We start from the raw sequence: 56,757 nt of genomic DNA, 5'->3' as shown, positions 1-56,757 counted from the left end.
CCTGGCCGCGATGTCTACATTGTTCGGATTGGCAGCCATCGCGCGGTAGCCGGTGTCGAGCGCAGCGTCGCGCTGTCCGGCGGCGAACTGGGCAGTCATGAGTGCGGTTCGCGCCCGGTCGGATTGCGGAGCTGTCGTGACCGCCTGATAGGCAAGCGAGATCGCCTGCCCGACCAAGTCGTTCGATGGACTGGTTCCGCGCTCTGCAAGAAAGACGCGAGCCAGGGTTGCCTTCGCTTCGGCGTCGCCGGGCGCTGCGGCAATCGTCCGTTCGAGGCAGCGGCGCGAGACCGCGAGATCGCCGGGAAGGCCTTCGTCGAGCAAGGCTTCCGCCCTGAGGACGCAGACGTTCCCGAGCGTGGCGTCGTCACCTTCATGCGTCTCCTGCTGGTTGATGGCGCTTCGGCTGGATGCAATCTTCTGGGAGACGATTTTCGCCAGTCTCTGGCGGATTGCGGGAGGGTCGTCGTCGCCGATCGGCGTCGTCTCCATTCCGGAATCCATAAGCTGGCCGCCGGAAAGATCGTACACCTGCCACCACATCAGCCTGTCGGGGCCTTCGGCATAGTACTTGAGCGCGACGCGGTAGGAACGCGGTGGCGCGCGTCCGAGAGCGGCCTGCATTCCTATCGCACCGATCTGCGACGTGTCGACGACCCGCAGCGTCTGGAACTTCGCCACCGAGGCGACCAGGTAGTCGAACGTTCGCTGAGCCTCCTGCCCGTCCGTGGGATCGTCGGCCGAGATGGAAAACACGACTTCCGGTTTCACGGAGATTTCGGGGCCGGTCCCACTGACGAACGCCGCCAAAGCCACCCCAACCAGCACCGCGCCGAGCGCCACGCCTGCGCCTGTTGCGAAATAGGCAGCAAGACGGGATCGACGCTCGGGTGCGGGCGTCGCCACCGCATCACCCGTGGCTTCGGCCACTTGGCAGGCTTCCTCGGCCCGGAACTCGTCGACGTCTGGAATACGGTGAAACAGTGGAATGTACCGACCCTTGGGGATTTCGATGCGCAGGCCACCGGATTCCCCATGCGCATCGTAATATTGGTCGATCCCCGTGCGCAGCCGGTTGGCCTCGATGCGGACGATAGGGTCATTGGTGCCGTCGAAGCTGACGGGCCGCCTGAAGACATCGACGGCGATGATGTAGGACTTCACGCCCGTCGAGCCGTCGATATATCTGGCTTCGCAGATATATCGGAGGAATTCCCTGTTGCGTTCCGAAACCTTGAACCTGGCATCCGCCAGAATCCGCCGAAGCTCGGCGCGGGCCTCGTCTTCCGGTACGTCATCCAGTTCGAATTCGGTCTGACCAGCATCCATGATATGTCCCCTCATGATACGCAGCGGCAGTACTGACCTGATAGGATGCGTTTTTATATTACAACTGGTTGAATGTCGAACGGCTAATTTAGGATGTACGGTTGAATGTCTCAAGCTTGGCGCTTAGGAACCGTTTCGTTCGAACGCGAGACAGAGTGCGATCACGTCCGTCTCGATCTCGGTGCAAAGGGCAGCATACTCCGCCAGGAGCACGGGGTCCGACAGTGCCGCGACCTGAAGCGTCTCCAAGGTGGAGCACGCATCTTCGTAAGCCTCGTAAAGATTGATGACCGTCGGTTTCCGCACCTCCAAAAGCTGGAGCGCGCCCCGCACGCGCGGGAACTTCAGCATTAGCCTGACCATGCCCCGGTGCTGCGACCTGGTAGCTGCCACGGCGATACCCCCGACCACAGCGTTTCTCCTGCGGCCATCGGACGACGGTCGCACGGAGATCATGAGACCCGGCGTGCAAAAGTGAAGTACGTAACGGTAACATGAATGCGCCGCTCGATTAACTGGTAGTTGTTACGTCCATTGTAACCGTAACGAAACTGATTTTCCGCGCCCGATGGCGCTCTATGCCCCGCCGCGCTTGCAGATCTTCGCCGGCGTGAACTTCCAGTTCCCGATCCGGAAGCCCGCCGGATGAGACTTGAAGACCTCTGCCCTTTTCGTCGACAAGGCGAACCCGCTGCCGATCATTGTCCGGCGCTGCTTCCGCTTCTTGTCGCCGGTGCGTTCTTCCTTCCTTCGTTCCGCGCAGCTCCTCCCGGTGACCCGCCGTCTCCCACTGCTCTGAATCAACGAGTCACGTTACGGTAACGTACTTCCCACGCCCGAATTTCCGGTCATTCTCAGGGTCATCAGTTCCCCGCCTCGGAGACCCGCATGCGAATTGAACAGACGATAGCCGCCTCGATCATCGCTGCGGCGGCCTTGCTTACGATGCAGCCGGTCGCCGCACAGGAAACGCTTCCTTCTTGGAATGATATGGCCGCAAAGGCGCGGATCGAAGCCTTTGTGTATGCGACCGTGACCGAGGGCGGCGAGGGATACGTCGCGCCAGAAGACCGCATCGCCGTGTTCGACAACGACGGCACGCTCTGGTGCGAGCAGCCCTTCTACACTCAGCTTCAGTTCATGTTCGACCGCGTCAGGGCGTTGGCTCCTCAGCATCGCGAGTGGAAGTCGAAGGAGCCGTTCAAGAGCATCCTTGCGGGCGATCCGGCAGGCGTCGCCAAGGCTGGAGAAAAAGGCGTCGTCGAACTTGGCATGGCGACTCATGCCGGGATGACGACGGATCAGTTCGCGGACATCGTCTCGAACTGGTTCGACACCGCCAAGCACCCGAAGACCGGAAAACCCGTCACTGAGATGACCTATCTGCCGATGCGGGAGCTTCTCGACTATCTCCGGGCAAACGGCTTCACCACCTACATCGTGTCCGGCGGTGGGGTCGAGTTCATGCGGCCAATCTCGGAGAAGCTCTACGGCATCCCGCCGCAACAGGTCATCGGCAGCACGATCGCCACTCAGTACGCCATCGTCGACGACGTGCCCGTGCTGAAGCGCCTCGCGAAGATCGACTTCGTCGATGACGGACCCGGCAAACCAGCGGGCATCAACAAGTTTATCGGCAAGCGGCCGATCTTCGTCGCGGGCAATTCCGACGGCGACTACGAGATGCTGCGCTGGACGACCGCGGGCAAAGGGCCTGGGTTCGCGATGATCGTCCATCACACCGACGCGGAGCGGGAATACGCATACGATCGCAGATCCGCGGTCGGCAAACTCGACAAGGCTCTCGATGAGGCGGGGCGCCGGAACTGGCTTCTGGTCGACATGAAAAGCGACTGGAAGAAGGTCTTTGCGTTCGAGAAGTAGGCCATTGTCGCGTTCGTTACGGTCTCCGTTACGGTAACGCACTTCCGTTACCTCAGTTCTCGCCCGTACCATCCCCTGGTCGGCACCTCGGTGCCTCAACGAAAGGCGGAGCAATGTTGAGATCAAGAGGGCTGCGCCTTGCGGTCACTGCGGCGTCGACATTGATCGCGGCGTCCGCCCAGCGAACCGCAGTCGGTCGAGGTGCTGACGAAGATGGGGGATCTCCAGTGATGATGCTGAAGTTCTTGTTCGCCGCCTTGGCGATGACGGCCATTGCAGGAGTTGCGCTCGCGGAGAGCGTTCCGGTTACGGTGGAAAACTTCGTCCGCGCGGAGACTGACGTCACGATCGCCGCCTACGCAGAAGAAGGTGGCTTGGGAAAGTTTATTCATGCCCGTACCCCGGCCTCGATCGATGATCAGAAGATTGTCAGGATGAACCGCGACACCCTCTATTCGTTCGGCATTTTCGACCTGGATGCCGGACCCGTCACTCTCGGCCTTCCGGATGCCGGGAAGCGGTACATGATGGCGCAGATCATCGACGAAGACCATTTCACGCGTGATATCGCCTATGCACCGGGATCGAAGACCTACACGAAGGAGCAAATCGGCACTCGCTACATGATCGTGATTATCCGCACGCTCGTCGATCCACAGGATCGGGAGGATGTTGACGACGTCCACAAGCTGCAGGACAAGATCACCGTCGGACAGGCGTCGATGGGACACTTGGACGTTCCGCGTTGGGATGCGGTATCGCAGGGCAAGGTGCGCGACGCCCTCAAGGTGCTCGGATCGACGCTCTCCGATTCCACCCGCATGTTTGGCAGCCGGAACGAAGTCGATCCTGTGAGACACCTGATCGGCGCGGCCGTCGGATGGGGCGGTAACCCGAGTTCCGCAGCCCTTTACGTGACCAGCAAGCCGAAAGACGACAGCGGCACCACAGTCCAAAAGCTGACCGTGAAGGATGTGCCAGTCGACGGGTTCTGGTCGATCAGCGTCTACAACGCCGCCGGATTCTTCGAGAAGAACGAGCTTGGCTCCTATTCCATAAACAACCTGACTGCCAAACCGGATCCGAACGGCAGCTTCACGATCGCGTTCGGTGGCTGCAGGAAGACCACGCCAAACTGCATCCCAACCATGAAGGGATGGAATTACACGGTTCGGCTCTACCGCCCGCGTGCGGAGCTACTGGAAAACAAATGGAAATTCCCGGAGCCGGAAGTCGTCCAATGAATCTGGACGCGGCGGCGCACAGATGTGCGCCACGAGATAGCTGTTATCCCCTCAGGCTTTTCGTCCGATCGTCTGAGGACCGTCATCTTCCGTAAATGGTTCTGGCCCCCTGCCAACGAGCGAAAGTCATGAGCGCACTCGATATCTTCGCATGGATCGTCCTGATCATACTCGTCTTGAGTACTGTCGCAGTCCTCGTCTTTCTCGCCATGCTTCCTGGAGTGATCGCGAGGAAGCGCAACCATCCCTGGGCGCAGGCAGTGTCCATCGGTGGTTGGGTCACCCTTTTCCTCGGGTTCGCGCTCTGGCCCATCGTTCTGATCTGGGCATACGTTGATGTCCCGCGCGTGCCGAAGATGGAGGTAGCCCAATGATTGCCGTCCTCCTGAACGTCTACCTTGTCATTCTTTTTTGCCTCGTGAAGTTCGGCGTCGTCAGGTTCAACCTGTTCTGGAAAATTTCTCCCGTCCTCGTCCTTTTGCTGCTGATGGTCGGCCTCTTCATCCCCATGAACTGGGGTGCGCCACAGGGCTCCGCCCTGGTCGTCAGGAACTCCGTCGCTATCGTTCCCGACATCGCTGGCGAGGTGATCGAGGTACCTGTCGCCGCGAATACGCCGCTCAAAGCCGGCGACGTTCTGTTCAGGATCGACCCGGTTCCGTTCCAGGCGAAGGTCGATGCGCTCCAGGCGCAACTGGAACTGGCCCAGCTTCGGCTTTCCGAAACGACCCGGCTCAACAAGACTGGAGCAGGGCGAACATTCGATGTTGAACAGAGCCAAGCCGAGGTCGAGCAGCTCAATGCGGAGCTTGTCGGGGCGAAATGGAATCTCGACAAAACTGTCGTTCGGGCTCCAGCGGAGGGTTATGCCACCAATGTAGCCCTTCGACCGGGCGCGCGCGTCAGCGCCTTGCCGCTGGCTCCCGTGATGGCGTTCATCGACACGTCCGAGACGATCATCGGCGTCGAGGTGCCCCAAATCAACGCCCGATACATCCAAGCGGGGCAACCCGTCGAAGTCACCTTCAAGTTCATGCCTGGCCATGTCTACGCCGCCACCGTCGAAAGCGTCCTACAAGCCGTGGCGACGGGTCAGGTGAAGATATCCGGCGCTGCCGCAATGTCCGAAGCAATCCAAAGCGCCCCGTTCGTTGTCAGGATAAAGCTTGATAACGCGGACTTGGCTGCGACACTTCCTGCAGGCACGACGGGAACGGCGGCGATCTTCACCGCCAGGGTGAAGGCAGCGCATATAATACGCAAGGTTCTACTTCGTCAGGTTGCCATCACCAACTACGTCAATCCATTTTAAGAACGTCGCTGGCCCTGCGAGGCAGGCACTCCGTCTTAGCTGTCGGTCGGCGTCTGCCGATGGCAATGTCCTTATATCTTGCCGGTCGGGCAGCGCAGTCATATAAGGCGCGATGACTTCTGATTCAAAGATTTTCGTTGGTCTACGGCTGAGCCGCAAAAAGCCGGATCAACACCGCGAACCGAGCGGCCGAAAATGCCAATGGGACGGCTGCGATAAGGAAGGCACTCATCGCGCTCCCGTCGGAGCGGATGCTGAAGGGCTGTATCTGTCGTTTTGTTCCACGCACGTCAGTGCGTACAGCCGAGGCTACAACTTCGTGACGAAGCTGTCTGACCCTTTGACGGCCCGCTATCAGAGAGAAGCGGCAAGCGGAAGCCGCCCGACTTTGGGGACTCGGATAGAGCAGCCTTCGGAAACTCCGCTCCCCTCCCTGGTTCGCTCCGGGACTGCGAAGGCGATAAACTCACGAAAAAACGCTGCGCAAAGCCAAACGGCCAGAGCAGCTGTTCACCTGCGTAAACTCAAGGTGCTGGAAGCCAAAGCTTTCGAGAAGCTCGGTCTATCACCTGATGCAACGCCGGATGAGATCAAAAGCCGCTATAAGCAACTGCTCAAGATGCACCATCCCGACGCTAACGATGGAGATCGCAAGTCAGAGGATAGTCTCAGATCGACGATTGAGGCCCATAAGATCCTCAAGCTCAACGGCTTCTGCTAGAGGCTAGGTTGCCCGTTGGCGCCCTTGATGGGATATGTCCGGGCCTCCAAGCCTTCATAACAGTTAGACATATTAATCTTGAAAATAATTATTAAGGCATGGCTCTTTCGCTGTTAGCCTTCTAAGTGGGAGGAGACAGAATGGCGACATTGCAAGACATGTTCGACGTTCGCGGCAAGTCGGTCATTGTCACCGGCGGTGCGAGCGGCATCGGCCGCGCCTATGCCGAGGTCATGGCGGACAACGGCGCGCGCGTCTGCATATTCGACTTGAACGCCGAAACGCTGGAAACGGTAGTTGCCGAAATCAAGGCCAATGGTGGTGACGTCTGGGGGCAGGTCATGGATGTTTCCGACCGACCCCGGATGAGCGATGCCTTCGACGCAGTGGCCGAACGGCATGGACGGATCGATGTGGTCTTCGCCAATGCGGGCATCGATCCCGGCCCGGGCTTCCTGTCGACGGAGGGTGGACGCATCCCGGAAGGCGCGATCGACGCGCTGGATGACGCGCAGTGGGATCGCGGCATCGAGGTCAATCTCACATCGGTCTACACGACGGTCAAGAATTCTGCCCGGCACATGAAGAAATCGGGCGGCGGCCGGATCATCGTGACGTCCTCGATCGCCGCACAGATCAACGAGGCGATCGTCGGCACGTCCTATATGCCGGCAAAGGCGGGCGTCGACCATTTCGTCCGCCAGATGGCAATGGAACTAGGGATGTTCGGCATCCTCGTCAACTGTATCTCGCCCGGACCCTTCATGACCAATATCGCCGGCGGCCGGCTGAAGATCCCCGCCGATCGCAAGGCTTTCGAGGAGCAGTCGCTGATCGGGCGTATCGGCGACACCGAGGACATCAAGGGCCTCGCGCTCTATCTGGCGTCGCCATGCTCGTCCTACGTGACGGGGAGCCAGATCGTCATCGACGGCGGCGCGATGAACCGCATCAAGTAATGTGACTGCCGGCCAGGGAGGAACGGCCGGCTGTCACCAATGCGCATGCAGACGACGAAACACCAGAGGGAGGAGACCCAGGTGGAGCTCAAGACAAGATTTGCACAACCATCGCGCCGGACCGTGCTCAAGGGCATCGGCGCCGGAGTGGCCGTATCGGCGCTCGGTGCGCCGATGATTGCCCGGGCGCAAGCGGCCGGCACGATCAAGCTCGGCTTCGTCACGCCGGCAAGCGGCCCGCTCGCGCTGTTCGGCGAGACGGACGGCTGGGCGGCAGACAAGATCAAGGCTCTGCTGAAGGATGGCCTGGAGACAAAAGCCGGCAAGTACGACGTCGAGATCCTGATCCGCGACAGCCAGTCCGATCCCAACCGCGCAGCGGAAGTCGCCGGCGACCTTATCCTGAACGACGGCGTGCATCTGCTGTTGCCGGCATCGACCACCGATACTGTCAGCCCCTCGGCGGACCAGGCGGAACTCAACGAGTGCCCCTGCCTGTCGACCGGTGCGCCCTGGCAGGCAATCATCATGCCACGCGGCGGCGCCGACAAGCCGTTCAACTGGACCTATCACTTCTTCTGGGGTCTCGACGAGGCGCTCAACACCTTCGTCGGCCTGTGGAACACGCTCGACACCAACCGCAAGGTCGGCATGCTGTTCCCGCAAAACGCCGATGGCGAGACCTGGGGCAACAACGACTACGGCCTGCCGGTGCCGACGAAGAAGGCCGGCTTCGAGATCACCGTCCCGGGCTTCTTCCAGCCGCGTACCAACGACTATTCAGCGCAGATCGCCGCCTTCAAGGAAGCGGGCTGCGAAATCGTCGGCGGCATTACCTATCCGGACGATCTCAAGACCTTCATCAACCAGTGCGCCCAGCAGGGCTACAAGCCCAAGGCCGTCACCGTTGCGGCGGCGCTGCTGTTCCCCGGCGGCGTCCAGGCGCTCGGCCCGCTTGGCGACGGCATGTCTTCCGAGGTATGGTGGACACCTGCCTTCCCATTCAAGTCGACACTGACCGGCCAGGTGAGCCGCGACATCGCCGACCAGTGGGAAAGCGAGACCAAGAAGCAGTGGACGCAGCCGCTCGGCTACAGCCACGCGATCTGGGAAGTGGCGATCGACATTCTCAAGCGCTCGTCCAACCCGCTCGACCGCACCGCCAACCGCGACGCCATGGTGGCGACCAAGCTCGACACGCTGATCGGCAAGGTCGATTTCTCCAGCGGTCCGCACAAGAACGTCTCGACGACGCCGATCTTCGGCGGCCAGTGGGTCAAGGGCGACAAGTGGCCCTATGACCTGAAGATCGTCGACAACACCGTCAACAAGCTGTTCGAACCCGAGCAGAAGATGAAGGTCATCCCCTGGGCGAGTTGAGCCCAGGCAAGTGGGGCGGCACCTGATATCCAAGGACCGCCCGGCAACCGGAAAGACTATCCCGAATGCGTGAAGACCGGACGGGCGGGCGTGCATCCACGCCTGCTTCGGCCGGAAGCGGAGGCTGCTGTTGGACGGCGTATTGCTAGAAGCGAGAGGATTGAGCAAATCCTTCGGCGCCCTGCGCGTTCTGCACGACATCAGTTTCGATGTCCGGCGCGGCGAGGTGCTGGGTATCCTCGGCCCTAACGGGGCGGGTAAGACCACGCTGTTCAATCTTGTCAGCGGCGACCTGAAGAACGATACCGGCGAACTCGTCTTTGCCGGCCAGCGCCTCGTCGGCCAGCCACCCTATTCGCGCTGCAAGATCGGCATCGGCCGCACCTACCAGATTCCGCGCCCCTATGTCGGCATGTCGACCTTCGAGAACCTGCTCGTCGCCGCGACATTCGGCGGTGGGCGCACGGAAGCCCAAAGCTATGCCCTCTGCGCCCAGATTCTCCGCGACTGCGAGCTGGCAGACAAGGCCAACCGCTCGGCGGGATCGCTGACGCTGCTGGACCGCAAGCGGCTGGAGCTGGCCCGTGCGCTGGCGTCGAGCCCGAGCCTGCTGCTGCTTGACGAGATCGCCGGCGGGCTGACGGACGAGGAAGGCAAGGCACTGGTGCAGCTGATCCGGCGCATTCGCGACCGCGGCGTGACGATCGTCTGGATCGAACATGTGCTGCACGCGCTGCTCGCCGTGGCCGACCGGATCATGGTGCTGAATTTCGGCGAGAAGATCGCCGAAGGCCTGCCCGACGAAGTCATCAAGAACGCTGAAGTCAGACGCGTCTATATGGGGATCGAGGTATGACGGGCGCTGCACTTCTTTCCACCCATCAACTCAAGGCGCGTTACGGCGACTTTCAGGCGCTCTACGGGGTCGATCTCGAGATCGCCGAGGGCGAGGTCGTTGCCCTGATCGGCGCGAACGGCGCCGGCAAATCCACGCTTCTCAAATCGATCATGGGCCTGCTCAAGGTTCAGCCCGACATGGTGCGTCTCGATGGCAGACCGGTCGGCGGCAGCCAGCCGCACCGGATGGTGGCAGACGGAGTGGCGATCGTGCCCGAGGGCCGGCGGCTTTTCTCGGGCATGTCCGTGGTCGACAACCTCCGTGTCGCCATGGACCACGCGGCACCGATCCACGGCGAGGCCTGGACGATCGAACGCGTCTATGGATTGTTTCCGATCCTGAAGGAAAAGCAGGCGGTTCCGGTGCAGTCGCTATCCGGCGGCCAGCAACAGATGGTCGCCATCGGCCGGGCACTGCTCAACCAGCCGCGCCTGTTGCTCTGCGACGAGATCAGCCTTGGCCTGTCACCCAAGGTCGTCCGCGAAATCTACCAGTCGATCCCGTCCATCTCAAAGAGCGGCACTGCGGTCGTGGTGGTCGAACAGGATGTCGGCCTGGCCAAGTCTGCTTCGGACCGGCTCTACTGCATGCTGGAGGGCCGCGTCACGCTGACCGGGCGATCGGCGGACATGTCCCGTGAGGCGATCGGCGAAGCCTATTTCGGAGCATCCCATGCAGTGGCTTGATGGACTGGTCCAAGGCATTCTGCTCGGCGGGCTCTATGCGCAATATGCGCTCGGCATGGCGTTGATGTTCGGCGTTATGCGCGTGGTCAACATCACGCATGGCGACCTGATGATCCTGCTAGCTTTGATTGGCATCAGCCTTGCCTCGACCTTCGGGCTTGGCCCATTCTCGGTGCTGGTGATTTTGGTTGCGCTCGGCGGTATCATCGGCGTCATCCTGCAGCGTCTGATCCTCGACCGGGTGGTCGGCGCCGATCCGCTTCCATCGCTGATCGCGACATTCGGACTCTCGATCGCCCTGCAGAATGCGATGCTGCAGGTGTGGTCGGCCGATACCCGTTCGCTGCCGAGTGGCGGTATCGCGCAGGCCTCGTTCCAGGTTGGCTCGCTTTTCGTCGGCGTGCTGCCGGTCATCGTGCTCGTCACCGCGACGGTGCTGACCGCCGGGCTCGCCAGCACATTGCGCTACACCCGTTTCGGTCGGTCGTTGCGCGCGGCGTCGGCCGATGTCGAGGCCGCAGCCATGACCGGCGTGAACCCCAAGACTATCTATGCCGGCGCGACGGCACTCGCCGTGGCGATTCTCGGGTTTGCCGCCGTGTTCCAGTCGATGCGTTCGACGGTATCGCCTGCCGATGGCGCGTTTCAGCTGATCTATGCCTTCGAAGCTGTGATCATTGGCGGCATGGGCTCGATCTGGGGTGCTTTCATCGGCGCGATGGTGCTCGGCATCAGTCAGTCGATCGGTTTCCGCATCGATCCTGGTTTCGGCATCCTGGCCGGTCATCTTGTCTTCCTGCTCATTCTCGCATTGCGGCCGCAGGGCCTTCTCGGAAAGGATTGAGATCTTGACCGACACGCTCACAACCGTACAGGCGTCGACCCTTTCCGACACCACGGATCTCCCGCCAGTCCGCGTCCAACGCCAGACCATGTCGGGAGTCATCGCGATGGTCATCGGCATTGCGGTGCTGTTCACTGTCGCCTCGATGCCGCTCTGGGCGAGCCAAGGCCTGATCCGCGACGTGGTCGAACTTTGCTGCTACATCGCGGTCGCGCAGATGTGGAATCTGCTCGCGGGCTATGCCGGCCTGGTTTCGGTCGGCCAACAGGTCTTTGTCGGCGTCACCGCCTATATGATGTTCGTCATGGCGCAGCTCTGGGGCATCAATCCCTTCGTCGCCGTGCTGCTGGCGATGACCGCGCCGGCGCTACTCGCGATCCCGACATATGGCCTTCTGCACCGGCTCGACGGACCGTATTTCGCGATCGGCACCTGGGTGGTGGCTGAGGTGGTTAGGCTCGCGACCTCGGTTTTCGGTTATGTCAATGCCGGCGCGGGCATGAGCCTGCGCGTGATGACCACCTACTCGCCGATGGAGCGCGCCGTCGGCGTTTCGCTGCTCTGCGCGCTGATGCTGCTGGTGACAGTGGGCGGCAGCTATCTCCTGCTCCGCTCGCGCTATGGCCTGGCGCTGATCGCGATGCGCGACAATCCGGTCGCCGCGGCAAGCCAGGGCGTCAATGTCAGCCGGCTGCGCTTTCTGATCTGGGTGGCGGCGGCCGTCGGCACGGGTCTCGCGGGCGCCATCTATTTCATGGCGCAGCTCCGCATAACGCCCCCTTCTGCCTATGATCCCAACTGGGCCAATATCGCGATCTTCATCGTCATGGTCGGTGGGCTGGGATCGCTGGAAGGCGTGCTGATCGGGGCACTGATCTACTTCTTCGCCGAGCGCTGGTTCGGCGAATATGGCGCGACCTATCTCGTGGTGCTCGGCCTGATGACGCTGTTCATGGCGCTCTTTGCCCGCGGCGGTATCTGGGGGCTGATCTGCAAGGTCGTCGATGCACCTTGGTTCCCAACACGACGGCGCCTGATGGAGGACCGGACATGAAGGCCGTGCTTTTTGATCGTGTCGGACTTCCCTTGACGGTCGGCGAACGTCCGGTGCCGGAGCCGGCGGAGGACGAGGTCCTGCTCAAGATCGCCGCCTGCGGCATCTGTGGCTCCGATCTGCACATGACCGAGGACCCCAAGACTTTCGGCCTCAGGCAATATGACGTGCTCGGCCATGAATTTGCCGGCGAGGTCGTAAGCTGCGGCAGGGCCGTCACCACGCTCAAACCGGGCGACCGGGTGGCCGTGGCACCGATGCGCGGCTGCGGCCATTGCGACAGCTGCAAGCGTGGCGAGCCTGCCTGGTGCGCCGAGATGCGGCTGATCGGCGGCGGCTATGCCGAATTCACCACCGTGGCTGCGCGCCAGTGCAGCATCCTTCCCGATGACGTGGCGATATCAGAGGCTGCACTGGCCGAGCCGGCCGCCGTGGCGCTTCATTGCATAATGCGGTCGGGCCTGAAGCCGGGTGACCGCGTGCTGATCCTCGGCGCGGGACCGATTGGCCTGCTCGTCGCCTTCTGGGCGCGTCGGCATGGTGCGCGCGACGTCATCGTCGCCGATATCAATCGTCACCAGGAAGAGCGTGCCGCCGCCATCGGCGCCACCGGCTTTGCCATGTCAGGCCCGAGCCTTGCGGACGAGTTCCGCGCCAAGGCCGGTGGCGAGCCCGACATAGTTTTCGAATGCGTGGGAAAACGCGGCCTGATCGACTTCGCCTGCCGCCTGGTCCGCACCCATGGAACGGTGGTCGGTGTCGGCCTCTGCGTCGGCGGCGATGACTGGGATCCCTTCGCGGCTTTGTCCAAGGAGATCCAGCTCATTTTCGCGGTGTTCTTCAACATGGCCGAGTTTCGGACCGCGCTCGCGGCACTCGGGCCGGGCCGCTATCGCCCCCAGGCGTTGATCACCGAGCGGATCGGTTTCGGCGAAGTGCCCGAGACCTTCGAGGGACTCAAGCGCCGCACCACGCAGTGCAAGGTGCTGATCGCTGCCGACGCAGCCTGACAGATTGTATGAGGAGGATACTCAATGGAATTTGAAACGCTGACGCAGGATATCGATGGCGTCCGAACGGTGGTGAAGGCGATCGGTCGCGGCCGTGCGGTGCTGGCGCTGCACGGCGCGGCGACGCTCGAGGGCCATGACTGGGCGCGCGGGCTGGCGGACCGATTCCGCGTCTACCTACCCTTCCATCCCGGTTTCGGCGAGAGCGCCGAGGCGCCGCATATATCAGGCATGCAGGACATGGTGGTTCACAATCTTCGCCTCGTCAACGCGCTCGGCCTCGACCGGCCGCATCTGGTCGGACATTCCATGGGTGGCTGGATGGCGGCCGAAATCGCCGCCGTGGCTGGCGAGCAGTTTGGCAAGCTGGTGCTGAACGCGCCGGCCGGCCTCAATCACCCGGACCATCCCGGCGCCGATCTTGGCGCGGTCCCACCGCAGGAATTGCCCGGGTATCTGGCCCATAATGTCGAAGTCGCGGCGCGCTATTTCCCCGGCGGTTCGAAATGCCCCCCGGTCGAGGATTTTGTCGCGGCGCGCGAAAAGGAAGGGCCCGCGCTCGGTAACATTCTCAAGGCGCATGGTTTCGGTCACCCCAACCTCGGCCGCTGGCTGAGCCGGATTCCGAATGAAACACTCATCGTCTGGGGCGACAAGGACCGCATGCTGCCGGCCTCGCAGGCGCCACTCTGGGAAAAGAGCATTCCCAATGCGCGGACGTTGATCATCAAGGATGTCGGCCATTTCGCGATGCAGGAAGATCCGGGCACCGTCACTGCCATCGGTGACTTCCTCGCCGGGTGAAACCACAGAAGCGGCACCGTCAGGCGGGCCGCGTGATCAGGACTATCAAGGAGGAATTGTCATGAACGCACCAATCAAGTACGCATCAGGCTACTGGGGCACGAAGACGGACTTCGCGTCCCTCGTGGCCCATGTCGATAAGGTCGGCCCGATCCTCGACAAGAATTCCGAGGACAACGAAAAGCTCGGCCGCCTCAACGAGGAGACCTTCGAGGCGCTCAAGCCGCTCAGGATGAGCCATGTGTTCGCCGGCGAGGATATTGGAGGCGCACAGCTCTCGCCGACGCAAGGGCTGCAGCTCATCGAGGCGATTACCTATCACAGCGGCGCGGCTGGCTGGATCTCGATGGTGCACACCTGCATCGGCGCGATGTCGGCCGCTTTCCTGCCCGATACGGCGATCGGCCGCCTGTTTGACGGCAAGACCGACAACCGGTTCTCCGGGCAGGGCACACCGACAGGCATGCTCAAGAAGGTCGACGGCGGTTACCGGCTGAATGGCAAGTGGGCCTATGCCAGCGGCATCTACCACGCCACCTATACCCATACCGCAGCGCTGCTCGACGATGGAAACGGTCACCCGGCGAAGGACGAGAAGGGCGACGTGATCGTGCTCTGCGCCCATGCGCCAGTCGGAGAGCACGAGTTGCTCGGGAACTGGAACTCGCTCGGCCTGCAGGCGACGGGCAGCATCGACTATGCCGCCAACGATGTTTTCATCCCTGATGACATGGTGTTCCCGATCCTGACCGCCGAGCCACAGCGCATGAAGGAGTTCTTCAGCCTCGGCGTCGTGGGTCTCGCTGCCATCGGCCATTCCGGCTGGGCGATCGGTGCGGCGCGGCGTATGCTCGACGAAGCCGCCAAATATGCCAAGACCAAGACTGGCCGTGCCGGCATGCTCGGCGAAAGCGACAAGTTCTGGTTCGATTTCGGGCGGGCGGAAGCCCGAGTCCGCGCCGCCCGCGCCTTCCTGTTCGAGGTCTGGCGCGACGTAGAAGCCTCGATCGAAGCCGGCAACCGCATGACGACACGCCAGATCAGCCTGGTGCATCTCGCCAAGTCCGAAGTGCACGAAGCCGGCGTCGATGCCTGCCATTTCGTCTATCGCGCGCTCGGCGGCGCTTCGTTGCGTTACGGCGTGATGCAGCGGATCTATCGCGAGATGCTGACGGCGGCGAACCATTTCACGATCAACCCGAACGTCGTCGGCGCGGCGGGCCGCGACATTGCCGGCGTATGGAGCGATCGCGTCTGGCAGTTCTACGACCTGATCGAGAAGAAATGAGCGCGGCCACGAAAGGCATGCCGGACAAGGTGGCGGCGCCCGAAACGGGTGCCGCTGGCGGTGACCAAGGCATCACCGAAGCCTTCATGGCGGCGTTCCGGCATCACCCGTCGGGCGTGGCGATCATCACCGCCGATGCCGGCGAAGGTCCGGTGGCGCTGACGGTGAGTTCGCTGATCTCGATCAGTGCCGCGCCGCCCATGGTCGCCTTTTCGCTCTCGGCAGCCTCGTCGAGTGCGAAAGTGGTGGAGCGTGCGGCATCGGTGGTCGTCCACTTCGTGCGCCGCGCCGACATGCAACTCGCCCGGCTCTGCGCGACATCGGGCAGTGATCGCTTCGGGCCGGATGTTCGATGGGCTCGCCTCGAAGGCGGTGAGCCCTATTATCCTCAGGTCGAACTCTGGTTCCGGGCCGAACTTCGAGGCCGACTGGAGACGCCCGGGGCCTGTCTGGTCACGGCCGAACTGACATCGGTCTCGCCCGGTGCACATGCCGCACGGCAGGCCGAGGCTCTGGTCTATTCCAACCGTGCCTGGCACGGCCTCGGTCCCGTCGTCGATACTGTTTCGACGCCGGTCATGCTGTGGCCGGACGACTCGGCGACATTCTGACATCGGCGTGGCGGCCCCTGCCGCCAGCCACGATTCACATCCCCCAGACCACGGATTGTTCGTGGCGCTTGATCAGATGCCTCAGGTTCTCAAAACTTTTGCGAATATGCGCCGAGAACGCCTCGATAGCCGGTGCGCCCAGGTCTCCCGTGCGCCTGAGCAGGCCGAGCGCACGTTCCGGATGCGGGATGTTCACCGGCAGGGCGGTGATCGCTTTGTCGTTGCGATAAGCGAAGACCACGCTGTGCGGCAGGATGGTGAGAGCGTCGCTCTCCTTCATGTAGTTGATCGCGCTGGTCAGCGAGCCGCCAGCATAGCGAATCTTGGTCTCGGTCGCGCCCAGAGAGAGGACGAGGCTGCGCAGGTCGGCAAGCAGCGGGCTGCCCGGCGGCGGCGCGATCCAGGGATATTCGAGCAGCTCCGGCCCGGTGAGCTTGCGCTTGAGCAAGAGCGGATGGGTCAGGCGACAAGCCACGACGTTGCGGCCCGGCAGCAATTCCTGGAAACGCATACCCGACCCCTCGTCAAGCATATCGATCGGGCAGATGGCGAGATCGATGCGGTCGGCGATGATGGCTGCGCGCAACTCGGGCAGATAGTCATAGCTCTGTTCGATACGGACTTCGGGGAAATCGTTCTGGAAACCGGCAATCATGCCGGCGATCAGTGCATCCATGAAAAAAGGCGTGCCGCCAACGCGTACGAGCCCTGTCCGGCCGTGCCGGAAGCCTTCAACCAGAGCGGACGCCTTGCGCGACGCCGTGAGCATTGCCTGACCGTGGTCTGCCAGCGCCCGGCCAAGCGGCGTCGGCTGCAGTGGCCGGCGGCCTTTGATGAAAAGTGGCTCGCCGAGCCGCTTTTCCAGCATTGCAAGCGTGCGCGATACCCCCGGCTGGCTAAGACCCAGCAGTGTCGCACCTTCGGTCACGCCGCCTGCCTGGACGACCGCTGCCAGTTGCACCAGATGTCGCTCATCGATCTTCATAACAAATACGCATACAAATCGCGAAAAAAATTATCAAGCACTCAGTTCCGGGCTGCTAAGGTTTCGTCATGGGAGGAGTCATGCCAGATATAACGTTTAGCGAGCGCAATTCTGCGCAGCTTGTGGCCGAGCGGCTCGACAAGCATGCGGAGGGGCCTCTGCAGGCTTTCATGGTTTCCTTCATAGGACACCTGCACAAGCTCATCCGCGAGACGCGTCCGACCCACGCCGATTGGCGACGGACGGTGGAATTCCTCACCGAGGTTGGTCACGCCAGTGACGGCCGGCGGCAAGAATGGGTGCTGCTTTCCGACCTTTTGGGCGTCACCGCGCTCATCGAGGAGATCAATACCAGCCGGCCGAAGGGCGCAACGCCCAATACGGTGCGCGGGCCGTTCTATCGTGCTGACGCACCCAGATTGGCGCTCGACTCCAATATCTCGCTCGACGGAGTGGGGCCGGTGCTTGCAGTGACCGGACATGTTCAGGATCTCGATGGGCAGCCTGTCGCGGGTGCCACGATCGAGACCTGGCAAGCCAACAACGAAGGCTACTACGAGAACCAGCAGCCCGACCAGCAACCCGAATTCAATCTTCGTGGGGTATTCACCACCGACGCCAAGGGCGACTTCCGCTACAACACGGTCCGGCCTGGCGGCTATGCCGTGCCCTGCGACGGGCCGGTTGGTCAGATGCTTGGCGGCCTCGGCTTTCCGCTTAGGCGCCCCGCACATCTGCACTTCCTGATTAAGGCGGATGGCTTCGAGACGATCAGCACGCATGTCTATGACGGTGGTGATGCCGATCTTGCCCAGGATGCCCTGTTTGGTGTCAAGGAAGAGCTGATCGGCGAGTTCAAGCCATCAGGCAAAGGCGAAAGTTCAGTACTCGACTTCACGTTTGTCATGGTGAGGGCCAAAAAGGGGCGGGGCTCGCCATGACACTGTCGTTCAGCTATCAGGGCAGCCCTGCACGCATCGTCTTCGGCAACGGAGCGAGCGCGGATGTCGGCAAATGGGTCGAGGCGTTAGGCTGCCGGCGTGCGCTGGTCCTCTCGACCTCACATCAGGCGGCGGATGCTCAAGCCCTGTCGGCGCGGCTCGCTTCGCTCTCGGTCGGCACCTTCACCGATGCGACCATGCATACGCCCGTCGAGGTCACCGAGCGCGCCGTCGCCTGCGCGGCCGAGCTTGGCGCGGATTGCGTGGTGTCGCTCGGTGGCGGCTCGACCACCGGACTCGGCAAGGCGATGGCCTATCGCACCGACATCCCGCAGATCGTCGTGCCGACGACGTATGCCGGTTCCGAGGTCACCTCGATCCTCGGCCAGACGGAGAATGGCGCCAAAACCACGGTGCGCAGCCCAAAGATCACACCCGAGATTGTGATCTATGACCCCGAACTGACGCTCGGCCTGCCCGTCGGCATGAGCGTCACCAGCGGTCTGAATGCCATCGCACATGCCGCGGAAGGGCTCTATGCGCCGGACCGCAACCCGATCGCCTCAATGATGGCGATCGATGGGATGCGGGCGCTCAAGGAGGCGTTGCCTGTCCTCGTCGAAAGCCCGCGTGACAGCTCGGCCCGGGAGAAGGCGCTTTACGGCGCCTGGCTTTGCGGCACAGTGCTCGGCCAAATCTCGATGTCGCTGCATCACAAGATCTGCCACACATTGGGCGGCAGCTTCGACACGCCGCATGCGGAAACGCATTCGATCATGCTGCCGCACACGATCGGTTTCAATGCATCAGCAGTGCCAGAACTTATGAAGCCGATCTCGGACATTTTCGGTGGCGGCACGCCTGGGCAAGCACTTTACGACTTTGCGAAATCAATCGGCTCGCCCATGGCGCTCAGGGATTTCGGCCTCGGCGAGGCTGATCTCAACCGTGCGGCCGAGATCGCCACGAACAATCCCTACTCGAACCCGCGACCGATCGATCATGGATCGGTCCGCGCGCTCTTGCAGGACGCATGGGGCGGACACCGTCCGCCATATTGAATTCTTTTGGGAGGAGGCAGGCACATGTTTACGAGACGTGATTTGCTGAAGTCTGCGGCCGCCACTGGGGCAGTGGCGGCAACCTCGGGGCTGGCCATGCCAGCCATCGCACAGGGTGCCCCGATCAAGCTTGGCTATGTCAGCCCGCAGAGCGGCCCGCTGGCCGCCTTCGCCGAAGCCGATAAATTCATCATCGACGGCTTCATGGCGGCAACCAAGGCCGCCGGACTGAATTACGAAGTGGTGGTGAAGGACAGCCAGTCCAACCCGAACCGGGCCGCCGAGGTCGCCAAGGCACTCATCGTCGACGACAAGGTGCATGCGGTGCTGGTCGCCTCGACCCCAGAGACAACCAACCCGGTTGCGACCACCTGCGAGGCCGAGGAAGTGCCCTGCATCTCGACCATGGCGCCGTGGCAGCCCTGGTTCATCGGTCAGCAGGCCAATCCGGGCGACCCGGCGTCGTGGAAGCCGTTCAACAGCGCCTTCCACTTCTTCTGGGGCCTTGAAGACGTCATCGCGGTCTATACCAATATGTGGGGCCAGGTGGCCACCAACAAAAAGGTCGGCGGCCTGTTCCCCAATGACGGCGACGGCAATGCCTGGGGCGACAAGCAGGTTGGCTTTCCGCCGGTGCTGGACAAGCTCGGCTATACGCTCAACGACCCCGGCCGCTACCAGAACCTGACCGACGATTTCTCTGCGCAGATCAACGCCTTCAAGTCGGATGGCAACGAGATCATCACCGGCGTGATGATCCCGCCGGACTTCACCACTTTCTGGAACCAGGCGCAGCAGCAGGGCTTCAAGCCGAAGGTCGCCTCCATCGGCAAGGCGATCCTGTTTCCGCAGGCGGTCGAGGCGCTCGGCAAGAACGGCCACAACCTCTCGAGCGAAGTCTGGTGGTCGGCAAGCCATCCGTTCAAGTCGTCGCTGACCGGCCAGAGTTCCAAGGATCTTGCGGACGGTTTCACAGCGGCGACAAGTCGTCCCTGGACCCAGCCGATCGGCTTCATCCACGCGCTGTTCGAAGTGGCCGCCGACGTCATGAAGCGTGCCGATCCGACCTACAGCGCGGCCGTGATTTCGGCCATCGCCGCCACGAACCTTGAGACGATCGTCGGCAAGGTCGCCTGGGACGGTGTCAATGTGCCGCCTTTCGCGACCAAGAACATCGCCAAGACGCCGCTTGTCGGCGGCCAGTGGCGGCTCAAGGACGGCGGCGGCTACGACCTCGTCATCGTCGACAATCAGACGGCGCCGAATATCCCAACCGGCGGCAAGATGGAGGCGATCGCTTGAGCCAACGCCCAGGCGGCGGACCAGCCGCGCGATACTGGCCCGGGACTCAGCCCCGGATCGTCAGCACGGTGGAAGCCTATAAACCGAGATCCTGATGCCCATACTCGCCCTAGACCAGCTATCGAAAAGCTTCGGCGCCGTGAAGGTCGCCGATCAGGTTTCGTTTGCGCTGGAAAGCGGCGAGGCGCTCGGCGTGATCGGGCCGAACGGGGCCGGCAAATCCACTCTCTTCAACCTGATCACCGGCAACATTCGTGTCGACTCCGGAACCATCCGGCTTGATGGTGTCGACGTGACACGGCAGCCGCCGATGGCGCGCTGTCTTGCCGGCATCGGCCGGACATTCCAGATTCCGCAGCCGTTCGAGAAACTCACGGTCTTCGAGAACCTGCTGGTCGCAGCAGCCTTCGGTTCCAGCAAGGCGGAGCGCGACGTCAGCGATCGATGCGCCGACATTCTCGTCGAAACCGGGCTTTACCCGAAGGCGAACCAGCCGGCGGGGACGCTTGGACTGCTACAGCGCAAGCGGCTCGAACTCGCCCGGGCGCTTGCAACCGACCCCAAGATCCTGCTGCTCGACGAAATCGCCGGCGGGCTGACCGAAGGCGAATGCAAGGAACTCGTCGAGACGATCCGGGCGATCCATCGCCGTGGCGTGTCTATCATCTGGGTCGAACATGTGCTGCACGCGCTGACTTCCGTGGTCAGCCGGCTGGTCGTGCTGCATTTCGGCCGAGTGATCGGCATCGGCGATCATGATACGATCATGGCCTCGAAGCAGGTCCGCGAAATTTATCTCGGGATCGAAGTCTGATGGCGCTGCTCGAAACACAGGGACTGACGGCATTCTACGGCGACTTCCAGGCGCTGTTCGGCGTCGACATGACGTTGAACGAAGGCGAGACGGTCGCGGTCATCGGGGCTAACGGCGCCGGCAAGTCGACTCTCCTACGCTCGATCTCCGGCCTGATCCGCAACGCGCCGAGCCATATCCGCTACGACAACGAGGAGATCGGCGCGCTCGCCGCGCCAGACGTCGTGCGGCTCGGCATCGCAATGGTGCCCGAGGGTCGGAGGCTGTTTCCGTCGCTGTCGGTCGAGGAAAACCTGCTGATCGGCAAATATGCCCGCAGACGCAACGGCCCCTGGTCGCTCGATGCGATCTACGATCTCTTTCCCGTGCTCAAGGATAGGCGCCACAGTCCCGGTACTGCCCTTTCGGGCGGCCAACAGCAGATGGTCGCGATCGGTCGAGCACTGATGTCCAATCCTCGGGTGCTGCTTTGCGACGAGATCAGCCTCGGGCTGGCGCCCGTCGTGGTGAAGGACATCTATTCGGCCTTTCCGAAGATCCGCGCGACTGGCGCCTCCGTCGTCATCATCGAGCAGGATATCGGCCAGGCGCTGAAGGTGGCGGACCGGGTCTACTGCGTGATGGAAGGACGGGTGACGCTGACGGGCACGCCGGCCTCGCTCAGCCGTGAGGACATCCACGCGGCCTATTTCGGAGCGCATATACGATGAGCTGGCTCGACACCATCGTCCAGGGCATATTGCTCGGCGGCCTCTATGCGCTCTTCGCAGCCGGGCTCAGTCTCGTCTTCGGCATCATGCGGCTGGTCAATCTCGCCCATGGCGACCTGATCGTGCTGGCCGCCTTCCTGGTGCTGCTGCTCGTCTCGGCGCTTGGCCTCAATCCGTTCATCGCAGCTGCCGTCGCACTGCCCGTCATGTTCGCACTCGGCTGGGCGCTGCAATATGTCGTGCTCAACCGAACCCTCGGCGACGACATCCTGCCGCCACTGCTTGTGACCTTCGGCCTCTCGGTGGTCATCCAGAACGGCCTGCTCGAAGGCTTCTCCGCGGACAGCCGCCGCATCTCGGCCGGCGCGCTGGAGACGGCCTCGCTGCAGATCGGCCCCATCAGCGTCGGCACGATGCCGCTGCTCACCTTCCTTTCCGCCGTCGGCGTCATCGTCGCGCTCAACCTGCTGTTCTACCGCACCTCGCTCGGCCGCGCCTTCCGCGCCACCTCGGATGACAGCGCCACCGCCGGCCTGATGGGCATTCGCGCTGAACGCATCTTCGCAACGGCCACTGGGATCGCCATGATGGTGGTGACGATCGCCGCGCTATATCTCGGCACCCGCGCCAATTTCGATCCGACCATGGGACCGGCGCGGCTGATCTATGCCTTCGAAGCCGTGATCATCGGCGGTCTGGGCTCGTTTTGGGGGACGCTCGCCGGCGGCATCATCATCGGCGTGGCGCAGACCATGGGTGCGGCGATCAATCCGGAATGGCAAATCCTTGCCGGCCATGTCGCCTTCCTGCTGGTACTGATCGTCAGGCCCCGCGGCCTCTTCCCACGGGCGGTGGATTGAGATGACGGATCACGTTTCATCCAGCTGGACTGTCTCGACACGCACGCGCGGCTCCTCCGGGTCGATCCTGCTGATCCTCGCGCTGGTCGTGGTCGCCGTCGCCACGCCGCTTTTCGCATCACGGGCGATCATCCAGGATCTGTTCTTCATGCTGACCATGCTGGTCCTGGCCCAGTGCTGGAACCTGCTGGCCGGTTATGCCGGCCTCGTCTCCGTCGGCCAGCAGGCTTTTGTCGGCTTCGGCGCCTATGCGATGTTCGCCGGCGTCAGCCTGCTCGGGCTCGATCCGCTCGCGGCCATCGCGCTGGGCGGGCTGGCGGCGCTGGCACTTTCGGTGCCGACGGCCTTCTTTGTCTTCCGGCTGCAGGGTGCCTATTTCGCGATCGGCACCTGGGTCATCGCCGAGGTCGTGCGGCTGTCGCTCGCGCAATGGAAGGCGCTCGGCGGCGGTACCGGCACCTCGCTGCCCTCTGGCGCGAGCCGCGACATGGTCGGCGTCCGCTTCGTCGCCGACCTGCTGGGCGTCCGCGGGCCGCAGGCCACCGATATCGTCTGCTACTGGCTGGCGTTGTTGCTGGCCGTCGTCACCATCGGTTCGATCTACAAGCTCCTGCGCTCGAAACAGGGGTTGGGGCTCGCCGCCGTCCGTGACAACCGCGAGGCTGCCCGCTCGGTCGGCGTCGATCCGACCTGGACCAAATCCTTCGTCTATCTGGTTGCAGCGCTGGCGACAGGCCTCACCGGTGCGCTGATCTATGTCCAGAAAGCCCGCATCTCGCCCGACGCGGCCTTCTCCGTTCCCGACTGGACGGCCTATGTGATCTTCATCGTCGTCATCGGCGGCATCGGTACGATCGAGGGACCGATCGTCGGCGTGATCGTGTTCTACATCCTGCAGAATCTGCTGGCCGACTTCGGCTCCTGGTATCTCCTCATCCTCGGGCTCATCGGCATTCTCATCATGCTGTTTGCGCCGCGAGGCCTCTGGGGCCTCTTCACCGATCGAACCGGCCTCCAGCTCTTTCCCGTCCGACGTATTTTGGCGGGCCAACCCACGACAAAGCCGACCGAGGGAGTGCCGCATGGCTGATATCGAAACCGACGTACTGATCATTGGAACCGGCCCGGCGGGCTCGGCCACGGCCGCACTGCTCGCCACCTACGGCGTCGAGAACATGGCGATCAACCGCTACCGTTGGCTCGCCAATACGCCCCGCGCCCATATCACCAACCAGCGCGCCATGGAAGTGCTGCGCGACCTCGGCCGCGAGGTCGAGGCCGAGGCCTATCTCCATGCCAGCCCGCAGGAGAGCATGGGCGAGAACGTGTTCTGCACCTCGCTCGCGGGCGAGGAGCTCGGCCGCCTCAAGACCTGGGGCAACCATCCGAAATCGAAGGCGGAGCACCTCCTGTCGTCACCGACCGAGATGAACGACCTGCCGCAGACGTTCATGGAGCCGCTCTTGTTCACGACCGCCTGTTCGCGCGGCACGCAAGCACGAATGTCAACCGAATATGTCAGCCACGAGCAGGACGCCGGGGGTGTGACGACAACCTGCCGCGACCGGCTGACCGGCAAGGATTTTACCATCCGCTCGAAATATCTGGTCGGTGCGGATGGCGGCAATTCGCTGGTGGCGCAGCATATCGGTCTGCCCTTCGAAGGCAAGATGGGCGTCGCCGGCTCGATGAACATCCTGTTCAAGGCCGACCTCAGCCGCTATGTCGCCCATCGTCCCTCGGTGCTCTACTGGGTGCTGCAGCCCGGCTCGAATGTCGGCGGCATCGGCATGGGCCTGGTGCGGATGATCAGGCCGTGGAACGAGTGGCTGATCAACTGGGGCTACGACATCACCCAGGGCGTGCCCGATGTCGATAATGCCTTTGCCGAGGGCGTGGCCCGCGATCTGATCGGCGACCCCGATATCGACATCGACGTCACTTCGGTCTCCACCTGGACGGTCAACAACTGTTACGCGGTGCGCGCCCACAAGGGCCGAGTGTTCTGCATGGGCGATGCGATCCACCGCCATCCGCCGTCGAATGGGCTGGGTTCCAACACGTCGATTCAGGACGGCTTCAACCTCGCCTGGAAGCTCGCCATGGTCGTCAAAGGCCAGGCCGGGCCAGGCCTGCTCGAAACCTATACCGAGGAGCGAGCGCCCATCGCCAAGCAGATCGTGACACGCGCCAACCAGTCGATCGAGGAATTCGGCCCGATCTTCGGCGCGCTCGGCCTGCTCGATTCCATCGATCCGGTGAAGATGCAGGAGAACATGGACGGGCGTTGCTCCGACACGCCGGCCGCTGAAACCCAGCGCGCGGCTTTGCGTGAGGCCATCGCCTTCAAGGTCTACGAGTTCGACGCGCATGGCGTGGAGATGAACCACCGCTACAAATCATCGGCGGTCGCCGCCGATGGCCAGCCCGAGCCCGCTTTCACGCAGGATCGCGAGCTGCATTTCGAGCAGACGACCTGGCCCGGCGCGCGCCTGCCGCATGCCTGGTTGTTCGGCGACGGCAACAAGAAGGCCTCGACGCTCGACCTCTGCGGCCATGGCAAGTTCACCATCCTGACCGGCATCGGCGGCCGCGCCTGGATCGATGCGGCGCGGGCGCTCGCGGCAGAACTCGGCCTGCCGATCACCACCCACGTCATCGGCCCGCGGCAGCCATGGCAGGACCATTACGGCGATTGGGCGCGCGCCCGCGAGGTCGGCGATGCCGGCGTTATCCTGGTGCGGCCCGACCATCATGTCGCCTGGCGCTCGGAAGGCCTTGCGGCCGACCCGGCAGGCGAGTTGCACCGCGTGTTGAAAACCATTCTGGACAGGTGAGGCGATCATGCAATCCCATGAAAAGGGCTATTTCACCGAGGCGAATTCGGTCGACGTCGTGACCGGCCGCAATGCCAGCGCGAAGGACGAGCGCTTGAAGGAAGTGATGGAGGTCATCACCCGCAAGCTGCACGAGGCGGTCAAGGAGCTGGAGCCGACGCAAGACGAATGGATGCAGGCCATCCTGTTCCTTACGCGCACCGGCCAGATGTGCAACGAATGGCGGCAGGAATTCATCCTGCTGTCCGACGTGCTCGGCGTCTCGATGCTGGTCGACGCGATCAACAACCGCAAGCCCTCGGGCGCATCCGAGAGCACGGTGCTCGGTCCGTTCCACGTCGCCGATGCGCCGGAACTGCCGATGGGCGCCAATATATGCCTCGACAGCAAGGGCGAGGATATGGTGATCGAAGGCCGCATCCTCGACACCGAGGGTAAGCCGATCGCCAATGCAGTAATCGACGTATGGCAAGCCAATGACGAGGGTTTTTACGACGTACAGCAAAAAGGCATCCAGCCAGACTTCAACCTGCGCGGCGTCTTCAAGACCGGCTCTGATGGGCACTATTGGTTCCGCGCGGTGAAGCCGAAATACTACCCTATCCCCGACGACGGCCCGGTGGGCCAACTGCTCGGCAATCTCGGCCGCCATCCCTATCGCCCGGCGCATCTGCATTACATCGTCAGCGCCGACGGCTTCGAGACACTGACGACGCATATCTTCGACCCGGACGACCCCTATATCCACTCGGATGCGGTGTTCGGCGTCAAGGAAAGTCTGCTCGCGAAGTTCAACAAGGTGAATGACCCCGCACGTGCCAAGAGTTACGAATTCGCCGATGGTTTCTGGGACGTGACCCACAATTTCGTGCTGGCACGACGCAAGGACTGAGGGGACGGGCAGAACTCCTGTTAGCAGAACTCTAGAAAGAGGGTGCGGACGCCGCATCCTCTTTTCTTCATTCCGAGGCGCGTCCGCCCTACTCCGCCGCAGGCTTGCGCTCGCGCTCACCCATGAACGGTCCCTGGACCCAGTGGATCGTCTTCTCGTGCTTTTCGACCGCGCGGCGGAGTTCCGAGAACTCCCGGCGCAGATGACCAAGGAACTTGCGGCCGGCAGGGTTCGAATAAGGCTTCTTCCGCGTCATGATCCCCAGCACGCGCTCGGGCTGCGGAATATCGAGCGGGATGATGGTAACCTTGCTCTCGCCGCGAAAGGCATAGGCCACGGAATGCGGAAGGATGGCCAGCGCGTCGGTCCCCGCGAGATAGTTCACGACGCTGAGCAGAGAGCCGCCGGCATAGCGCAGGCTGACTTCCTCAAGCCCGAGTGTCAGCAAGATATTGTGCAGGTCGAGCACCAGCGGCGAGCCCGGCAGCGGCGCCACCCAGGGATAGTTGACGATGTCTTCTGTCGCGAGGCTGCGCTTTCGTACCAGCGGGTGGCCGGCACCACAGGCGAGCACATTGCGTGCCGGCAGGATCGACTCGAAATGCAGATCGGCACGGAGATCCACCGAACCGGTCGGCGTCACGGCGAGATCGATCTGGCCGGAATCCAGTTCGGCGACGAGGTCGGGATAGTTGCCATAGGACTGATGCACCATGATGCCCGGCTCGCCACGCTGGAAAGAAGCGATCATCGGCGACACGACGGCATCCATGAAGAAGGGCACGCCGCCAATGCGCACGCGGCCCGACGATCCCGACTTGAAGCTGCGGATAATCTCCGCCGCCTTGCGTGACGAGGCGAGGATCGACCTGCCCTGCTGTCCGAGCTGCTCACCCAGCGGCGTCGGCTGCATCGGCCGGCGACCGGAAACGAAGAGCGGCTCGCCGATACGCTTTTCCAGGATGGAGATGGTGCGTGACACCGCCGATTGCGTCATGCCGAGCATCGCGGCGGCTTCGGTCACGCCGCCGGTTTCGATGACGGCGGCCAGCTGGACGAGATGGGCTTCCACGATCTTCATAGCAATTTGTTATAACCACTATGAATAATGTCAATCAACAGCCGATTGTATGGGCTATATTCAGGACGATCACGACGCGCGGCTCGACCTGCCGGCAAGCGTGGCTCCGGATGAACGCGGGGGAGGATCCGCGTCCGGAATTGGAGACCGTTTTCGGAGGAGGAAAACATGGCCCTTATCAGCGGATATCATCATCTGACGCTTTGCACCGACGGCGCGCAGGAAGATTACGACTTCTATACCAAGGTGCTCGGCCTGTACTCGGTCAAGCGCACCGTGCTGTTCGATGGCACGATCCCCGTCTACCACCTCTATTACGGCTCGCGGAACGGCGATGCCTCGACTATCATCACCACCTTCCCGTTCAGGAAGCCCGGCGTTTTCGGCCGGCGTGGCACCAATCAGTCCAAGATCATTCAGATGGCCATTCCCGTCGGCTCCGCCGGCTACTGGATCGACCGACTGAATGGAAAGAGCGTCGAAGCGACCAAGATTTCGCGCTTCGGCATCACCCGCGTCGCCTTCAAACACCCCTGCGGCATCCCGCATGAACTGGTCGAGAGCCCGGCGGACAATCGTGACTCGATCGTCAACGAGGCGCAGGGCGTTGTTGCCGCGCACGGCATCAAGGGCATCTATGGTGCGGCAATCGCCGTCTTCGATCGCACGGCGATGGACGACTTCCTCGGCGTCGGCATGTCGATGACAAAGGAAGCCGATAGCGACGAAGGTCTGATGTTCTCCGTGCCGAATCCCGGCGGACCGAACAGTATGGTCGAAGTGCTGCACGAGGCGAACGGCCCGCAAGGCACCTGGACGCTGGCGGGTGGAACGATCCACCACCTCGCGCTCAATACCGGCAACGAGGAAAACCAGCTCAAACTCAAGGCGCATATCGAAGGTCTCGGTTTCACCGACGTATCGGACCAAAAGGACCGTAATTACTTCAAGTCCTGCTACGTCCGCTCGCCGGGTGGCGCGCTGTTCGAAATCGCGTGGTCCGTCGAGGGTGGCTGGGCACTCGACGAACCGGCGGACCAGATCGGCACCACGCTGGTTTTCCCGCCGTGGTTCGAGGACCGCAAGCAGGAGCTGATCGCCGGACTGGAACCGGCGAATTTCTGAGCCGTGTCGATGTCAACGCACGAAACACCCTTGCTCCTCGGCGCCACACCCGAGGAGGCACTTGTCCATTGCGTGTTCATCCATGGGCGAACCCAGTCGCCCGAGGACATGCAGGAGCAGGTTATCTCCAGGCTTGGAACCACCGGCGTGGCATATGTTTTGCCACGCGCGTCTGGCAACAGCTGGTATAGCGCGCGCGCCACGGATGTGTTGACGGATGCGACTAGACAGCAGCTAGAAAAGTCTGTTGCGTACATCCGAGGACTGGTGGCAGGCCTTTCCGGTGGTAGAAAATATCCGACACCGCTTGTCATCGGTGGCTTCAGCCAGGGCGCTTGCCTGGCCATGGAGTATGCGATGCGACACGGGCCTTGGGGTGGCGCCATGGCCAACCTGACTGGTTGCCGCGTGGGGACGTCGCGATGCGAGAAGCCATTTGCCGACCTTGACGGAATGCCGGTCTATTTGACCGGTTCGGACAAGGATCCCTGGATTCCTGCCGATGCCATGGCGAGTGCAGCGGAAGCCTTGGCGCGTGCCCGGGCCCGGCTTCGCTGCGACATCGTGCCGGACCGTGCGCATGAAGTGTCAAAGCATGAGCTCACGGCTTTCGAGGCGATGCTCTCGGGCTTGGCAAAACGAAGCTGGTGGTAGGCATTCGCTACCGCCGACGACTTTCACGCAACACTTCGCTCCAATACCAGATTCGGCGAGAGGTCCAGCGTTCGCCCCGCCCGCACTTGACGGTCAGGTTGACGACGCCTTGAAGCCTCCCACGACGTCGAGACGTGGAAGGCCTCTGCGGCCCATCAGCTCCAAGCGTGGAGCGGCGGCTTTTCTCCATTCGGGAGATACTTGCCGAGAATGGCGTAATTCCAGCGGACGGGATCATGAAGCGTGTGGGTGCGGACATCGCGCCAATGGCGGTCGAGATTGTGTTCGGCGAGCGTCGAGCGGGTGCCGGCCAGTTCGAACAGCATGTTCGTCGCAGCAATCGCGATCTCGGTCGACAGGATCTTTTCCTCTGCCGTGACGATCTGCGCTTCGGCGACGGTATCCGCATCAGGACACCGCCCGGTCGATCCGTTGGCTAGATTGCGCTCAGTGTCTTGGTCATTGGATAGCCGGAATTCGTTCCGAAACCGCTGCTCGATGCACCATTTCAAAATATCCATTCGATCTATAGAACTGACGGGCTGGCTGCTAAAGGCGTTGACACCAATATGAGAGTCCTCATTCGTCTCGGTTCCAGCCGTTGCCTTCAGCGGCCTTGGCGACAAGGGCTGCATAGTCCGCGCCTATCTCTTCCAGCTTTTTCACCAATCCGGAATCAGCCCCACCGAGCAGGCTTATGTAGTCTTCGCCTTGTTTGGACTTTTCCCAATCATTGCCGACAAATCGTGCCACTGCCTTGCCGGAAGCAGATATTTCTGGTTTCGGGGCGCCAAACGAGGCAGCCGTTCGCTTCAGGCCGTCAAGGAAGGCAGCGTCATCGAGACCGCTGTAAGGCTTCCCTCCGGAATTGGTGACATTGAGAAAGATTTGTTCGTCTCCGAATGCCGTATAGCCGCCGCCCAAACCTTTTTTCGTCGCATCGGCCGTTTCAAAGAATTTCTGCGCAACCGCAGCGTTGAGACTGTCCTTGGGAAATCGAACAACAACAAAGCCGGTATTGCCGCGTGCGTCGTCGAGACGGGAGACGAGGACGCTATATTGGCGGAAGATGTAGCCAAGGGAGCCTGCCAAGCGATCGGCCGTGACATCATCGAGTTCACCCTCGGTCTGAAGCGACGCGTTGGTTTTCAGAAGATATCCGCCGGGCGTCACTTCCGTTTCCAGAGTTGCAGGGTCGATGCCGTTTGCCGATATGATTTTCGGCACGATCTCCTTCAGCACCGCCGCCGAAAAGGCCACCCGATCATCATAACTGGCCTGGGCGAGCCGCGGCAGATGGAAACCTGCAGACGGTGTCGCTTCGTAGGATAGAAGCACCTTCTGGCCTGCGGCGGCCACATTTTGGAATGCGAGTGGGATGGCAGCAGCTAAAATTACCGCCCTTATGATGGTTCGCAATGAAGAAGCTCTTTTGGCGAAAAATCTGCGTTGCATCCATTATCTTCCTGGTTGGCGCTATAAATGCCGGTAAAGGCCCGAAGAGATTTCGTTGGAGAGTTCCGCGCATCTCGCGCGAAGTTCGCTGTCGGTGCCGTCGTCGAACTGATCATCTAGGAGCAGGAGACGGTATTCGCGAACAAGCAGCCTCGTTTCGAGATCGTCGCGCAGCGCAGAGAGGCGGAAGAAGTGGCGCAGCCTGCCCATATCCTGCCCTTCGATTATGCAGCGCGCGGGATGCTGCCGCCGCGGGCCGACATCAATTTATGAATGGCCCGCAAAACGTCCGACGCAGAGGCAAAGCGCTGACCGTCAAGATCATGCACATGAAATTTGACGGCGATGAACTTCAGCAAGCCGTTGTCTGGAATGATGATGCCGACGGGAATGCCGGCATGTTCGATCACCTGTCTGGTCATTGCGGTCACCCTTCCTCGCCAAGCTACCGAGCGCTTGGCATTCGGCGCTATAATCTACTAATTTAATAGACTATAAGGGACGGAAATTTGGATGACTATTCCCGTTGATGCCAAATATCCCCTCGATCACAGAAAAAACTTCCAATATGGAACCTCAGACCCTGCTCGCACGACCGGCGTCAGCGCTGACGACAGGAATTGGCCTTTTGAAAGGAATTGGGCGGACGTAAGATAATAATTTTTGGCGGTCGCGTTGACCTGACGCTCTCCCAACCCCACTACGCAGAGCTACGCCCGCCGCTGGTAGCGTCGGCGTCCACGTTCCGCGCAAGCTTTATTCGGTTTTGCCCAGAATCGCCTTTTGGTCAGCAAAACATTTTCTACAAATATAGTAGAAAAGGAATGACCTGTCTTTCTTCTAACGATTTACGTCGCTAGCCTGAGGTCTCACAGGTCAGGCGGGATCCGCCGGTAGCTGGGCGATGGGCATGACAATTGGAAGGAGCAACAATCAAATGGCTCGATGACAAGGAGGAAAATCCCCTGAGGCAGCCTTCACCGCGAGCAGACCGGCACGATTTCTCGTCGATTCGACGCCGCAAGTCGTTCAACATGTATCGCACCCGTCAGGACGAAGCTCGTGGCAAGCCTCAATAACTCCTGCCGATCCCGAAAGCATGAATAACCCGAAGTAGACCATGAAAGAGTCCATCTCACATCAAATCCTTACAGTCGCCGGTGCGCTTTTTTATAGCGAAGGCATCCGGGCCGTCGGCATTGATAGAATTATCGACGAAGCGAAGGTGGCCAAGGCGACACTCTATCGCCATTTTCCCTCCAAGGACCATCTCGTCGCAGCCTACCTCCAGCAGCGCCACGATCGAGTCATAGGCTCGCTTCACGAGGCTTTGAAAACCGAAGCAGCCCCGCGAAACCAGCTCAAGCTGATTTTCGAGCGGCTGTACGAAAAGGCCGATAGCCCCGAATTTCGCGGTTGCGCATTTGCGCTTGCGGTCGCCGAGCATGGCGATTCCGAGCGGGTCGTTTCCGTCGCGAGAGCGCATAAGAGAATGGTTGCCGGTATTTTCCGCGACATCGTCTCGAAGGCCGATATCAACGCCGACCAGACGGCGGCCCATCTCGCCCTTCTTTACGAAGGCGCGCTGGCCACGGTGGCCGTCGGACGCGATCCGCAAGCTGTGCTCGTGGCGCGTGACTGTGCGCTGACTATGTTCGACACCGCAATCCGTTCAACCAAATCTCTCGAGAATGCTGCGCCATGACAAAGACCATCGATTACTTTTTTGGCATTGGCTAGCCCTGGGCTTTCATCGGCCTCGAGCCCTTCGTGGCTCTCGCCAAACAGCATGACGTATCCATCCGTCCCTATGTCATCCCGTTGATCGAAGACAATGGCGGCATCTATTCTCGCAACCGGCCGGAGGCACGCCGTGCTTACTGGCTGAAGGACCTGACGCGTTGGGCGGCCTTGCGGGGTAAGACTCTGGCGTTTGAGAACCGGGCTGCGCTCTCGGATCCGACGCCGGCGGGGTTCATGGTCTTAGCCGCCATCGATGCCGGCGAAGATTGGCTTAGGTTGGCCGGCGCACTGCAGGAGGCCTTTTGGGTGCGTGGCGAGGACATCGGCGACCCTGTCGTTCGCCGAGCGGTCGCTGATGCCGCCGGCTTCCATGGAATAGCGCTGGAACGGAAGGCGCAGAGCGACGCCGTCCAGGCCGTTTGGAAAGCCAACTACGAGATCGCCAAGAGCGCCGGCGTGTTTGGGCTTCCGACCTTCCGCTACGACGGCGAACTCTACTGGGGGCAGGACAGTCTGCCCTTCCTCGAACGTCATCTCAAAGGTGAAAAACTCGTCGCCTGATCCCACGACAAACCGGTCTGCGTACGTCGCCCGCCGACGCCGAGTGCTGCACCTTGACCGTTGCTTCGGAGTAGGTCGCAGCCATCAACAAGAAGATGGTGCAATTCGCGATCTCGGTCGGCGGCACTTCGACAGGCGAACACGGCATCGGCACCGGCAAGATCGCCTATCTGCGCCAGGAACACGGCGATGCCTCATGGCTGTCATCAAGAATGCCGTCGATCCCAAAGGGATCATGAATCCGGGCAAGATCCTGCCCGGCTAGGATCCGTCTCTCTGGGAGCCCCGCGATGACCATGTTCAAGACCCATAGCTCCCATTGGGGCGCGTTTTCCGGACGCTATCAGGATGGCAAGCTGGAGATCCGCGCCCATCCCGACGATCCGAACCCGTCGCCGCTGCTGGGCAACCTGCCCGCGGTCGCCGACAGCCCCGTGCGCATCCGGCGTCCGGCGGTCAGACGCGGCTGGCTGGAAGGCATCCCCGACAACGCGCAAAATCGCGGGGTCGATGATTATCTGGAAGTCAGTTGGCCGCAAGCGCTCGATCTTGTCGCCAATGAACTCAAGCGCGTCTACGACAATCATGGACCCCGGGCGGTGTTCGGCGGCTCCTATGGCTGGGCCAGTGCCGGGCGGTTTCATCACGCGCAAAGCCAGGTTCACCGCTTCCTGAACCTGCTCGGCGGATATGTGCGATCCGTCAATACCTACAGTTCCGGCGCGGCAATGGTCATCATTCCGCATGTGCTCGGACCCTACGACCATTTCGAGCGCAAGAGCGTTACCTGGGACGCGATCGAACGGAGCACGGAACTGGTCGTCGCTTTCGGCGGCATGGCGATCAAGAATGCTGATGTGCATGGCGGCGGCAACAGCCGGCATATCGTGCCGGACAGGCTCAAGGGCGCCAGTGCGCGCGGGGCTCGCTTTGTCCTCGTCAGCCCGTTGCGCGATGATTTCCTGCCCGAGGTCAATGCCGAATGGCTGCCGATTACGCCCGGCACCGATGTCGCGCTGATGCTCGGTCTGGCGCATGCGCTTGCCAGCGAAGAACTGCACGATCGCAGCTTTCTCGACCGCTATACCGTCGGCTACGCGCCTTTCGAAGACTATCTCCTCGGCCGGGCCGACGGCGTCGACAAGAGCCCGGAATGGGCATCCGGCATCTGCGGCATCGACGCCGATGTCATCAAGGATCTGGCGCGATCGATGGCGCGGTCCCGGACGCTGGTGACCGTCAGTCACTCCCTGCAACGCGCCGACCATGGCGAGCAGCCGGTCTGGATGGGCATTGTGCTTGCCGCCATGCTCGGGCAGATCGGTCTGGACGGCGGCGGTTACTCCTATTCGCTCGGAGCCTTGGGCAATACCGGCAAGCGGCAGCTCACGGTTCCGCTGCCCACCTTCGGACAGTTCAGCAACCCGGTTTCGGATTACATTCCCGTCTCGCGGATTGCCGACATGCTGCTCAATCCGGGAGAGGCTTTCAACTACAATGGCCAGGAGCTGGCCTATCCCGATATCCGGCTGGTCTATTGGGCAGGCGGCAATCCGTTTCACCACCATCAGGATCTCAACAGGCTGCGGGCGGCGTTCAAGCGGCCCGATACGATCATCGTCCACGAGTCGGCCTGGACGTCCACCGCACGCCACGCCGATATCGTCCTGCCCGCGACGACAACGCTCGAGCGCGACGATATCGGCGCAGCCCAGGGCGATCCGCTGATGGTCGCGATGAAGAAGCTGATCGAGCCGGTCGGCGAGGCGCGTGACGATTACGAGATCTTCGCCGAGCTCGCGCGCCGGCTCGGCGCGTCCGAAGCCTTCACCGAAAATCGCACGGCCAGGGAATGGCTTGCCTTGCTCTACGAGCCGACGCGCCAGGCGCTCGCAGCCGGTGGACATGAGGCGCTCGACTTCGAGACATTCTGGGAACGCGGAGAGTTGCTGCTGCCGCTTCAACCAGACGACGGCGGGCCCGCAGGCGCCTTCCGAAAGGACCCGGCGGCCGCCTCGCTGCCCACGCCATCCGGCAAGATCGAGATCTTTTCAGAGACGGTCGAAAGCTTCGGCTACGACGATTGCCGCGGTCATCCGCGATGGTATCCGCCGACACAGGAAGCAGACGCAAATGACGGCCGCTACCCTCTCCATCTTGTCTGCAATCAGCCGCGCCAGAGACTGCACAGCCAGCTGGACTATGGCGATTTCAGCCGTTCGACCAAGATCAAGGGACGGGAGCCGGTGCGGATCAATCCGATCGATGCCGCCAGGCACGGCATCTCGGACGGCGACATCGTGCGGCTCCACAATGCGCGTGGCGCCTGCCTGGCGGCAGCGGTGTTGTGCGAAAACGTAAGACCAGGCGTTATGCAGCTCGCGACAGGCGCGTGGTTCGAGCCGGACGATCCGCAGGCCGACAAGGCCATGTGTATCCATGGCAACCCGAATATCCTCACCCGCGATATCGGAACCTCACAATTGGCCCAGGCCTGCACCGGACAGTTGACCCGCGTGGAGGTCGAGCGATTCAAAGGCGAACCGCCGCCAGTGCGGATACTTGATGACGTGCGGTTAGCGAGCAATCGCGGGCCGACCGGAGCCGTGCAAATCGCTAGATCGCTCCCAATCGCTCGGCATTTGCCAACCCTCGATACCGGGAGAGGGGCAGGAGCGGCGGAAACAATCCTAGCGCCCAGCGCCCTTCCTTGCGTCACGCCCGCGGCCGATTGAGCCCACAAGTCTGACACTACCCGAAAAGCCGATCTCCACCCACTTGGGTTCACAGAAAATAATCTCTATATATTTAGTAGAAAAAGAATAACCAGTCTTTCTCTCCAAGCTTGCGCTGCTAGGCTAGGTGTCGTGATCTGCTCGGCAAACGTGATCTGCTCGGCAAACAAGACAGGAGTGAATCATGACCAACCATCCCTTTCCGCTCTCCCTTTCCCGCCGCCGGCTGCTGACCGCCACCTCCGCATTGGCGGCTGCGTCTGTGGTCGCCTCGGCGGGTTTCGGTCCGGCCTTTGCTGCCAACAGCCCGCAAGAGGGCGGCGACATCACCTTTCTCATCGATTCGCTCGGCGACACCTGGGTGCCGAACAACAGCGCGATCTCCAGTTTCCAGGGCCATATCTGGGGCCATGTGGCCGACAAGCTGCTTTACGTCGATGCCGAGGGCAAAGTCAGTCCGTGGCTTGCCGAGAAGTGGGAGCAGAACGACAAGGCGACCGAATTCACCCTGCATCTCAAGTCCGGCGTGACTTTCTCCGATGGCACCGCGCTCGATGCAACCGCCGTCGTTGCCAATCTCGACATCTGGTATGCCGGCCGCAAGGCGGAAGGCATCAACCCGATCGGCCTGTTTCCCAAGACCTATGACCATGCCGAAGCCGTCGATGCGGCCACTGTGAAAGTGTTCTTCAAGAAGCCGACACTCGGCTTCATCCCGACACTCGGCTATCACGGCTCGATCCTGATTTCGCCGAAGACTCTCGCGACCCCGGCGACCGAGCAGGCAGATCTCAGCAAGGCCTCCGGCAGCGGCCCCTATGTGGTCGAGTCCTGGAAGGACGGCGACTTCGTCAAGCTGGTCAAGCGCAAGGACTATAACTGGGGTCCCGAGGCGGTTGGCCATACCGGCCCTGCCCATCTCGACACGATCACCTACAAGCTTGTCAGCGAGCCTTCGCTCCGCGTTGCCGCCGTCCAGTCCGGCCAGGCGGACATTGCCTACAACGCTTCGCCACAGGAGCTGCAGTCGCTCAAGGAAGAGGGCTTCACCGTGGCAACGCCGCGCTATCTCGGCTTCGTCAATGGCTGGGCTGTTAACACCAAGCTCGCGCCCTACAATGACCTGAAGGTACGCCAGGCGCTGCAGGCCGCGATCAATCGCCAGGAAATCATCGACACCGTCTATACGCCGGACTGGAAGCTGCCGACGTCCTTCATCCAGAGCAACGTGCCCGGCGCGACCGATCACAGCGACCTTCTGGCCTACAACCCCGGCAAGGCCGAGAAGCTCCTCGACGAGGCAGGCTGGGTCAAGGGCGCCGACGGTATCCGCGCCAAGGACGGCAAGGCGCTGGAAATCACGCTCCACTCCAACCCCTACCTCGCAACATCGAAGTCGGTCGATGAGCTCATCGCCCAGCAGCTCGGCAAAATCGGCTGGAAAGTCCGCATCCAGGCCTATGATGTCGTGACTTACGGGGAAAAGGTCAAATATGGCGGCGCCGCCGTGCCCGCCTACGAGGTAACCCGCAGCTTCATCGACGCCGGCACGGTCGCCGGCATCCTGACCAACGCCAACAATGGCGAGAACTGGTTCGCGCTCGACGAAAACGACAAGGTGCTCAACGACCTGCGCGACAAGATCGCGGGAGCCGGTTCGGTCGAAAGCCGCAAGCCGCTGCTCGACGAGCTGCAAAAATACATCCTCGGGCAGGGCTACTTCATTCCGCGCACGCAGATCGTCCAGCGCATCTATGTCCAGTCTCCAAACCTCAAGGGGGTGACCTATAACGGCGTCGCCTATGCCAGCTACTACACGGCGACGAAAACCAGCGTGTAATCGCGAGGAGGCGATCGGCATGAACCGTGCCTACCGAAACTACGCGCTGAAGCGCTTCGTCCAGGCAGTCATTGTCATTCTGCTGGCCTATGTCTTCACCTTCGTGGTCGTCAGCGTCCTGCCGGGCGACCCGATCACCAACGTCCTCCGCAACCCGCAGAACGGGTTCACGGAGGACGAGATCAGCGAGATCATCGCCGCCCAAGGGTTGGACAGGCCGGTTCTGGTGCAGCTCTGGTCTTCCCTCTCCAATTTCCTGATGGGCGATCTCGGTATCTCCATGCGGTCCCACAGGCCGGTTACAACTATGATCGGCGAAGTGCTTCCCTCGACACTGATCCTGGCGTTCTCCGGCCTCGTCGTTGCCCTGATCCTGGCGGTGACGATCGCCTACGGCACGCGCTTCGTTCCCAAACGGTTCGGCCAAGGCCTATTGCGAGGCTTTCCGTCGCTGTTCCTGTCGGTGCCCAATTTCGTGCTGGGCCTCGTTCTTATCCACATCTTCGGCTTCCAACTCGGCTTCTTCCGGGTGATCGAGCCGGACAGTTTTTGGGCAACCGTCTTCGCGGCGATCACGCTCGGCATTCCGATTTCCGCCCAGATCGCTGAAGTGCTGATCGCCAATCTCGACCACGAGGCGGGCCAGGAATATGCCACCGTCGCCCGCAGCCGCGGCCTCGGCAAGATGCAGCTCTTCGCCAAACACCTGCTCAAGCCGTCCTCGCTTCCCGTCGTCACCGTCCTCGCGCTCACCATCGGCGAATTGCTCGGCGGCTCGCTGATCACCGAGACGGTGTTCGGACGCACCGGCATCGGCAGCCTCGTGCAGCGGTCGGTCAGCACCCAGGACCTGCCCGTCCTGCAGGCGGTCGTGTCGCTGGCGGCCGTGGTCTTCGTGGTCGTCAACCTGATCGCCGACCTGACCTACCCGCTGCTCGACCCGCGCGTGAAACTCGTTGGCGGCGCCGAGCGGCGGCCGACCACGGCGGACGAGAACGCAGCGAGCATTTCCGGAGCGGTGACGCCATGACCATCACCTCCGACTACGCCAACAAAAACACGCGCGCCGCCATTGCCAGCAGGCTGACCGCCCTGAAGGTGCCGCCGACCGTCATACTCTCCTTGGCGATCGTCGTGCTCGTGATCGCCTGGTCACTGGCACCAACCCTATTCACCAGCCTCGACCCGACCAGCGGCGTCCCTGCGCACAAGCTCAGAGCGCCGAGCCTGGAATACTGGTTCGGCACCGATCACCTCGGCCGCGATCTCTATACCCGCGTCGTCTATGGCACCTCCTCGTCAGTTTCGAGCGCGCTGATCGCCGTGGTCATCGGTGTCATCTTCGGTGGCATCGTCGGCCTGCTGGCCGGCTTTCTCGGCGGCTGGGTGGATACGGCGCTCGCCCGGCTCGTCGATGTGCTGCTTGCAATCCCGAAATTCCTGCTGGCCGTCATTGTCGTCACCGCGATTGGCTTCGACACCACCAATGCCGCCATTGCCACCGGTGTCTCGGCGGTCGCCGTCTTTGCCCGCGTCATGCGCTCGGAGGTGATCAAGACGCGGGCTGCGACCTTCGTCGAGGCGTCCTATCTGCTCGGCGGCTCGCGCTGGCACATCCTTTTGCGCCACGTGTTGCCGAACGCGTCGCGCTCGGTGCTGCCGCTCGCCGTGCTGCATTTCGGCGACTCGATCCTGGTGATCGCCAGCCTCGCCTTCCTCGGCTACGGCGACCCGCCACCCGCTTCCGACTGGGGCCTGCTGATCTCGATCGGCAAGGATTACCCAAAATGGCCATGGCTGGTTTACGCGCCCGCCTTCGTCACGATCGCCACCGTCCTCTCAGTCAACAGGATCAGCCGATGGTTACGCAAGACAGATTGACCGCGGCACTTCTTCGCCGCCCCGAGGCTTCCATATTGACGCCGCAACCAACAAGCCTGCTTCGGGTCGACGGCCTGTCCGTCTCCTACGGCGCGAATGAGGTTGTCCGCAACGTCGGCTTCGAACTCGGTCGTGGCAAGAGTCTCGCGCTGATCGGCGAGTCCGGATCGGGCAAGTCGACTATCGCCCGCGCGGTGCTCAGGCTTCTCCCCAGCCGGGGGCTAGCGACCGGCCAGGTCGAATTCGGCGGTCAGGAGATACTGTCTCTCCCGGAGCGTCAGTTCCGTCCGCTCAGAGGTCGCGCCATCGGCTTCGTTCCGCAGGATCCCGGCAATTCGCTCAATCCGGTGCGAACCATCGGCGCGCAGGCGCTGGAGGCCGCAGTCCTGCTCGACGAGCCCAACAAGGCGATCCGCAAGGAACGCATTCTGGAGGTCTTCGCCCAGGTCGGGCTCGACCATCCCCAGCGGGCCTGTGATTCCTATCCTCACCAACTCTCCGGCGGCATGCTGCAGCGTGTGCTGATCGGGCTGGCGGTCCTGCCGCGCCCCTCGCTGCTGGTGGCGGACGAGCCCACCTCCGCCCTCGACGTCACAATCCAGAAGCGCATTCTTGACCTGCTGACGAAGCTGCAGCATGAGCTGGATATCAGCCTGCTGCTCATCACCCACGACCTGGCGATCGCGGCCGAAAGGGCGGATTCGCTCGTCGTCCTCAAGGATGGCGTCATCCAGGAAGCCGGCAGCACAGCGGCCGTCTTCTCGTCGCCGACCTCGGCCTATGCCCGAAAACTGCACGCCGATGTCCCTGCCCTCAACCCGAACCGCTATGCCCGGCTGCGCGATCCAGGTTTCCGCCTGCTGAAGACCGGCGCCGGCAAGGTACCGAAGATCGAGATCAGCGCCGTCACCAAGACTTTTTCCGTCGACGGAAGGGCGATAACCGCCGTTGACGGCGTGTCGTTCAGCGTTCCCGCCGGCACAACGCATGCGCTCGTCGGCGAATCCGGTTCGGGCAAGACGACGACGATCCGGCTGCTGCTCGGGCTCGACCAACCCGACAGTGGAAAAATCTCGGTCGCCGGCGAACTGCTTGCCGGCCGCTCGCAGGAGTCGCTGCGTGCGGTGTGGCGCCAGCTTCAGTTCGTCTACCAGAACCCGTTCACCTCGCTCGACCCGACATGGACCGTGGAAAAATTGGTCCGGGAGCCTCTCGACCGGTTCAAGATCGGAACCCGCGAGCAACGCACCGAACGCGTCCGCGAGGCGCTCGCCAATGTTGGGCTTGCCGAACATCTGCTCTCCCGCAGGCCGGAAGCCCTGTCAGGCGGTCAGCGCCAGCGTGTGGCGATTGCACGGGCGCTGGTCCTGAAGCCTGACGTGATCGTGCTCGACGAGCCCACGTCGGCGCTCGATGTCAGCGTCCAGGCCGATATCGTCGAGGTGCTGCTGTCGCTGCAGGCCAATCTCGGCCTGACCTACATCTTCGTCTCCCATGACCTGGCGCTGGTGCGCCAGCTCGCCCACTCCGTATCGGTGATGCATCGTGGGCGCGTGGTCGAACAGGGGCTTGTCAGCGACATCTTCGACAACCCGCAGCAGCCCTACACGGTGTCCCTGCTGAAATCGATCCCGTCGGGCGCCGCGCCAATCTCCGGTGCGTCACAGCCACAACCCAGGCGCATCGTCAATCAGGTACAGATCGCATGAACGCCAGCCTGGTCGCCGATACCCAACCTCAGCCATTCCGTCCGAAAAGCCGGCTAGGCTTCAACACGCGGGTGTCCTTCAACGACGATGCCGGCCCTGCCCAGGGGCTGCGCGACGGGATCGAGCTCTACAAGGCCGCCGAACGGCTGGGTTACCAGTCGGGCTGGGCCTATCAGCGGCATTTCGATCACTATCTGTCGTCACCGCTTCCGTTTTTTGCCGCAGCCGGCCAGCATACCAGGCATATCACACTGGGTTCCGCGGTCATTCCGATGCGCTATCAGGATCCGATCCTGCTCGCCGAAGCGGCGGGAACGACGGACCTGTTGATCGATGGTCGACTGGAACTGGCCATCTCGACCGGCGCCAATGCGGCGTTCGACGCCGTCTTCGGCGCGGTGGACGCCGATGCCCGCACGGAAGCTAGGCGCCGCCAGGCACGTTTCCTCGCCGCCATCTCAGGCGAGGTCTTGCACACGGTGACCGCGCCGGTCCAGGGCGCGCCCAAGGGCGCCGAACTGCGTGTGACCCCGCACAGCCCCACCCTGCGCTCGCGTATCCGGCAGGGAGCCGCGAGCCTTGGTTCCGCCGTGCAGGCCGCCGAACTCGGGATCGGGTTGATTTCCGGGACCGTGCAGCACGGCCATGCCGAAGGTGAGGCGTTCGGCGCATACCAGGCGCGCATCATCGAGACCTATCGCACGACCTGGCGCGAAAAGTGGGGCACAGAGCCGCAACCGGTTGCCGTCGCCGCCTCGATCCTGGTCGGCACGACCGCAGAACTTCGCGAAAAATATGCCGCCTATGACCTTGAGCGCCGCACCGTCGGCATTGCCGCCTCCCGTCCGAAGGGCGCGCTTGCGCCGCCTCCGCCGCCGGCCGGTGCACAGATCTCACCAGTATTCCAAGGCACGCCCGACCAGGTGATCGAAGCCGTGTTCAACGATCCCGGCATCGCCGCGGCTGATGAGGTCATTCTCTTCCTGCCTCCGTCCTTTGGCCTGGAAGAGAACGTGCGATTGCTGTCCGACCTTGCAAAGACTGTCGCACCGGCATTCGGCTGGTCAGCCTCCTGGTGATCACGACAGCGATTTAACCCAACCGAACCCTATTGCAACCCATAGGAGCCACCCATGTCCGCCGAATTCATTAGCGTAAGCTTCCCGAACGCCTCGAACGACCTGCATCCTATTCCGGACGCTCCCGTGGATCCCAGCTATCTCGAGCGCTATTCGCGCGCGCTCGACGACTATGGCTTCAACTACACCCTGCTGCCCTATTCCTCGTCCTCCTTCGACCCGTTCACGCTGGGCGCCACAGTGCTCGCCCACACAAAGAACCTCAAGATCATCGTCGCGCTCCGCCCCAACACCGTCTACCCAACGGTCGCAGCCAAGTCGCTCGCGACGCTCGACCAGCTGAGCGGCGGTCGTGTCGTGGTCCACTTCATTGCCGGGGGCAGCGACGAAGAGCAGGCGCGTGAAGGCGACTTCCTCGACAAGGAGGCGCGCTATGAGCGCCAGGAGGAATATATCCGCATCCTGCGCCTGGCCTGGACGTCGAAGGAACCCTTCGATTTCGAAGGCACACACTATCAGTTCAAGGGGTTTCGCAGCGCGGTGCGCCCGACGAACGGCACCATTCCGATTTCGGTCGGCGGCTCGTCCGACGCCGCCTACCGGATCGGCGGTTCGCTCGCCGATATTTTCGGCCTCTGGGGCGAGCCGCTCAAGGAGACCAAGGAACAGATCGACCGGGTCTATGCCGAGGCCGCCAAGGCCGGCCGGACGGATCGCCCGCGCATCTGGGTAACATTCCGCCCGATCGTTGCCGAAACCGACGAACTGGCGTGGCAAAAGGCGCATAGGGTCGTGGACCGGCTGAACGACAATCGCGAGAAGGGCCTGTCGCGCTCGCCGCTTTCCGCCCCGCGCCCTGCCAATATCGGCTCGCAGCGGCTACTCGAAATCGCGTCTCGCGGCGATGTGCATGACCGCGCCTTGTGGTACCCGACTGTGACCGCGACCAACGCTGCCGGCGCCACCACCGCATTGGTGGGATCGCCGCGCACCATTGCCGATTCCATCCTCGACTACATCGATCTCGGCTGCGATCTCATCTCGATCCGTGGCTATGACAATTTCAACGATGCCGTCGATTACGGCCGTTACATCCTGCCGCTGGTGAGGGAGGGCCTTCGCGAGCGTGAAGGTACCAAGAAGTCGGCAGCCGCCTGATCCTCCGCACGTCGACTGCCAATATGTGGCGGCGCGTCTTCCTGTCGCGCCGTCACACTGCCGGATCAATCAGAAAGCTTGAACGCCATGCCTTACGATACGCACGCGCTGAAAGTCGCTGAGCAGATACTTGCGGAGAACGCCCCCGAAGCGGATCGCACCGGGCGGTTTCCCTGGGCCGGGATCAATGCCGTTCATGAAAGCGGCTTGCTTTCGAGCACTGTCGCCGCCCGCCACGGCGGGGATGGGTCCACGCTCTATGAAGCTGCGGAAATCCTGGCGTCGCTGGGCCGGGGCGACCCGTCCGTCGCGCTGATCAGCGCCATGACGATCTTCAGCCACCTCGCCCAGGCGCAACGGGCCTTTTGGCCGGAAGAACTCTATCATCGCTTGCTGGCGGAAGGTAAAAAGCGCCCGCTGTTGCTCAACGCCGCGCGGGTCGAGCCGGAACTCGGATCGCCCGCGCGCGGTGGCCTGCCGGCAACCCTTGCCCGCCGTACCGCAAACGGCTGGTCGATCACCGGCCGTAAGATGTTCGTGACCGGCGCCCATGGCCTGACCCATTTCCTCGTCTGGGCCCATACTGACGAAACATCGCCTCGGGTCGGCACCTTCGTCGTGCCGAACGGACTGCCCGGTATCCATGTGATCGAGAGCTGGAACAGTCTCGGCATGCGCGCCACGGGATCGCATGACGTCGAATACACAGATGTCGAAATTCCCCTGGAAAATGTGCTCGATCTCGTCGATCCCTCCGTGGCCCAGCAGGACAATCGCGGCCATGCTGCGATTACGCTGGCCCTGACATCAATCTATCTCGGTGTGGCGGAAGCCGCGCAGGCGGCTTTCATCCGCTTTGCCCATGAGCGTGTCCCGGCCAATCTCGGCCATCCGATCGCCCGTACCGAACGGATCGTGACACTCTCAGGCGAGATCGACCTTCTCATCTCCGGCGCCCGCGAGATCATTTTCGATGCGCTCAGGACAGGCCTGACCAACCCCGAAAGGCTGATCCGTGCGCGCCTGATCGCCGGGCGACAATTGCGCGATGCCGTCCAGATCGCGGTTCGCGGCCTCGGCAATCCCGGCCTTGGAGCCGACCTCGGGCTCGAGCGGCATTTTCGCGACATTCAGGCCGTGCTTGTCCATGCGCCGCAGGAGGACACATGCATATCGATCCTCGGCCGCGCGGCCTATGACCGCTGGAACCAAGAGGAGGCTGCCGCCACGCGGCATCCGGCAAAACTCTCGATCCTCAAGACGGGCTGAAGCATGAGTTCGCGAAAGCGCATCGCTCTCCCCGTCGTCCATTTGCAAACGACCAAATCACAATTCCGGCAGAAACACATGACCCGTTACATCATTATTGGCGCAGGCGCGGTTGGAGCAAGCCTTGCCGCCCAGTTCGAGACCCACGACATCCCCTATGTTCTGGTTGGACGTGGCGCGCAGATCGCACACATTGCGCTCAACGGCCTTTCCTATCGCCGCCCGAATGAAACCCGCCTACTCCGGCTCAACGCCGTCGACACCGCAACCCCACCGACCTTGACGCCGGACGATATTCTCATCCTCACGGTCAAGGCGCAGGATGTCGAGGCAGCAACCGACTTCTGGGCCTGGCGCGACGTCGTTGACGGGGGCCTCGCATCGGAACTGCCGCTGGTGACGCTTCAGAACGGGCTGGCGGCCGAGGATATCGCACTACGTCGCTTCAGCCGCGTGTATGCCGCGAGCATCCTCGTTCCCGCGCGCTACACGGTTATCGGCGAGGTCACCGTCGACGCCGAACCTAACATCGGCGTCGTTACGCTCGGCCGCTATCCGCAGGGGCTCGACGATACGGCATCGGAAATCGTCGCCGACCTGACAAAGGCCGGATATCTCACTGAGGCCAGCGCCGACATTCGCCGCTGGAAGGCCGCCAAGCTGCAGCACAATGTCGGCAATGCCACCGAACTGTTTGCCGGCACGCCGGAAGCCCGAGCACAAGCCGCGACCGACCTTGGGGCCGAGGCCCGTACCGTCCTTCTGGCCGCAGGCTACGACCCGGCCGCGGCCTCGGAACGGAAAGTCGACATTTCCGGCTGGCAGATCAAGCGCAGCGGCGATGGGCCTGGCCGCCAATCCACTTGGCAGAGTTTCGTGCGCGGCACCTCGAGCGAAGTCGACTACCTGAATGGCGAGATCGTGCGTCTAGGGCGGCTTCACGGCGTCGCGACGCCACTCAATTCAGCCTTTCAGCAGGCGGCGGCGAGGCTCGCCCGGGATGGAGGCCAGCCTGGATCACGTGAGATCACCGAGGTCGGATAGGCCGACCCGGCCGGGAAAAACCGCGTATGAGCAGTCACTCCGAATTCCTCCGGTACATCCCCAACGACATTAAGGCCGGCCATCGCGGAGACGTCGCCACCGAGGGCCACAACAGCATCGACACTCTTACCGCCCAGGCAAAGGCCGGTGGCGCGAACGACGGCCTTCGAGCCCCTGGTCGCCATCCGTCCCGGCTACTGGCAACCCACCCGCTTGAGCGGCGGACGCGTGCGAATCAATGTCGTCTCCGGACATGACGAACTTGCAGCCTATGGCGACGACGAGGGCGACCAGTAGTGCTATATCAGGATGAAGGAGTTTATGCGGCTGGACATCGCGCCACTGGAATTCGGCCTCAGGATCACGACTCTCGTCAGAGACACGACAGATCAGGCCGGGGCCGATGCCGAAGCAAAAGTCGCCAGGATGGCGGAAGGCTTGGCCGACAGCTGGCAGGATCATCGACATGGAGTGGTAATCGGCCAGCAACGGCTTCTGTGCACGACGACAATCTACACCGCCCCGGGGTCGGTTCGGCGGCGGCGTAGCGCTCGGCCGAAGACGTCGCCCGCTCACTGCTCAAATACGAAGACGCCGGCATCACCCATTTCACACCCTATCTCGCGAAAACCAGCGCCAGGGCGAACTATTGATCCCGCTTCTCCACATGTGAGCGCATCAGGGGTCTGTCAGGTCCGCGGACTCGGTCGGGTTCGCTCGGATGACAATCGAGTGTTCGGCGTCTACCGATGGCAATGTCCTTATATCTTGCCGGTCGGGCAGCGCAGTCTTATAAGGCGCGATGACTTCTGATTCAAAGATTTTCGTTGGTCTACGGCTGAGCCGTAAAAAGCCGGATCAACACCGCGAACCGAGCGGCCGAAAATGTCAATGGGACGGCTGCGATAAGGAAGGCACTCATCGCGCTCCCGTCGGAGCGGATGCTGAGGGGCTGTATCTGTCGTTTTGTTCCACGCACGTCAGTGCGTACAGCCGAGGCTACAACTTCGTGACGAAGCTGTCTGACCCTTTGACGGCCCGCTATCAGAGAGAAGCGGCAAGCGGAAGCCGCCCGACTTTGGGGACTCGGATAGAGCAGCCTTCGGAAACTCCGCTCCCCTCCCTGGTTCGCTCCGGGACTGCGAAGGCGATAAACTCACGAAAAAACGCTGCGCAAAGCCAAACGGCCAGAGCAGCTGTTCACCTGCGTAAACTCAAGGTGCTGGAAGCCAAAGCTTTCGAGAAGCTCGGTCTTTCACCTGATGCAACGCCGGATGAGATCAAAAGCCGCTATAAGCAACTGCTCAAGATGCACCATCCCGACGCCAACGATGGAGATCGCAAGTCAGAGGATAGTCTCAGATCGACGATTGAGGCCCATAAGATCCTCAAGCTCAACGGCTTCTGCTAGAGGCTACGCTGCCCGTTGGTGCTCTTGAAAGGAATAGACCGTCCACCCGCTATTTTCAGTGTGTGTGGCGGAAAAGGCATTTATGGAACTCGGCGCTGGCGACGGACTTAGGTCCCGGTGTTCGATCTCATTCAATCCAACCAATTCTCGACCTGCAAAGCGCGCACGCGCGCGAACTCTCCCATGTTCGCCGTCACCAGAACTGCGCCAAGGGCATATGCATGCGCGGCAATGAAGAGGTCGTTCGGACCGATAGGTTTGCCAGAAGCCTCCAGTTCCGCCCGGATGACGCCGTACTGGGCGTCGGCGGGCACATCCAAGTGCCAGCACCGGTATGCTCCCAAGGATGGCCTCGATCTGTGCGAGAAGTTTCGCGGATCCTTTCTTGGCGCAACCGTAGCGCAACTCGGATGCCGTGATGATGCTGACGCAGATTGCGTCCGACCCGACCTCAGCGATGCGTCGAGCGACAACGCCCCTCGGGTTTCGAGCAAGGACACGATGTTGGTGTCCAGCATATAAAGGCTGGCCACAAGTCGATATCCTTCGCGGGAAGCAAGGTCTCGTCGACATCAGGGAACAGATCTTCGGGACTAAGCGGCTGCAAACCGGCAAGAACGTCCAGGAGGTTCTTGCGTCGCACCGGCTCTATGATGAGCCGATCACCGTCCCGGTGGATCATCACTCGGTCGCCGGGCAATTCAAAGTCAGCCGGAATTCGCACAGCCTGGCTTTTGTTGTTTCGGAAAAGCTTGGCCTCCCGTGGCGGGGTAGTTTCGTAGTGCCGGAGACGGGGCATCGGAACTCCTTTGTATATGCGCATGGATATACATTGCTCTGGCCGAGCTTTCAAGCAAAGCCATTCCTGTTCCGCATCGACATTTCCGGTGAGGATTATCCACGTGCATCAATGCATGCCGATCGCTCTCAGCGCCGCAACGAACAGTGATTGGCGATTTCCATTGTTCACCCCAGCTCGGGAGCCGCGCAAGCTTTCGATCTCCCAGTCACCTCGCTGTGGGTCATGGCAACCTTCTGAAGATGATTTCTCATCATCGACCGCAATTCGGCGAATGTCTGCAGTCCACAATGCTGCGCCAAGCGCAAAACCGTTGTTTGAGATACCTTGCAACTGCGCGCGATCTCTGCCGCGCTTTCGAAAGCGACCATCTCCGGGCGTTCAATGACTTGTCTGGCAACCTGCTCAAGTCGATCGGGAAAGACGATCTGGCGCCTCGCGATCAGCGATTTCAGCTCCTCCAATGTCTCAGGAGGACTAACGTGAGCCTGCTTCATTGGCTTCTGCCTCTTGAGGGCGCTATTTAGGATCTGCGGCTCATGCGTAGCACCCGACGATCAGCACAGGTTGGGCGGTGCGTCGGGTGCGGCCCGATAACGCGTGAAGCGCTATCGGCTCGCACCCGTTCCCTTCCATCAATCGACCGTCACCGGTTTGCCGGTTTGCCAGCTCTTGGTTGCGGCTTCGGCGAGTTTCTGAGCTTGCAACCCGTCAAATCCGCTCGGCCGCGGCGACCGGTGGCCATTGTCGATCGCGTCGATGAAGGCATTGATCTCGTTGGCGTAGGCCTGCGCGTAGCGCTCAAGGAAGAAATATTGGACGGGATCGCCGCTGACACCGCTCGCGTTGGAAAGCTCGACACTGGTGGCCTGGATATTTCGCGCCGCAAGCATGCCGGCAGAACCATGGACTTCGATGCGTTGATCGTAGCCATAGGTTGCCCGGCGCGAATTGGTGATGACAGCGATCCGACCCGACGCTGTCTGCATCTGCACCGCGGCGGTGTCCACATCGCCCTCGGCCCCGATCGCCTTGTCGACGAGAGACGATCCAAGCGCGTTTACCACGACGAATTCCTCGCCCATGAGAAAGCGGGCCATATCGAAGTCGTGGATCATCATGTCGCGGAACAGGCCGCCGGAGGATTTGACGTATTCGGCTGGCGGCGGGGCGGGATCACGGCTGGTGATGGTGACGATCTCGATGTCGCCGACATCGCCGCGACGCAGCCGCGCCTCTACACCGGCGAAATTGGGATCGAAGCGGCGATTGAAGCCGATCATCAGGGTGGAATTGTTCTTCTCGACAAGGTCGAGGCAGGCATTGATGCGTTCGACCGACAAGGATACCGGCTTTTCGCAGAGGATCGCCTTGCCGGCCTTCGAAGCCGCCTCGATGAGATCGGCATGACTTGATGTCGGCGTTGCTATGAGGATCGCATCCACCGCCGGAGACTTGATGATATCCTCCGCGTCAGCGACCTCGGCGCCCGTCTGGGCAGCAAGCGCCTCTGCCGTGGCCCTGAAGGCATCGGCCACATAAACGAGCTTTGCCTTCGGGTTCGCCGCGATGGTGGCGGCATGTACCTTGCCTATCCGGCCGGCGCCGATCACTCCAAACCTGATCATCGATATTTCTCCGTATCTGTAAGCGTTAACTGTCGTATCGTTCAAACCGTGAAGGCATCGCGGAAGCGGTCGAGCGCCACCTCATCGTCGCCGGAAGCCCAGGCTTCCATGCCGATGGCGCCGCGATAGCCCATGTCCTTGAGCGCGCGTGCGATCATCTTATAATTGACCTCGCCAGTCCCCGGTTCGCAGCGGCCGGGCACATCGGCCACCTGGATTTCGCCGATCCAAGGCAGGCATTTGCGGCAAAGCTCGATCAGGTTTCCCTCGCCAATCTGGGCATGGTAGAGATCGAGATTGAGGCGGAGCCGCGGATGATTGACGCTTGAGACGAGCGCCAACGTGTCTTCGGCGCGCCCGAATGGCACGCCCGGGTGATCGACCGGCAGGTTGAGGTTCTCGAGCGTAAAGATGACGCCTTCTTCTTCGGCCATGTCGACGACACGGCAGAGGGTGTCGCGCGCCTTTAACCACATGGCGCCGGTCACGATTTCGACCGGACGGACCGGCAGGCCTCTATCTCCCAGACCTGTGCCATGCAGATTGAGCCTTTGCACGCCGAGCCGCTTACCGATCTGCGCCGTTTCGCGTGCCGTCTTGAGAAGTTCGGCGGCACCTTCGTCGTCCGTCAGGCGGCCGGAGAGATAGCCGTTCATGATCGTGAAGGTCGCGCCGGTTGTTTCCAACTTGCTCAGATCGTGATCCGGCCAATTCCATAGACCAACACCAAAACCCATTTCCTTGAGGCGGGAGGCCCGCCACTCGATCGCCTTGTCGCGCCAGAGCATTTCCGCACAGGCGGCGAGTGTAAACGTTGGCAAGTCGTCTCGTGATCGATCGGTCATGATCGTGTTCCATCGTTATTGCGTGAATGAGGGGCGTCGCTGTTTTGCAATGGTCGAACACCGCCTCTGGTGTGACAGCCGGCTAAACCGTACCGCCAAGTTCTTCGGACAACTGCTGCAGCTCCTTGCCACCGGCCATCAGGTTCTGGAGTTCGTCCATGGCGATATCAGCCTTTGCGTATGTGCCAAGCGTTTGACCCCGGTTGAGGATGGTGAAACAGTCGGCCACCGCATAGGCGTGGCGGACATTGTGGGTGATAAAGATGACGCCCAATCCTCTTTGGCGGACTTGATGGATGTATTTCAACACCATTGAGGTCTGCGCCACACCCAACGCCGAGGTCGGTTCGTCCAGGATGAGGATCTTGGCGCCGAAATAGACGGCTCGTGCGATGGCCACGCACTGGCGTTCACCGCCGGACAGAGTGCCGACGGCCTGGTTGGGATCGCGGATATCGATGCCGATCTTTCGCATTTCCTCGCGCGTGACATCATTGCAGTGATCGAAGTCGATGTGGCGGAATGGGAAGACGCCTCTGCGAGGTTCCCGCCCCATGAAGAAATTGCGGGTGATCGACATCAGGGGGATCATCGCAAGATCCTGGTAGACGGTCGCGATCCCCGCATCGAGGGCATCCCGGGGGCTCCTGAAATCGACCGGCTTTCCCTCTACCCGGAACTCGCCGCCACTAGGGCGGACAACGCCCGATAGCGTCTTGATCAGCGTGGATTTGCCCGCGCCATTGTCTCCCAGAAGACAAAGCACCTCCCCGGCTGAGACTTGCATGGACACGCCGTTCAATGCGATCACCGAACCGTAGTGCTTGACAATATCGGCCACTTCGATGACCGGAGTTCGAATGTTGACGTCAGCCATGATCAGCGCTCCCCGGTAACCTTGCGGCGAATGAAATTGTTGAAGAGCACGGCCAGCAACAGCATCGAGCCCAGGAACACCTGAAACCAGTCGGAGTCGAACTTGGTATAGGTCAGACCGATCGAAACCGAGCCGAAGATAATCGCACCGAAGAATGCGCCGATCGCCGAGCCGTAGCCGCCGGTGAGCAGACATCCGCCGATAACGGCCGCGATGATGGCTTCGAATTCCTTCTGAAATCCACGCCTGGCGTCGGTGGAGCCGGCATCGAGTACGGTGATGATCGCAACGAGAGCTGCCGCACATGCCGTCAGCGCAAAGAGGCCGGTTTTAACCCTGTGGACCGGGACACCTGAGTTCCTCGCCGCATTGGGATCGCCGCCGGCTGCAAAGACCCAGTTGCCGGTGCGCGTACGCAACAGGACCCAGGTCGCAAGCAAAGCAAGGGCTGCAAACCACAAGACGGAAACCGGAACGCCCGTGACCTTCGGCACGCCATTGGGGAACTTGTCGATCAGATCATGATCCGCAAGCCATAGGAAGGCGCCCTTCAGGGCTTCGCCAGAGAAAATTCCAAGCAGTGGGCTGTCTTTGACATGGTCGCTGATGCCGCGGAGCTGCGTCGAGCCACCGGTCGCCCATTTCAGGCCGACAAGCGTCAGGCCGCGGAGAATAAACAGGAACGCCAGCGTTACGATAAAGGATGGCAGTCGCGTATGGATCACGATTTGTCCGTTGATCGCGCCCATGACGGCGGCGAAAAGCATCGTCATCACGATGGCGACCGACAATGGCTGACCGAAGTTCGTCAGGATGACACCAAAGACCAGTCCAGCGAAGGCGACCATAGAACCGATCGAGAGATCGAACTCGCCGCCGATCATCAGGAGTGCGGCTGCGATAGCGAGGATGCCCAATTGGGAAGCCGGCGCCATGATCGTCATCACGCCCGAGAGCGAAAACATCGTGGGGTCTGCGGTGAGAAAGAAAAATACGATGACGAGCACCAGGCCGGCCACGGCTCCAAGCTCGGGCCGACGCATCAGTTGCGTCAGAAAGCCCACCTGCTTGATACGCTCATCGGCTTTCGGCGCGACCGCCGCTTTCTGCTCAAGCGAAGCCATGATTCCTCCCTGTGAATGTAATTTAGCGCTTCATCTGCGCTGCCTCGCAGCGCGTTCCATCAAACCAAAGCCCCTCCCCGATAACGGGGAGGAACTCCGGGGAGGATGCCTTTCGGCAATCTCGGTCAGCGGATCCCCTTGGCGGAAAGATCGACTACCTGGGCGGCCTTTTCCTTGGTGATCAGGTTCGGACCGGAGGGAACGTTGCCACCTGGGATGAGTCCGTATTTGGCGTAATTGGCCAGAAACACGACAGGCAAGTAGCCCTGAAGGAATTGCTGCTGATCGATCGCGAAAGCGGCCTTTCCGTCCGCCACCGCCTTCAGAAAATCAGCCGAGAGGTCGAAGGTTGCCACCTTGATCTTGCCGGTCATGCCGACATCTTCGACGGCTGCCAACGCCGGCTCACCAGCTGTGCTGGCACCGAGCGCCATAACGGTATCGACGGCCGAGTTGGAACTCAGCGCTGCCTTGACCTTCGCCCGAACATCGGCCGGATCGTTGCTGACAGGAAGCACGGTGACTTTGCCGCCGAAACCATCGGCAAAGCCCTTGCAACGCAGATCGAGCGAAACATTGCCGACTTCCTGGTTCACGCACAGGCCTTCCTTGCCGCCGAGCTCTTGCAGCTTCGCGCCGGCGGCTTTGCCGGCGGTATATTCGTCCTGACCGACATGCAGAAGCGCTCCCAACTCTTTCGAAACATCGGAGCCGGAATTGATTGAGATGACCGGGATCCCGGCAGCGACGGCTTTCTTAATGGAAGGACCGAGCGCCGAGGCGTCCGGAATGGAGACGATCAGCCCGTCGGGTTTCTGATTGATGGCAGCATCGATGAGCTGCCCCATCGACACCATGTCGAACGTTTCCGGAGCGCGATAATCGACACTGGCACCCATGTCCTTGGCCGCTGCTGTCACGCCGTTCTTGACGACGGACCAGAATGGATCGTTGGCTTGACCGTGGGTGACGGCAATGATGCGAATGTCGGCGGCATTGGCGAGCGCCGAGGACGCGATGATCGCGGCCGCAAAGGCTGCGCCTGCGAAAAGTGATTTCAGACCAAATTTCATTTTACCCTCCCAAAATGATCCAGACCGGGTGGACCTCCCAATGCTACCGGTTGCACTCCATTTGCACCCGGTAGCAAGCCGAGTGAAATTACTTTATCCTCGACAAAAATCAAGCATCCATTCCATTTTTATTTTTTTGTGGAATATTCATTCCAATCGAGGAGGCGGCAGATGCGCAAGCGGGCGACAGCAAAAGAGGTGGCGGAAGCCGCCGGCGTATCGAAATGGACGGTCATCCGCGCCTTCACTCCAGGTGCGTCAATTACAGATGCCAGCCGACAGAAGGTGCTTGAGGCGGCAGAGGCTCTGAATTACTCACCCAACCTGCTTGCACGCAGCCTTGCGACGAACATCACGCATCAGGTCGCCGTCTTCGTCGACGACTTCACCAACCCACATAAGCTCCCCGTTCTGGAGATGCTGACCGAGCGTCTGCAGGCAGAGGGTCTGCTGACCGTACTGATCAACATCAACCGCCATTTCGATCACATTCATGCGCTGATCAACGCCGATCAGCGGCAGTTCGACGCCGTCATTCTGTTCGGCACCGCCTTTCGTGAGGAAACGCTGGGGGGGCAACGGCTTGGCCCCGGTTTCCCGCCGATGTTCGTTCTTGCACGAGACAGCCAAATCCCCGGCGTTCCCGCCGTCGCCTGCAATGCCGAACTCGCTCTCGGCGAAATTGTAAATTACCTGTTCGAGAAAGGGTATCGCCGTCCGGGCTTCATGACGGGAGGGAAGACCCTGTCGACCGCGCTCGGCCGACGACATCACTATTTGAAATTCTGGCAGCGGAAGGGCGTCGAAGGCGTCGTTGAGCTGACTGCAGAACGTTACAGCGCCGACGCCGGTGCAGAAGCGGCGCGCGCCTATCTGACCGCCACCTCCCCAGCCTCGCGCATCGATGTGCTGATGTGCGAGAATGACATTCTGGCGCTCGGAGCAATGGATGTGGTCCGCAGCGAATTCGGGCTTCGCGTTCCACATGACCTGGCGATCGTCGGCTTCGACAATATCGAGCTCGGCGCCGCTCCCGCCTATCAATTGACTTCTTACCAACAGCCTGCCGATGAGATGATTGACACCATGGTCGCAATGATCACGGGCAAACGCGAAGCCGAAACGATTATTCTGCCCGGGCGTCTTGTGCAGAGATCATCGGCTTGAATTGCCCAAAGCCGGCCAGCATTTTCAACGGCATTCGACGATGGCGCCATCGGGAATGAACATGCTCCGCCATTGTGTAAATCGAGCGCTCCGCATTAGGCTTCACGAGGAGCGCGTGAGCCTCAACGGATAAGACCGGCGGAAGACGTTACTGGAGAAATTCAATGCGTGAATACTCAATCGCAGCCATCCCCGCGGACGGGATCGGACCAGAGGTCATTGCCGCCGGGTGCACGGTGCTCGCAAGTCTGGAAAAACGCCTCGGCGACGTGAGGTTCGCCATCGAAAATTTCGACTGGGGTTCCGACTACTACAAGAAGCACGGCGTGATGATGCCGTCCGACGGACTTGAGCGGCTGAAGAAATTCGACGCGATCTATTTCGGTGCCGTCGGCGCGCCGGACGTTCCCGACCACATCACCCTCTGGGGGCTCAGACTGCCGATCTGTCAGGGCTTCGACCAATATGCCAATGTCCGGCCGACCAAAATCCTGCCAGGCATTACCTCTCCGCTGCGCAACTGCGGGGTGGGCGATCTTGACTGGGTGATCGTCCGCGAGAATTCCGAAGGAGAATATTCCGGCCATGGCGGCCGCGCTCATCGCGGCCTGCCCGAGGAAGTCGGAACCGAGGTCGCCATCTTCACGCGCGTCGGCGTCACCCGCATCATGCGCTACGCCTTCAAACTGGCGCAGGCACGGCCGCGCAAATTGCTGACGGTCGTGACCAAATCGAATGCCCAGCGCCACGGCATGGTCATGTGGGACGAGATCGCCGCTGAGGTGGCTGCAGAGTTCCCTGACGTCACCTGGGACAAGATGCTGGTCGACGCCATGACGGTGCGGATGACGCTGAAGCCGCAGAGCCTCGACACGATCGTTGCGACCAACCTGCATGCCGACATCCTCTCCGACCTTGCCGGTGCGCTTGCCGGCAGCATTGGTGTCGCCCCCACGGCGAATATCGATCCGCAGCGCCGGTTTCCCTCGATGTTCGAACCGATCCATGGCTCGGCCTTCGACATCACCGGCAAGGGCATCGCCAACCCTATCGCGACCTTCTGGACCGCCGTGCAGATGCTCGACCATCTCGGCGAGCAGGAGGCCGCAGCTCGTCTCATGCGCGCCGTCGAAGCGGTCACCGGCGCGGGCATCCTCACGCCCGACGTCGGCGGCACCGCCACGACCAAAGACGTCACGGACGCCGTCTGCGACGCGATCCATTCCTCCAATGTCTAGAACACGGCCGCGTGGTGTCACACATCATGGCGCCGCCGGCCAGACAGCATAAAATGCTGCCGTAGACCGAGCCGCATCTTGTTCGTCCCTCCGCGACCTGCCGAAACGCGATCGACTCGAGCCTTCAACGTGCTAGTGTTGGGAAAGTGGCGGCACAATATGCTGCAGCGTTGGCAGGTTCGACAGGCGGAGTGGAGCGATGAAACTCGACCGGATCGATATAAAAATTCTGCATGAATTGCAGAAGAATGGCCGTGTCACCAATGTCGAGCTCGCCGAGCTCGTCAACCTGTCGCCCAGCCCCTGCCTGATGCGGGTGAAGAAGCTGCAGTCGGAAGGATATATCGAGGGCTATTCCGCACAGATCAATGTCGCCAAGCTCGGACAGACGTTGACCGTTTTCACCGAGATCACCCTGAAGAACCACCGGCAAATCGATTTCGCCCGGTTTTTGACGACGGTCGAGAAGATCGACCAGGTGATCGAATGCCATCTGGTCTCCGGCGGCTACGACTATCTGTTGAAATTCGTGACAGCCGGGATCGGCGAGTACCAGACGATCATGGAGCGGCTCTCCGACATGGAGATCGGCATCGACAAGTATTTCAGCTTCGTCGTTCTGAAGTCGCCGATCGTCAAGGCGCACATGCCATTGACGAGCCTGTTTCCGCTCTAGTTTTGGTGGTCGACCCCGTCGGGCGCGTGACCGCGGCGGCGACAAGGGCAGGATGCTCACATGGGCATCGGCGCAGGGATCATCGCAACGGCTGCCCGCCCCCTCAGCCCTTCAGGGCTGCGCGTACATCGGGGTCAGCCAGGGTGTCGTCTAAGGTTT

Annotated in this window: 56 protein-coding genes and 4 pseudogenes (2 of these 60 cut by a window edge); 43 read left to right on the top strand and 17 right to left on the bottom strand. The window is 61.7% G+C overall.

From position 1 onward, the window contains the following. Positions 1–1,329 carry the 5' portion of a hypothetical protein gene (locus RCCGE510_RS25425; protein ID WP_007634748.1) on the bottom strand. Its footprint begins 399 nt before the window's first position, so the window shows 1,329 of its 1,728 coding nt (coding positions 1–1,329); the start codon lies at positions 1,327–1,329; the stop codon falls past the left edge of the window. Positions 1,330–1,452: 123 nt separating this feature from the next. Beyond that, complete coding sequence (locus tag RCCGE510_RS25420; protein ID WP_192815347.1) at positions 1,453–1,722, bottom strand: hypothetical protein; 270 nt, start codon at positions 1,720–1,722, stop codon at positions 1,453–1,455. Positions 1,723–2,274: 552 nt separating this feature from the next. On the opposite strand from RCCGE510_RS25420, the gene RCCGE510_RS25415 reads away from it, so the two are divergent. From RCCGE510_RS25415 to RCCGE510_RS25345, 15 genes are all read left to right on the top strand, one after another. After that, positions 2,275–3,213, top strand: a complete 939-nt coding sequence (locus RCCGE510_RS25415) for an HAD family hydrolase (protein WP_157179946.1) — start codon at positions 2,275–2,277, stop codon at positions 3,211–3,213. A 230-nt stretch (positions 3,214–3,443) separates the two neighbouring features. Continuing rightward, a complete protein-coding gene (locus tag RCCGE510_RS25410) occupies positions 3,444–4,457 on the top strand; it encodes a DUF1254 domain-containing protein (protein WP_007634737.1) in 1,014 nt (337 codons plus the stop codon). A gap of 128 nt (positions 4,458–4,585) precedes the next feature. Then, positions 4,586–4,831, top strand: coding sequence for a DUF3302 domain-containing protein (locus RCCGE510_RS25405; protein ID WP_007634735.1), 246 nt, complete (start codon positions 4,586–4,588; stop codon positions 4,829–4,831). After that, positions 4,828–5,769: a biotin/lipoyl-binding protein gene (locus tag RCCGE510_RS25400; RefSeq protein WP_007634732.1), complete on the top strand. Its 942-nt coding sequence runs from the start codon at positions 4,828–4,830 to the stop codon at positions 5,767–5,769. Before RCCGE510_RS25405 ends, RCCGE510_RS25400 begins: the two co-directional genes overlap by 4 nt. Positions 5,770–5,881: 112 nt before the next feature. Further along, positions 5,882–6,490, top strand: coding sequence for a J domain-containing protein (locus RCCGE510_RS25395; RefSeq protein WP_037079671.1), 609 nt, complete (start codon positions 5,882–5,884; stop codon positions 6,488–6,490). Between the two features lie 140 nt (positions 6,491–6,630). Then, complete coding sequence (locus RCCGE510_RS25390; protein ID WP_007634729.1) at positions 6,631–7,449, top strand: SDR family NAD(P)-dependent oxidoreductase; 819 nt, start codon at positions 6,631–6,633, stop codon at positions 7,447–7,449. 81 nt (positions 7,450–7,530) lie between these two features. After that, a complete protein-coding gene (locus tag RCCGE510_RS25385) occupies positions 7,531–8,829 on the top strand; it encodes an ABC transporter substrate-binding protein (RefSeq protein WP_037079917.1) in 1,299 nt (432 codons plus the stop codon). A 130-nt stretch (positions 8,830–8,959) separates the two neighbouring features. Next, positions 8,960–9,685, top strand: a complete 726-nt coding sequence (locus RCCGE510_RS25380) for an ABC transporter ATP-binding protein (protein WP_037079681.1) — start codon at positions 8,960–8,962, stop codon at positions 9,683–9,685. Beyond that, positions 9,682–10,413: an ABC transporter ATP-binding protein gene (locus RCCGE510_RS25375; RefSeq protein ID WP_007634716.1), complete on the top strand. Its 732-nt coding sequence runs from the start codon at positions 9,682–9,684 to the stop codon at positions 10,411–10,413. Before RCCGE510_RS25380 ends, RCCGE510_RS25375 begins: the two co-directional genes overlap by 4 nt. After that, positions 10,400–11,257 carry a branched-chain amino acid ABC transporter permease gene (locus tag RCCGE510_RS25370; RefSeq protein WP_007634714.1) on the top strand — a complete coding sequence of 286 codons (858 nt, stop codon included), beginning with the start codon at positions 10,400–10,402 and terminating at the stop codon, positions 11,255–11,257. Before RCCGE510_RS25375 ends, RCCGE510_RS25370 begins: the two co-directional genes overlap by 14 nt. A gap of 4 nt (positions 11,258–11,261) precedes the next feature. Further along, entirely contained in the window at positions 11,262–12,311 is a 1,050-nt protein-coding gene (locus tag RCCGE510_RS25365; protein ID WP_007634712.1) for a branched-chain amino acid ABC transporter permease, read from the top strand. After that, entirely contained in the window at positions 12,308–13,321 is a 1,014-nt protein-coding gene (locus RCCGE510_RS25360; protein ID WP_007634709.1) for an alcohol dehydrogenase catalytic domain-containing protein, read from the top strand. The genes RCCGE510_RS25365 and RCCGE510_RS25360 overlap by 4 nt, the downstream gene beginning before the upstream one ends. Positions 13,322–13,345: 24 nt before the next feature. Next, positions 13,346–14,125: an alpha/beta hydrolase gene (locus RCCGE510_RS25355; RefSeq protein ID WP_007634707.1), complete on the top strand. Its 780-nt coding sequence runs from the start codon at positions 13,346–13,348 to the stop codon at positions 14,123–14,125. Positions 14,126–14,186: 61 nt separating this feature from the next. After that, positions 14,187–15,413: an acyl-CoA dehydrogenase family protein gene (locus RCCGE510_RS25350; protein ID WP_007634705.1), complete on the top strand. Its 1,227-nt coding sequence runs from the start codon at positions 14,187–14,189 to the stop codon at positions 15,411–15,413. Continuing rightward, positions 15,410–16,024 (top strand): flavin reductase family protein, encoded by a 615-nt coding sequence (locus RCCGE510_RS25345; RefSeq protein WP_007634703.1) that lies wholly within the window; start codon positions 15,410–15,412, stop codon positions 16,022–16,024. Before RCCGE510_RS25350 ends, RCCGE510_RS25345 begins: the two co-directional genes overlap by 4 nt. A gap of 34 nt (positions 16,025–16,058) precedes the next feature. Here the strand turns inward: RCCGE510_RS25345 and RCCGE510_RS25340 are convergent, their stop codons facing one another. After that, positions 16,059–17,009 carry a LysR family transcriptional regulator gene (locus tag RCCGE510_RS25340; RefSeq protein WP_007634701.1) on the bottom strand — a complete coding sequence of 317 codons (951 nt, stop codon included), beginning with the start codon at positions 17,007–17,009 and terminating at the stop codon, positions 16,059–16,061. Positions 17,010–17,089: 80 nt separating this feature from the next. Here RCCGE510_RS25340 and RCCGE510_RS25335 point away from each other — a divergent pair, with 80 nt between their 5' ends. From RCCGE510_RS25335 to RCCGE510_RS25295, 9 genes are all read left to right on the top strand, one after another. Further along, a complete protein-coding gene (locus tag RCCGE510_RS25335) occupies positions 17,090–17,950 on the top strand; it encodes a dioxygenase (RefSeq protein WP_007634699.1) in 861 nt (286 codons plus the stop codon). Beyond that, positions 17,947–19,011: a maleylacetate reductase gene (locus tag RCCGE510_RS25330; RefSeq protein WP_007634697.1), complete on the top strand. Its 1,065-nt coding sequence runs from the start codon at positions 17,947–17,949 to the stop codon at positions 19,009–19,011. The genes RCCGE510_RS25335 and RCCGE510_RS25330 overlap by 4 nt, the downstream gene beginning before the upstream one ends. A gap of 24 nt (positions 19,012–19,035) precedes the next feature. Continuing rightward, entirely contained in the window at positions 19,036–20,313 is a 1,278-nt protein-coding gene (locus RCCGE510_RS25325) for an ABC transporter substrate-binding protein (RefSeq protein WP_007634695.1), read from the top strand. Positions 20,314–20,407: 94 nt separating this feature from the next. Beyond that, positions 20,408–21,127: an ABC transporter ATP-binding protein gene (locus RCCGE510_RS25320; protein ID WP_007634693.1), complete on the top strand. Its 720-nt coding sequence runs from the start codon at positions 20,408–20,410 to the stop codon at positions 21,125–21,127. Then, on the top strand, positions 21,127–21,837 hold the full coding sequence (locus RCCGE510_RS25315; RefSeq protein ID WP_007634691.1) for an ABC transporter ATP-binding protein: 711 nt from the start codon (positions 21,127–21,129) through the stop codon (positions 21,835–21,837). The genes RCCGE510_RS25320 and RCCGE510_RS25315 overlap by 1 nt, the downstream gene beginning before the upstream one ends. Then, positions 21,834–22,697 (top strand): branched-chain amino acid ABC transporter permease, encoded by an 864-nt coding sequence (locus tag RCCGE510_RS25310; RefSeq protein WP_007634683.1) that lies wholly within the window; start codon positions 21,834–21,836, stop codon positions 22,695–22,697. Before RCCGE510_RS25315 ends, RCCGE510_RS25310 begins: the two co-directional genes overlap by 4 nt. Position 22,698: 1 nt before the next feature. Further along, positions 22,699–23,787, top strand: coding sequence for a branched-chain amino acid ABC transporter permease (locus tag RCCGE510_RS25305; protein WP_007634681.1), 1,089 nt, complete (start codon positions 22,699–22,701; stop codon positions 23,785–23,787). Beyond that, the gene (locus tag RCCGE510_RS25300; RefSeq protein WP_007634679.1) at positions 23,780–25,534 is read left to right on the top strand and encodes an FAD-dependent monooxygenase; all 1,755 of its coding nucleotides are present in this window, start codon (positions 23,780–23,782) and stop codon (positions 25,532–25,534) included. Before RCCGE510_RS25305 ends, RCCGE510_RS25300 begins: the two co-directional genes overlap by 8 nt. A 7-nt stretch (positions 25,535–25,541) precedes the next feature. Further along, positions 25,542–26,426, top strand: coding sequence for an intradiol ring-cleavage dioxygenase (locus tag RCCGE510_RS25295; RefSeq protein WP_007634678.1), 885 nt, complete (start codon positions 25,542–25,544; stop codon positions 26,424–26,426). A gap of 88 nt (positions 26,427–26,514) precedes the next feature. On the opposite strand, the gene RCCGE510_RS25290 is transcribed toward RCCGE510_RS25295, so the two are convergent. After that, positions 26,515–27,507 carry a LysR family transcriptional regulator gene (locus tag RCCGE510_RS25290; RefSeq protein WP_007634676.1) on the bottom strand — a complete coding sequence of 331 codons (993 nt, stop codon included), beginning with the start codon at positions 27,505–27,507 and terminating at the stop codon, positions 26,515–26,517. A 168-nt stretch (positions 27,508–27,675) separates the two neighbouring features. Here RCCGE510_RS25290 and RCCGE510_RS25285 point away from each other — a divergent pair, with 168 nt between their 5' ends. Together RCCGE510_RS25285 and RCCGE510_RS25280 are read left to right on the top strand one after the other, a co-directional pair. Beyond that, positions 27,676–28,632: a VOC family protein gene (locus tag RCCGE510_RS25285; protein WP_007634672.1), complete on the top strand. Its 957-nt coding sequence runs from the start codon at positions 27,676–27,678 to the stop codon at positions 28,630–28,632. Positions 28,633–28,641: 9 nt separating this feature from the next. Next, positions 28,642–29,286, top strand: coding sequence for an alpha/beta fold hydrolase (locus RCCGE510_RS25280; RefSeq protein WP_007634671.1), 645 nt, complete (start codon positions 28,642–28,644; stop codon positions 29,284–29,286). Positions 29,287–29,441: 155 nt separating this feature from the next. Here the strand turns inward: RCCGE510_RS25280 and RCCGE510_RS25275 are convergent. The 4 genes and pseudogenes from RCCGE510_RS25275 to RCCGE510_RS25260 form a co-directional block, all read right to left on the bottom strand. Beyond that, positions 29,442–29,699, bottom strand: a pseudogene (locus RCCGE510_RS25275) (acyl-CoA dehydrogenase); the annotation flags it as partial. A gap of 166 nt (positions 29,700–29,865) precedes the next feature. Then, positions 29,866–30,741, bottom strand: coding sequence for a hypothetical protein (locus tag RCCGE510_RS25270; protein ID WP_240539683.1), 876 nt, complete (start codon positions 30,739–30,741; stop codon positions 29,866–29,868). A 21-nt stretch (positions 30,742–30,762) separates the two neighbouring features. Next, the gene (locus tag RCCGE510_RS25265; protein WP_007634668.1) at positions 30,763–30,951 is read right to left on the bottom strand and encodes a hypothetical protein; all 189 of its coding nucleotides are present in this window, start codon (positions 30,949–30,951) and stop codon (positions 30,763–30,765) included. Between the two features lie 14 nt (positions 30,952–30,965). Then, on the bottom strand, positions 30,966–31,163 hold the full coding sequence (locus RCCGE510_RS25260; RefSeq protein WP_007634666.1) for a hypothetical protein: 198 nt from the start codon (positions 31,161–31,163) through the stop codon (positions 30,966–30,968). Between the two features lie 698 nt (positions 31,164–31,861). On the opposite strand from RCCGE510_RS25260, the gene RCCGE510_RS25255 reads away from it, so the two are divergent. From RCCGE510_RS25255 to RCCGE510_RS25195, 14 genes and pseudogenes are all read left to right on the top strand, one after another. Further along, a complete protein-coding gene (locus RCCGE510_RS25255) occupies positions 31,862–32,446 on the top strand; it encodes a TetR/AcrR family transcriptional regulator (protein WP_007634664.1) in 585 nt (194 codons plus the stop codon). Positions 32,447–32,493: 47 nt separating this feature from the next. Then, the gene (locus tag RCCGE510_RS25250; RefSeq protein ID WP_240539693.1) at positions 32,494–33,045 is read left to right on the top strand and encodes a DsbA family protein; all 552 of its coding nucleotides are present in this window, start codon (positions 32,494–32,496) and stop codon (positions 33,043–33,045) included. Between the two features lie 74 nt (positions 33,046–33,119). Further along, positions 33,120–33,310 (top strand): annotated as a pseudogene (locus RCCGE510_RS33735) (FAD-linked oxidase C-terminal domain-containing protein); the annotation flags it as partial. A 25-nt stretch (positions 33,311–33,335) separates the two neighbouring features. Next, on the top strand, positions 33,336–35,780 hold the full coding sequence (locus RCCGE510_RS25245; RefSeq protein WP_007634659.1) for a molybdopterin guanine dinucleotide-containing S/N-oxide reductase: 2,445 nt from the start codon (positions 33,336–33,338) through the stop codon (positions 35,778–35,780). A gap of 184 nt (positions 35,781–35,964) precedes the next feature. Next, entirely contained in the window at positions 35,965–37,620 is a 1,656-nt protein-coding gene (locus RCCGE510_RS25240) for an ABC transporter substrate-binding protein (RefSeq protein ID WP_007634658.1), read from the top strand. Positions 37,621–37,639: 19 nt separating this feature from the next. Further along, entirely contained in the window at positions 37,640–38,650 is a 1,011-nt protein-coding gene (locus RCCGE510_RS25235; RefSeq protein WP_007634657.1) for an ABC transporter permease, read from the top strand. Beyond that, positions 38,647–39,501 (top strand): ABC transporter permease, encoded by an 855-nt coding sequence (locus RCCGE510_RS25230; protein WP_007634656.1) that lies wholly within the window; start codon positions 38,647–38,649, stop codon positions 39,499–39,501. Before RCCGE510_RS25235 ends, RCCGE510_RS25230 begins: the two co-directional genes overlap by 4 nt. Then, on the top strand, positions 39,480–41,210 hold the full coding sequence (locus tag RCCGE510_RS25225) for an ABC transporter ATP-binding protein (RefSeq protein ID WP_037079674.1): 1,731 nt from the start codon (positions 39,480–39,482) through the stop codon (positions 41,208–41,210). The genes RCCGE510_RS25230 and RCCGE510_RS25225 overlap by 22 nt, the downstream gene beginning before the upstream one ends. Beyond that, the gene (locus RCCGE510_RS25220) at positions 41,207–42,289 is read left to right on the top strand and encodes an LLM class flavin-dependent oxidoreductase (protein ID WP_007634652.1); all 1,083 of its coding nucleotides are present in this window, start codon (positions 41,207–41,209) and stop codon (positions 42,287–42,289) included. The genes RCCGE510_RS25225 and RCCGE510_RS25220 overlap by 4 nt, the downstream gene beginning before the upstream one ends. A gap of 54 nt (positions 42,290–42,343) precedes the next feature. After that, entirely contained in the window at positions 42,344–43,447 is a 1,104-nt protein-coding gene (locus RCCGE510_RS25215) for an LLM class flavin-dependent oxidoreductase (protein WP_007634650.1), read from the top strand. Between the two features lie 87 nt (positions 43,448–43,534). After that, positions 43,535–44,716, top strand: a complete 1,182-nt coding sequence (locus RCCGE510_RS25210) for an acyl-CoA dehydrogenase family protein (protein WP_007634648.1) — start codon at positions 43,535–43,537, stop codon at positions 44,714–44,716. 78 nt (positions 44,717–44,794) lie between these two features. Then, entirely contained in the window at positions 44,795–45,760 is a 966-nt protein-coding gene (locus RCCGE510_RS25205) for a 2-dehydropantoate 2-reductase N-terminal domain-containing protein (protein ID WP_007634639.1), read from the top strand. 26 nt (positions 45,761–45,786) lie between these two features. Next, positions 45,787–46,433: pseudogene (locus tag RCCGE510_RS33730) on the top strand (hypothetical protein). Between the two features lie 129 nt (positions 46,434–46,562). Continuing rightward, the gene (locus RCCGE510_RS25195; RefSeq protein ID WP_037079671.1) at positions 46,563–47,171 is read left to right on the top strand and encodes a J domain-containing protein; all 609 of its coding nucleotides are present in this window, start codon (positions 46,563–46,565) and stop codon (positions 47,169–47,171) included. 131 nt (positions 47,172–47,302) lie between these two features. On the opposite strand, the gene RCCGE510_RS25190 is transcribed toward RCCGE510_RS25195, so the two are convergent. The 8 genes and pseudogenes from RCCGE510_RS25190 to RCCGE510_RS25160 form a co-directional block, all read right to left on the bottom strand. Further along, entirely contained in the window at positions 47,303–47,689 is a 387-nt protein-coding gene (locus RCCGE510_RS25190) for a PIN domain-containing protein (protein ID WP_346426506.1), read from the bottom strand. A gap of 14 nt (positions 47,690–47,703) precedes the next feature. Then, a pseudogene (locus RCCGE510_RS33725) lies at positions 47,704–47,970 on the bottom strand (antitoxin); the annotation flags it as partial. A gap of 167 nt (positions 47,971–48,137) precedes the next feature. Further along, positions 48,138–48,467, bottom strand: a complete 330-nt coding sequence (locus RCCGE510_RS25185) for a MurR/RpiR family transcriptional regulator (protein ID WP_007634629.1) — start codon at positions 48,465–48,467, stop codon at positions 48,138–48,140. Between the two features lie 138 nt (positions 48,468–48,605). Then, positions 48,606–49,598 carry an inositol 2-dehydrogenase gene (gene iolG, locus RCCGE510_RS25180; protein WP_007634627.1) on the bottom strand — a complete coding sequence of 331 codons (993 nt, stop codon included), beginning with the start codon at positions 49,596–49,598 and terminating at the stop codon, positions 48,606–48,608. A 41-nt stretch (positions 49,599–49,639) separates the two neighbouring features. Continuing rightward, positions 49,640–50,443, bottom strand: coding sequence for a TIM barrel protein (locus RCCGE510_RS25175; protein ID WP_037079667.1), 804 nt, complete (start codon positions 50,441–50,443; stop codon positions 49,640–49,642). An 82-nt stretch (positions 50,444–50,525) separates the two neighbouring features. Next, positions 50,526–51,320, bottom strand: coding sequence for an ATP-binding cassette domain-containing protein (locus RCCGE510_RS25170; protein WP_007634625.1), 795 nt, complete (start codon positions 51,318–51,320; stop codon positions 50,526–50,528). A 2-nt stretch (positions 51,321–51,322) separates the two neighbouring features. Continuing rightward, positions 51,323–52,444, bottom strand: coding sequence for an ABC transporter permease (locus RCCGE510_RS25165; protein ID WP_007634624.1), 1,122 nt, complete (start codon positions 52,442–52,444; stop codon positions 51,323–51,325). A 125-nt stretch (positions 52,445–52,569) separates the two neighbouring features. Continuing rightward, on the bottom strand, positions 52,570–53,517 hold the full coding sequence (locus RCCGE510_RS25160; protein WP_007634623.1) for a sugar ABC transporter substrate-binding protein: 948 nt from the start codon (positions 53,515–53,517) through the stop codon (positions 52,570–52,572). A 171-nt stretch (positions 53,518–53,688) separates the two neighbouring features. Between RCCGE510_RS25160 and RCCGE510_RS25155 the strand changes: the two genes are divergently transcribed. The 3 genes from RCCGE510_RS25155 to RCCGE510_RS25145 all read left to right on the top strand — a co-directional run bounded on the left by RCCGE510_RS25155 (position 53,689) and on the right by RCCGE510_RS25145 (position 56,598). Continuing rightward, a complete protein-coding gene (locus tag RCCGE510_RS25155; protein ID WP_007634622.1) occupies positions 53,689–54,684 on the top strand; it encodes a LacI family DNA-binding transcriptional regulator in 996 nt (331 codons plus the stop codon). A 164-nt stretch (positions 54,685–54,848) separates the two neighbouring features. Then, positions 54,849–55,922, top strand: a complete 1,074-nt coding sequence (locus RCCGE510_RS25150) for a tartrate dehydrogenase (protein ID WP_007634621.1) — start codon at positions 54,849–54,851, stop codon at positions 55,920–55,922. A gap of 199 nt (positions 55,923–56,121) precedes the next feature. Beyond that, complete coding sequence (locus RCCGE510_RS25145; protein ID WP_007634620.1) at positions 56,122–56,598, top strand: Lrp/AsnC family transcriptional regulator; 477 nt, start codon at positions 56,122–56,124, stop codon at positions 56,596–56,598. Positions 56,599–56,701: 103 nt separating this feature from the next. Here RCCGE510_RS25145 and RCCGE510_RS25140 read toward each other — a convergent pair whose 3' ends face one another. Continuing rightward, positions 56,702–56,757, bottom strand: partial view of an aspartate aminotransferase family protein gene (locus tag RCCGE510_RS25140; protein WP_007634618.1) — the 3' end only. The gene runs 1,321 nt beyond the window's last position; 56 of the gene's 1,377 nt are visible here — the last part of the coding sequence; the start codon falls outside the window, past its right edge — the gene reads right to left on this strand; it ends in the stop codon at positions 56,702–56,704.

It is taken from the genome of Rhizobium sp. CCGE 510 (genome assembly GCF_000292525.1).
Taxonomy (GTDB): Bacteria; Pseudomonadota; Alphaproteobacteria; order Rhizobiales; family Rhizobiaceae; genus Rhizobium.
This window is presented reverse-complemented; position numbering and strand designations above follow the sequence as displayed.

Coding starts and splice junctions, on each gene's coding strand:
- RCCGE510_RS25415 (WP_157179946.1), top strand. CDS start 2,275: ATGCAGCCGGTCGCCGCACAGGAAACGCTTCCTTCTTGGAATGATATG.
- RCCGE510_RS25410 (WP_007634737.1), top strand. CDS start 3,444: ATGATGCTGAAGTTCTTGTTCGCCGCCTTGGCGATGACGGCCATTGCA.
- RCCGE510_RS25405 (WP_007634735.1), top strand. CDS start 4,586: ATGAGCGCACTCGATATCTTCGCATGGATCGTCCTGATCATACTCGTC.
- RCCGE510_RS25400 (WP_007634732.1), top strand. CDS start 4,828: ATGATTGCCGTCCTCCTGAACGTCTACCTTGTCATTCTTTTTTGCCTC.
- RCCGE510_RS25395 (WP_037079671.1), top strand. CDS start 5,882: ATGACTTCTGATTCAAAGATTTTCGTTGGTCTACGGCTGAGCCGCAAA.
- RCCGE510_RS25390 (WP_007634729.1), top strand. CDS start 6,631: ATGGCGACATTGCAAGACATGTTCGACGTTCGCGGCAAGTCGGTCATT.
- RCCGE510_RS25375 (WP_007634716.1), top strand. CDS start 9,682: ATGACGGGCGCTGCACTTCTTTCCACCCATCAACTCAAGGCGCGTTAC.
- RCCGE510_RS25370 (WP_007634714.1), top strand. CDS start 10,400: ATGCAGTGGCTTGATGGACTGGTCCAAGGCATTCTGCTCGGCGGGCTC.
- RCCGE510_RS25360 (WP_007634709.1), top strand. CDS start 12,308: ATGAAGGCCGTGCTTTTTGATCGTGTCGGACTTCCCTTGACGGTCGGC.
- RCCGE510_RS25355 (WP_007634707.1), top strand. CDS start 13,346: ATGGAATTTGAAACGCTGACGCAGGATATCGATGGCGTCCGAACGGTG.
- RCCGE510_RS25350 (WP_007634705.1), top strand. CDS start 14,187: ATGAACGCACCAATCAAGTACGCATCAGGCTACTGGGGCACGAAGACG.
- RCCGE510_RS25345 (WP_007634703.1), top strand. CDS start 15,410: ATGAGCGCGGCCACGAAAGGCATGCCGGACAAGGTGGCGGCGCCCGAA.
- RCCGE510_RS25340 (WP_007634701.1), bottom strand. CDS start 17,009: ATGAAGATCGATGAGCGACATCTGGTGCAACTGGCAGCGGTCGTCCAG.
- RCCGE510_RS25335 (WP_007634699.1), top strand. CDS start 17,090: ATGCCAGATATAACGTTTAGCGAGCGCAATTCTGCGCAGCTTGTGGCC.
- RCCGE510_RS25330 (WP_007634697.1), top strand. CDS start 17,947: ATGACACTGTCGTTCAGCTATCAGGGCAGCCCTGCACGCATCGTCTTC.
- RCCGE510_RS25325 (WP_007634695.1), top strand. CDS start 19,036: ATGTTTACGAGACGTGATTTGCTGAAGTCTGCGGCCGCCACTGGGGCA.
- RCCGE510_RS25320 (WP_007634693.1), top strand. CDS start 20,408: ATGCCCATACTCGCCCTAGACCAGCTATCGAAAAGCTTCGGCGCCGTG.
- RCCGE510_RS25315 (WP_007634691.1), top strand. CDS start 21,127: ATGGCGCTGCTCGAAACACAGGGACTGACGGCATTCTACGGCGACTTC.
- RCCGE510_RS25310 (WP_007634683.1), top strand. CDS start 21,834: ATGAGCTGGCTCGACACCATCGTCCAGGGCATATTGCTCGGCGGCCTC.
- RCCGE510_RS25305 (WP_007634681.1), top strand. CDS start 22,699: ATGACGGATCACGTTTCATCCAGCTGGACTGTCTCGACACGCACGCGC.
- RCCGE510_RS25300 (WP_007634679.1), top strand. CDS start 23,780: ATGGCTGATATCGAAACCGACGTACTGATCATTGGAACCGGCCCGGCG.
- RCCGE510_RS25295 (WP_007634678.1), top strand. CDS start 25,542: ATGCAATCCCATGAAAAGGGCTATTTCACCGAGGCGAATTCGGTCGAC.
- RCCGE510_RS25290 (WP_007634676.1), bottom strand. CDS start 27,507: ATGAAGATCGTGGAAGCCCATCTCGTCCAGCTGGCCGCCGTCATCGAA.
- RCCGE510_RS25285 (WP_007634672.1), top strand. CDS start 27,676: ATGGCCCTTATCAGCGGATATCATCATCTGACGCTTTGCACCGACGGC.
- RCCGE510_RS25280 (WP_007634671.1), top strand. CDS start 28,642: ATGTCAACGCACGAAACACCCTTGCTCCTCGGCGCCACACCCGAGGAG.
- RCCGE510_RS25270 (WP_240539683.1), bottom strand. CDS start 30,741: ATGCAACGCAGATTTTTCGCCAAAAGAGCTTCTTCATTGCGAACCATC.
- RCCGE510_RS25265 (WP_007634668.1), bottom strand. CDS start 30,951: ATGGGCAGGCTGCGCCACTTCTTCCGCCTCTCTGCGCTGCGCGACGAT.
- RCCGE510_RS25260 (WP_007634666.1), bottom strand. CDS start 31,163: ATGACCAGACAGGTGATCGAACATGCCGGCATTCCCGTCGGCATCATC.
- RCCGE510_RS25255 (WP_007634664.1), top strand. CDS start 31,862: ATGAAAGAGTCCATCTCACATCAAATCCTTACAGTCGCCGGTGCGCTT.
- RCCGE510_RS25245 (WP_007634659.1), top strand. CDS start 33,336: ATGACCATGTTCAAGACCCATAGCTCCCATTGGGGCGCGTTTTCCGGA.
- RCCGE510_RS25240 (WP_007634658.1), top strand. CDS start 35,965: ATGACCAACCATCCCTTTCCGCTCTCCCTTTCCCGCCGCCGGCTGCTG.
- RCCGE510_RS25235 (WP_007634657.1), top strand. CDS start 37,640: ATGAACCGTGCCTACCGAAACTACGCGCTGAAGCGCTTCGTCCAGGCA.
- RCCGE510_RS25230 (WP_007634656.1), top strand. CDS start 38,647: ATGACCATCACCTCCGACTACGCCAACAAAAACACGCGCGCCGCCATT.
- RCCGE510_RS25225 (WP_037079674.1), top strand. CDS start 39,480: ATGGTTACGCAAGACAGATTGACCGCGGCACTTCTTCGCCGCCCCGAG.
- RCCGE510_RS25220 (WP_007634652.1), top strand. CDS start 41,207: ATGAACGCCAGCCTGGTCGCCGATACCCAACCTCAGCCATTCCGTCCG.
- RCCGE510_RS25215 (WP_007634650.1), top strand. CDS start 42,344: ATGTCCGCCGAATTCATTAGCGTAAGCTTCCCGAACGCCTCGAACGAC.
- RCCGE510_RS25210 (WP_007634648.1), top strand. CDS start 43,535: ATGCCTTACGATACGCACGCGCTGAAAGTCGCTGAGCAGATACTTGCG.
- RCCGE510_RS25205 (WP_007634639.1), top strand. CDS start 44,795: ATGACCCGTTACATCATTATTGGCGCAGGCGCGGTTGGAGCAAGCCTT.
- RCCGE510_RS25195 (WP_037079671.1), top strand. CDS start 46,563: ATGACTTCTGATTCAAAGATTTTCGTTGGTCTACGGCTGAGCCGTAAA.
- RCCGE510_RS25190 (WP_346426506.1), bottom strand. CDS start 47,689: ATGCTGGACACCAACATCGTGTCCTTGCTCGAAACCCGAGGGGCGTTG.
- RCCGE510_RS25185 (WP_007634629.1), bottom strand. CDS start 48,467: ATGAAGCAGGCTCACGTTAGTCCTCCTGAGACATTGGAGGAGCTGAAA.
- iolG (WP_007634627.1), bottom strand. CDS start 49,598: ATGATCAGGTTTGGAGTGATCGGCGCCGGCCGGATAGGCAAGGTACAT.
- RCCGE510_RS25175 (WP_037079667.1), bottom strand. CDS start 50,443: ATGACCGATCGATCACGAGACGACTTGCCAACGTTTACACTCGCCGCC.
- RCCGE510_RS25170 (WP_007634625.1), bottom strand. CDS start 51,320: ATGGCTGACGTCAACATTCGAACTCCGGTCATCGAAGTGGCCGATATT.
- RCCGE510_RS25165 (WP_007634624.1), bottom strand. CDS start 52,444: ATGGCTTCGCTTGAGCAGAAAGCGGCGGTCGCGCCGAAAGCCGATGAG.
- RCCGE510_RS25160 (WP_007634623.1), bottom strand. CDS start 53,517: ATGAAATTTGGTCTGAAATCACTTTTCGCAGGCGCAGCCTTTGCGGCC.
- RCCGE510_RS25155 (WP_007634622.1), top strand. CDS start 53,689: ATGCGCAAGCGGGCGACAGCAAAAGAGGTGGCGGAAGCCGCCGGCGTA.
- RCCGE510_RS25150 (WP_007634621.1), top strand. CDS start 54,849: ATGCGTGAATACTCAATCGCAGCCATCCCCGCGGACGGGATCGGACCA.
- RCCGE510_RS25145 (WP_007634620.1), top strand. CDS start 56,122: ATGAAACTCGACCGGATCGATATAAAAATTCTGCATGAATTGCAGAAG.